Below are 56,914 nucleotides of genomic sequence, written 5' to 3'. Positions count from 1 at the left end.
ATCTGATAGGCGAAGGTGATGTGGAAGACGTACCTGTCGTGATCGGGGTGCCTGTAGCCGAACGGCACCGCCAGCGCATCGCGCCATTGGCGCATGATGCGCACGTCCTCGTCGGTCGCGCCGGCAACGGTGAGGCCGGTCGGCACGACCTCGACCACCTTGATGTTGAACGGACCGAAGCCTTCGAAAGTCTTCAGACGCTCCAGATAGAGGCGGGTCATCGCGTCGATGCTGGTGTCGAGCGGCACATCCTGCGGCCAGAAGGGCAAGCGGCGGCGATATTCGATGATGCCTTGGAACAGCGTCATATGCAGGCTGGAAACGGGCGTGAAGGCGAGCCGGTCGGCGTCGGGCATCGCCAGCATCTTCTCGCGCACCGCAAGCACCACGGCTTCGGAGGGCGAGCCGCTGACGAGATGGCTGACGACCGTGTTGCCGGGCTCGGTCAGGAAATTGCCTGAAGTGTCGTAGCGCGTGCCGAGATGCGGGGGCGGGGTCGGGTTGGAGCCGGCAAAGAATCCGGCGAGCGAGGGTCTGACGGTGTCGAGCATGGCGATCTCCTTGGGGGAGATGGCGTCCTGTCCGAGTCCTGTGTCAGGGATATGAACAGGCTCGCTTATGACGATGATGTGAGGAACTATCCCTCGTATTTCTCCAGGAAGGCCTCCGCCGACAGCTCGCGAAAATCCTCGAGCGAAGCGCGCAGCCGTGCGTGGTCCCAGTCCCACCAGGCAAGTGCCTGGTAGCGTTCGGCGGTGCGGCGGTCGAAGCGTTCGCGGATCGGCCTGGCCGGCACGCCGGCGACGATGGTGTAGGGCGCGACATCCTTGGAGACCACGGCGCCGGCGCCGACAGCCGCGCCATCGCCGACAGTGACGCCGGGCAGGACGGTCGAGCCGTGACCGAGCCAGGTGTCGTGGCCGATGGTGACGCGCTTGGCGCGGCGCTGGGCGAAGAATTCGCTCTCGTGCTCGGCGTCGTCCCAATAGTCAGAGGCGCGGTAGGTGAAGTGGTGCAGCGTCGGCCGCCAGGTCGGATGGTTGGTGGCGTTGAGGCGCACGCTTGCCGCGATGTTGGCGAACTTGCCGATTGTCGCGCACCAGACGGAGCAATCCTGCATCATGTAGGAATAGTCGCCGAGTTCACTTTCCGAAACCCGGCTGCGGTCGGCGATCTCGGTCCAGCGGCCGAGCCTCGAATTGTGCACCTCCGCCGTCGGGTGAACCAGCGGCGCCTCCGACAATTTCCTGGTCATGCGGCGAGTTTTCCTGGAGCAAAAGCGGTGACGTCGATGATGCGGTCGGCTACCGCCTCGCGCACATCATGATCGTGGAAGATGCCGAGCAGGGCGACACCGGCCGCCTTCTTGGCGGCGATGAGTTCGATCACCACGTCGCGGTTGGCGGCGTCGAGCGAGGCGGTCGGCTCGTCGAGCAGCAGGATCGGGTGCTCGGTGATGAAACCGCGCGCGATGTTGACGCGCTGCTGCTCACCGCCAGAGAAGGTCGCCGGCGGCAGTGCCCAGAGTCTTTCCGGCAAATTGAGCTGCGAAAGCAGGGCGCGTGCCTTGCCGCGTGCAACCTCGCGCTCCTCGCCGCGCTCGACCAGCGGTTCGGCGACAACGTCGAGCGCCGAGACGCGCGGCACGGTGCGCAGGAACTGGCTGACATAGCCGATCGTTTGCCGGCGAACGGCAAGCACGGTGCGCGGGCTGGCATTGGCGAGGTCGATCAACCCGTCCTCGTGCCTGACGATGATCTGGCCCTCGTCGACGGCATAGTTGCCGTAGAGCATCTTCAGGATCGAACTCTTGCCGGCCCCGGACGGACCGCCGAGCACGGTGCACTCGCTCGCCTTGATCGAGAACGAGACGCCGGCGACGACGGGCAGCTTGATGCCGTCGCGCAGATGCATGGTGAAGCTTTTTGCGACGTCGGAGACAACGAGTGGCGTCGGCATGGTTACACCTGAAGGATCGAGGAAACGAGAAGCTGCGTATAGGGCGCGCGCGGGTCGTCGAGCACGCGGTCGGTGAGACCGCTTTCGACGACGCGGCCGTCCTTCATGACCATCATGCGCTGCGACAGCAGGCGGGCCACGGCGAGATCGTGGGTGACGACGATGGCGGCGAGGCCGAGATCGGTGACCAGCCCGCGCAACAGGTCGAGCAGGCGCGCCTGCACCGACACGTCGAGGCCGCCGGTCGGCTCATCCATGAACACCAGCCGTGGTCCGGTGACGAGGTTGCGGGCGATCTGCAGGCGCTGGCGCATGCCACCGGAAAAGGCACGTGGCTCGTCGTCGATACGGTCTTGCTCGATCTCGACGCGCGACAGCCAGTCGACCGCCGTGGCGCGGATCTTGCCATAGTGGCGGTCGCCCACCGCCATCAGCCGTTCGCCGACATTGGCGCCGGCAGACACCGTCATGCGCAGGCCGTCGGCCGGGTTCTGGTGGACAAAGCCCCAGTCGGTGCGCATCAGGAAGCGGCGCTCGGCCTCGCTCATGCGGTAGAGCTCGCGGAACTGGCCGTCGCGCATGCGGTAGCTGGCGGTGCCCGACGAAGGCAGCAGCCGCGTCGACAGGCAGTTGAGCAGCGTCGTCTTGCCGGAGCCGGATTCGCCAACGACTGCCAGGACTTCGCCCGGCCAGAGGTCGAAGGAGACGTTGTCGCAGCCGACGCGCGACCCGTAGAATTTGGAGAGCGCCGAGACGCGCAGCAGCGGTTCGTCGGTCATTGTGCCGGCTCCATTTTTTCGGAAGCAAGATGGATTTCCGGAGCAAGATGGCCGCGATGGCCCTCTTCACGCCGCTTCTCGCAATGGTCGGTGTCGGAGCAGACGAACATGTGGCCGCCATGGTCGTCGAGGATGACCTCGTCGAGATAGACATTTTCGGCCGCGCACAGTGCGCAGGGCTGGTCGAAGGTCTGCACCTCGAACGGATGGTCCTCGAAGTCGAGGCTGACGACATCGGTGAAGGGGGGCACCGCATAGATGCGCTTCTCGCGTCCGGCGCCGAACAGCTGCAGCGCCGGCGAGCGGTGCATCTTGGGATTGTCGAATTTCGGCGTCGGCGAGGGGTCCATCACATAGCGGCCCTCGACCTTGACCGGATAGGCATAGGTCGTGGCGATGCGGCCGTGCTTGGCGATGTCCTCATAGAGCTTCACATGCATGAGGCCATACTCCTCCAGCGCATGCATTTTGCGCGTCTCGGTCTCGCGCGGTTCGAGGAAGCGCAGCGGCTCGGGGATTGGCACCTGGTAGACCAGCACCTGGCCCGCGGTCAGCGGATGTTCGGGGATGCGGTGGCGGGTCTGGATGATGGTGGCGCTGGCGGTATCGGTGGTGACGGCGACATTGGCGACCTTCTTGAAGAAGGCGCGGATCGATACCGCGTTGGTGGTGTCGTCGGCGCCCTGGTCGATGACCTTCAGCACGTCATCGGGGCCGATGATCGAGGCGGTGACCTGGACGCCACCGGTGCCCCAGCCATAGGGCATCGGCATTTCGCGCGAGGCGAAGGGCACCTGGTAGCCGGGAATGGCGATGCCCTTGAGGATCGCCCGACGGATCATCCTTTTGGTCTGCTCGTCGAGATAGGCGAAGTTGTAGGTGGCGATGTCGGTCATGGTGATCACATCCGCTTTGTGCTATCGAATTGGCGTCCAGGACGCGGAAACAGGGGCGAATTCAGATGAACTCGACCGGATGGATGCATCTCGGAATTGTGCTGGTGGTGTTCGCCGGCGTCGTTCTCTTTTTCCTTCGGCGCATGGTTTTTCCCGCTCCCAAAGAGGGCTCTCAAGGTGAATCCATGGGCGTCGGAGGTGGCGGCTACTCCGGGTATGATAGCCATGGCGGTCATTCCCACGACGGTGGCGGCCACGGGGACGGGCACTAAGTTCATTGCGCAGCCTCCAACCCCTTGGCATAGCGCGCCAGCCGCTCATTGAGCGTGCCGGTGTGCAGTTCGAACATGTGGTTGTCGTCGTCGTAGAAATAGATCGAGCGGCCTTCACCCTCGACGCGCGGACGTGGTGGGCGCATGTCGAGGCCTAGCCTGCCGACGCGCTCGGCGTAGCGGTCGAAATCGGCGTCATCGATCTTGAAGGCGATGTGGTTGTAGCTGCGCTCGGGCAGCTTCTCGCCCTCCATGATGGCGATCCAGAGGTCGCCGATCAGGAAGAATTTTTCGCGCGACAGCGAAAACTGCGCGGCGTCGCTGGCATAGACCTCGCGGGCGTCGAAGACGCCCTCGAGTATCCTTGTCATCCGCTCAAGGTCGCGGACGATGAAGGTCATGTGGGACAGGCCTTCGATCATTCCGCGGCCTCCCGCTTTTCTTCCACCCTGGTGGGGTTTTCGCGGGCCTCATATTCGGCGCGCATGCGGCGCACGAGGTCGAGCTCGGCCTGGAAGTCGACATAGTGCGGTAGCTTCAGATGCTCGACGAAACCGGTCGCCTGGACATTATCGGAATGCGAGATGACGAACTCCTCGTCCTGGGCGGCGGCGACAATGTCCTCGCCGAGCTCGGAGGCGCGCAGCGCCCGGTCGCAGAGCGCCATGGCCATCGCCTTGCGCTCGCTCTGGCCGAAGACCAGGCCGTAGCCGCGGGTGAACTGCGGCGGCGCCTTGGCCGAGCCCTTGAACTGGTTGACCATCTGGCATTCGGTGACCCGCACCGTGCCAAGGGGGGCTGCGAAGGGCAGTTCGGGGACATCGAGTTCCAGCTCGACCTCGCCAATGCGGATTTCGCCGACAAAAGGATGGTTGCGGGCATAGCCGCGCTGGGTTGAGTAGCCGAGCGCCAGGAGAAAACCCTCATCGCCACGCGACAGTGCCTGCAGGCGGATGTCGCGCGCCATCGGGAATTCCAGCGGCTCGCGGGTGATGTCGCCCGGGACATGGTCCTGCGGCATCTCGCCATCGGGTTCGATCAGGCCTTCGCGGGCGAGGATCGCCGAGACGCGTGGCATGGCCTGCGCTTCCGTCTCGCGCTGCAAGGGTTCGGCGACATCGGCGCCGGCGGCAAGTTCGGGGTCGAGCAGCCGGTGCGTGTAGTCGAAGGTCGGGCCGAGCAACTGGCCGCCCGGCAGATCCTTGTAGGTCGCCGACACGCGCCGCTCGACCAGCATTGCGCCGGTGTCGATCGGCTTGCTGTAGCCGAAGCGCGGCAGCGTGGTGCGATAGGCGCGCACCAGGAAGATCGCCTCGATCATGTCGCCGCGCGCCTGGACGATGGCGAGTGCGGCGAGCTCCCTGTCGTAGAGCGAGCCTTCGCTCATCACCCGGTCTACGCCGAGCGCCAGCTGCTCGACGATCTGGTCGAGGCGCAGTGCCGGCACCGAACGGTCGCCGCGCCGGCGATCGGCAAGCAGGCTGTGGGCGTTGGCGATTGCGGCTTCGCCACCTTTTACAGCGACATACATCTTCAAGCCTCCATCGTCTTGATGCGCGTGGTGCGCGGCAGGCAGGCTATGCCTTCAGCGGTGGCGAGGATGATGTCGACGCCGCGCGGAAAGCGCTGGATATTCTGCTTCCACTGCTCGATGAAATGACGCGGCGTCTGCGCCGGAGCGATCGTGGCGCTGGTTTCGATGCCAGGGCCTTCCAGCAGCAACGGAGTGCCTGAAGCGAGGTCGCTGACCTGCAGGATCAGGGTGGTCGACCGGTCGGGATAGTCCTGCGTTCCCTGGGAAAAGCCGTCGAGCGCCATCATCTCGGCTGGCGTGGCGACAAAGGCGAAATGCGCGTCGGCGGGTGTGTTGGCCAGCGGCGCGCCGGTATGGAAACCAAGCCAGGAGCCGATCGCGGCGGAGGCGTGCAGGGCCGGGTCGAGCCAGAGCGGCGTGTCGTTGTCGCACAACGCCAGCGCCACGGCGCCAGCGGTTGCGGAGAGCGGCGCCGGCGGCCGGGCCAGGGCCGGGAGAGGCTGCACGCTGCCTGGCCGCGCCATCGCGTCCATGACCGCGCGAAACACCGTCTGGGCGTTGAAGACCGGATCGGCGAAGCCGCCCTCGATCGATTGCGCTGCGATATCCATCAGTCTTCTCCGCGAACCATGGTGAAGAAATCCACCTTCGTTGCCGCCGTCTCGGCGCGGCGTTTTTCCTGGGCAGTGGCGAGCGCCGACCTCAAAGGCACGATCAGCCTGGTCTCGATCTCGGCGCGGCGGGCAGGGTCCTGCCACAGCGCGTCGGCTATCGCCGCCAGCTTCGCCTTCTGCTTGTCGCGGCCAAGTGCGTAGCAATGGCCGACCTGTCCGGACGGCAGCCGGACGGTGGCGCGGGTGACGGTCGCCTCGCCGACGTTGAACGGTGCGCCGCCACCGCCGATGCGGCCGCGCAACGTCACCAGTCCTGTCTCGGGACCGCGCAGCAGTTCGGCTTGCGAAGGCAAGCCGGCCTCGTTCCAGAGCCGGACGATGTCGTCGCCGCTCGATTGCGCCAGCGTCGCCATGGCGGCCTTGCGTTCGGCCTGGTCGCGGGCTTCCTGTCCTCGCATCGGCAGTATTCCTCTTTGCTAAATTTGTCTATTGATATAGACAACTATACAAATTATACATATTACGTAGCGCGAGTCCATGACGGGTGGATGACAGGGGACAGATGGTCGGGGGTAATTCATGATCGGACGACAGGAGGCCGACAGCATCGAACGGCGCAGCGGCGTCTCCCTGTGGCGGCAAATCGCCGACAGGATCCTGCAGGCGATCGCCACCGGCGATTTCGCCGAGAACGCCGCGCTGCCGCCGGAGGTGGCGCTCGCCGAGCGCTATGGCGTCAATCGCCATACGGTGCGCAGCGCCATATCGGCGCTTGTGCAGGAAGGGGTGCTGCGGGCGGAGCAGGGGCGGGGCACGTTCGTCTTGTCACGCAAGCGGCTGTCCTATCCGATCGGCGCGCGCACACGCTTTTCAACGGGCCTGCAAGGGCAGACCTCGGAACGCCATATCGTGCTGCTTGCCTCGTCGGTCGAGCCGGCCAGCCCGCGCGTCGCCGAGGGGCTTGGACTGGCCAGGGGGGCCGAGGTGATCAGATTGGAGACACGCGGCGAAGCCGACGGACGACCCGTGTCGCGTGCTGCCGGCTGGTTCGATGCCAGGCGCTTTGCCGGCATCGACAAGGCCATGGCAGAGACTGGTTCGATCACCGCGTCGCTGGCCCGCTTCGGCATAGATGATTATCTCAGGCAATCGACCGTGCTGTCGGCGCGCCATGCCGATGCGGCCGATCTTGCCGACCTCGACCTGCAGCCGGGCGCCATCGTTCTGGTCACGGTGGCCGTCAATGTCACACCGGACGGCCAGCCGATCCAGTTTTCGGAGTCGCGCTTTCCGGCGGAACGGGTGGAACTCAAACTGTCGGCGCTGTGAGCCGGATTCTGCCGACTATCCGATCTCGATGACTGCCTTGATCAGGCCGGATTTCTCGTGCGCCCAGCGGGCGAGATCGCTCGGCGTATCTGCCAGCGTCGTGCGGTGGGTGACGAGCTTGGCCAGGGGCACGGCGCCGTTGCGGATCGAGGCCGCGACATGATCGAAATCGGCACGCAGTGCATTGCGGCTGCCAACCAGCGTCATTTCGCGTTTGTGGAATTCAGGGTCGGAGAAGACGATGTCGTCCTTGACGACGCTGACCAGCACCAATGTGCCGCCATGCGCGACATGGGCGAAGGCCGACTGCACCGACCGGGTGTTGCCGGTGGCGTCGAAGACCACGTCGAAGCCTTCGCCTGATGTCGCTTCCCTGACCAGGTCGGGCACCGCTCCGCGCGAGCCGTCGAGGATACTGAAACCAAGTTCGTTTTCGGCGAAAGCGAGGCGTTCACTGCTCATGTCGAGCAGTGTCACGTCGAGCCCGGCAATGCGGGCGAAGATGGCGTTGCCGAGCCCGATCGGGCCGGCGCCGATGACCAGCGCTCGGGCGCCGGGATCGGAGCGGGCGCGGCGTACCGCATGCGCGCCGATGGCCAGGAATTCGACGGCGGCGGCGTCGGCCAGCGACAGGCCATTGGCCGGATAGAGATTCTGCGCCGGGACAAGAATGCGTTCGCACATGGCGCCGTCGCGATGGACGCCCAGCACCTCGATCTTGACGCAGCAATTCGGCTTGCCGTGCCGGCAGGCGATGCACTTGCCGCAGGAGAGGTAGGGATTGATGACGACCGGTTCGCCAATGGCGAGGTCGACGCCCTCGCCAGTCTCGATGACGGTGCCGGAGACTTCATGGCCCATGATGCGGGGGTAGGCGAGGAACGGGTGCTTGCCCTCGAAGATGTGGTAGTCGGTGCCGCAGATGCCGACATGACTGACCGCGACCAGCGCCCAGCCGGCAGGGGGCGAGCCAGGTGCAGGACGATCTTCCAGGACAAGCTCGCCGGGCGAGCGGCAGACGACGGCTTTCATGTTTTTAATCCGTTCTCTAATGAAATCGCCGGCCTGTTTTTTCCTTCACAGGCCGGCGATCGCTCTCGGTCTGTAGCTATTTGCCGCCGCGGCGACGCAGGCCGTCGAAATAGACGATGACGATGATCAGCACGCCGGTGATGATGCGCTGCCAGAAAGCGTTGACGTTGAGCAGGTTGGCGCCGTTGTTGATGGTGGCGAGGATGAAGGCGCCGAGCAGCGGGCCGTGCACGGAGCCGACCGCGCCGAACAGCGAGGTGCCGCCAATGACGGACGACGCGATCGCCTGCAGTTCCCAGCCCTCGGCCTGGGTCGGGTTGCCGATGCCGATACGCGAGGCCAGAAGCACGCCGACAAAGGCCGCGCACAGGCCAGACAGCGTGTAGGCCATGTAGATGGTGCGCTGGACGTTGACGCCGGACAGGCGAGAGGCCTCGGCGTTGGAACCGACGGAGAAGAGGTAGCGGCCCCAGCGGCTGTGATGCAGGAAGATATAGGCCGGAATGCCGACCAGGATGACCATCCAGAACAGGTTGGGCACGCCGAGGATGGAGTTGCGCGAGAACTCCTGGAAGGCATCATTGTTGATGGAGATCGAGTTGCCGTTGGTCATCAGAAGGCCGATGCCGCGCAGCGAGGTCAGCGTCGCCAGCGTGATGATGAAGGGCGGCAGGCCCATCTTGACGATGCCGAAGCCGTGGAACAGGCCGATGGCAACGCCGACCAGCAGCGTGATCGCGATGGCGAGGAAGACCGGTATGCCGGCATTGATCAGCATCGCGGCAATGACGGTGGCGAAGCCGACCACCGCGCCGACGGACAGATCGATGCCGCCGGTGATGATGACGAAGGTCTGGCCGACCGCCAGGATGGCGATCATCGAACCCTGACGCAGAAGGTTCGAGATGTTGTTGGCCGAGGCGAAACTCGATGTCGAGAGCGACAGGATGACCCAGAGCAGCACCAGCAGCGCCAGCAGTGTCAGCCCGAACAGGGCGTTGTAGTTGCGCTTGGGTTTTTCGGCAGGAATCGCCTCGGTGCTCATATCTTTCCTCCCAGCTTTTCTTGTTTCTCGGCGAGCGCCTGTGTGAGAATTTCCTCATGATCGGCGGTGCGGAACCCGTGTGTCGCCACCAGCTTGCCACGGCGGAACACATGCAGCGTGTCGGCCAGCTCATAGACTTCCGGCAGATAGGACGAGATCAGGATGATGCCGGCGCCTTTCGACAAGAGCGCGCCGAACAGGCGGTAGATCTCGGCCTTGGTGCCGACATCGACGCCGACGGTCGGCTCGTCGAAAATGAACAGCTTGGCGCCATGCGCCAGCCATTTGCCGATGACGATCTTCTGCTGGTTGCCGCCCGACAGGCTGGAGGCCAGCGCATTGCGTGTCGGCGTCTTGATGCGCAGATCGGCGATCTGGCGGTCGGCCTGGGTCTTCTCCTGCGCGCCGGAGATCAACATGTTCTTGGAGATGCGCTTGTAGATCGGCAGGTTGAGATTGAGGCCGACCGGCAGATTGAGGCAAAGGCCCTGGTCGCGGCGGCTTTCCGGTGCCAGCGCCATGCCGAGCTTGATCGCGTCATGCTCTGAATTGACCTGAACCGGCTTGCCTTCCCACAGGATCTGCCCGGCCGATTTGCGATGGCGGCCGTAGAGCGTGGTGACGAATTCACTGCGCCCGGCGCCGATCAGCCCGTAGAGCCCGACGATCTCGCCGGCGCGGACCGTCATCGAGACATTTTCGAAGCCCTTGCCCGACAGGTTCCTGGTCTCGACGATCACGGAACCCGGCGTGAAGTGCTCCTTGTGATAGACCTGCTCGATCGAGCGGTTGATCATCAGCTTGACCAGTTCGGCATCGTTGGTCTCGGCGATGTTTCTGGTGCCGACCAGCGTGCCGTCGCGCAGCACGGAGACGCGATCGGCGAGTTCGAAGACTTCCTCCATGCGGTGGCTGATGTAGATGATTGTCACGCCCTCGGACTTCAGCCGGCGGATCAGGGTGAAGAGCTGGTCGGCCTCCTTGCGGGTCAGGTAGGCGGTCGGCTCATCGAAGATCAGGAATTTGGTGCCGCGCACGGTGGCGCGGGCGGCGGCGATCAGCTGCTGCTGGCCGATGGTGAGGTCGCCGAGCATGACATGCGCCGGCAGGTCGAAGCCGAGATCGTCGATGATCTTCTGCGCTTCCTTGACCATGGCGCGCTGCTGCAGGATGCCGAAGCGCGAATTCTCCTCGCCGAGGAACATGTTGGCGGCAACCGTCAAATGACGGCAGAGCACGACTTCCTGGTGCACGGCGTTGATGCCGAGCGCCATCGCTTCATGCGGAGTCGCTAGCGGCGCGGGCTTGCCTTCCCAGATGACATCGCCGGAGGTGCGCGGCATGACGCCGGTGAGAAGCTTGATCAGGGTGGATTTGCCGGCACCGTTCTCGCCGACGATGGCGTGGATTTCGCCTGACTTGAAGGCCAGCGTAACCGGCTTCAGCGCATGGGTGCCGGGATATTTCTTCTCGAGGCCGCGCAGTTCGAGGATTGTCCTGCCCGGCTCCAGCACGGGGGCTGGGTGCAGGTCTTGCGCCGTCGATGTCATGACAATCCTCCCTGATTGGCCTTACGATCTGGCACGCGGCAGGCTTTTGAGTGCCTGCCAGGGCAACCTAGCCCAGGCTGGCGGATTTCCAAGCGATATCGCTGTCGTTTCCGGGGCACGAGGCCCCGGAAACTGTGCCTCTCGACCGTTGCTTAGTTGAGCTTCGGGTTGAGCAGCGCGTCGATCTTGGGATCCTTCATATTGGCCTTGGTGACCAGGTTGGCGCCGGTGTCGACATTGGCCTCGACCTTCTCGCCCTTGGAGGCGGCGAGCGCGGTCTTGATGCCGTCATAGCCCATCCGGTAGGGATCCTGGACGACGAGGCCGGAAATGACGCCGTCATTCAGGAACTTGATCAGCTTCTCGTCGCTGTCGAAGCCGATCAGGCCGACCTTGCCGGCAAGCTTGTTCTCGGCGATCGCCTGGCCGACGCCCTGCGCCATGATCAGGTTGGAGGCGAAGATGCCCTTCAGGTCCGGATTGGCGGTGATCAGGTCGGTCGCGATGTTGAGGCCGGTGGTGGCCTGGCCGTCGGCATATTTGTCGGCGACCAGTTCGAGGCCGGGATACTTGGCCTTGAGCTGTTCCTTGAAGCCCTGGGCGCGCTGCTCGAGCGAGCCGGCGCCGGGCAGTGCGGTGATCAGGGCAACCTTGCCTTCGACCTTGCCGCCATTGGCCGCGCCGATGGCTGCCGCAAGACCGTCCGCGGCGACGCGGCCGCCCTGGACGTTGTCGGTGGTCAGGAACGAGGTGAAGGCCTTGGAGTCGGCGCCGGAGTCGATGCCGATGACCTTGACCTTGGCCGCTGCCTCGTCGATCGGCTTGCCGAGCGCCTTGGCTTCGGTCGGCGCGATGACGACGGCGGCCGGGTTGCCGGCGACGGCGTTCTCGAGGATGGAGATCTGGCCGTTGACGTCGGTTTCAGCCTGGGCGCCGAGTTCCGGCACGTTGACGCCGAGATCCTTGCCGGCCTTGCGGGCGCCGGCGAGCACGATCTGCCAGTAGAAGGACGTGGTGTCCTTGACGATGATCGGAATGGTCACGTCAGCCGCCGAAACCGGCGCTGAGTGCATGACGCCGGCGAGCATCGACGCTGCTGCCAGGGCCATGACGGCGCGGCGGTTGAGAATGCTGGTCACGAATTTCATAGGATACCTCCCTAAGTCGCCCGGTGAACGTTACGGAAGCTCCGTTCGGATAGGCGTGGCCCAAACAGAACTTTATCAATAAAAAACATTTACGCTGTTTTGATAGTGCATCGATCTGGATGATGCAAGCGGTGTTTCGCACCTGATCCCCATGTCAGGCACAGACACATTCACGCGCTACCACCTCCCTGGACGCAGCCGAACGCTCCCGTTTCGTGAGCGGTATGGAATATTAATTCCATGCGATAGTCAATATGGAACATTCATTCTTTCTGCGGAGTCCCGCATTTGTGAAGCCGAGCCGCCGATCAAGGGTGGTGGACGCCGGCTTCACGTCAGGCTCTGCACCACCGTGTAAGGACGATATTTGGCGTATTCCGTCCCAGGCACGTTGGTGTCGAGCAGTTCGAGGTTGCGTGTCAGGTTTGCCAGTTTGGCGGTGCCGGTCAGCACGGTGGCGACCGTCGGCTCGTGCAGGGGAAACTGAAAGGCGGCGGCCGCCAGCGGATAGCCGCCTTCACCGGCGATCTTTTCCATGGCGTCGACCCGATCGAGCATATCGCGGCTGGCGGGCTGGTAATCGAAATGCGCGCCTTGCACCGGCCCGGTCGCCAATATGCCGGAGTTGAAGACGCCGCCGATCACCAACGATGTCTGTTGTTCGCGGCACAGCGGCAGCAGTTCGGCTTCGGCGGTGCGGTCGAGCAAGGAATAGCGACTGGCGAGCAGGATGCAGTCGAGCGGCGCACGGCGCATCACGTCGAGGCAGATCTGGACTTCGTTGACGCCGAGGCCATAGGCGGAAATCGTGCCGGCCCGCTTCAGCTCCTCGAGCGCCTTGAGCCCGCCATCCATGAACTGGCGAAAGTGCAGCTTGGTCTTCTCGGCGCCATGCGTGTAGGCGCCGATGTCATGCACATACAGGATATCGATCTTGTTCAGCCCAAGCCGCGCATAGCTGAAGTCGACCGACCGCATGATGCCGTCATAGGAATAATCGTAATCGAGCGCGAAAGGCAGCGGATCGACATAGGAGTGGTCGGGCACCTGGTCTTCGGGCACCGGCCGGAACAGGCGGCCGACCTTGGTGGACAGCACGTAGGAATCGCGCGGCTTGTAGCGCAGGAAATCGCCGAAGCGCCGCTCCGACAGGCCGAAACCATAGAAGGGCGCGGTGTCGAAATAGCGCAAGCCCGCCTCCCAGGCGCCTTGCAGCGTCTCCATCGCCGCCTCGCGCGAACAGGCGCGGTAAAGGCCGCCGATCGCGGCGCCGCCGAAGCTGACCTCGGTGACCTCGAGCGCCGTCTTGCCGATGCGGCGTTTTTCCATGCAAACCCTCCCCGTTGCCGGGCGCTGTCCAGCCCGGCAGTTCTACCACATTTCCGCTGAATTCAGAGCGTCGCGCCGAGATGCCAGGGCACGAACTCGTTGTCGCCGTAGCCGAAATCCTCGCTCTTGGTCTTGCGGCCGGAAGCCGTCTCGACGATCAGTTCGAAGATCTCGCGGCCCATGCCGGCGATGGTTTTTTCGCCCGAGGCGATGACGCCGCAATTGACGTCCATGTCCTCTTCCATCTGGTGATACATGGTCGAGTTGGTGGCGATCTTGATCGACGGCGTCGGCCGGCAGCCAAAGCAGGACCCGCGCCCGGTGGTGAAGACGATGACATTGGCGCCGCCCGCGACCTGGCCGGTGGCCGAGACCGGGTCGTAGCCGGGCGTGTCCATGAACACCAGTCCGTTGCCGGTGACCTTCTCGGCATAGCCGAAGACACCATTGAGCGGCGTCTGGCCGCCCTTGGCGACCGCGCCAAGCGACTTTTCCAGGATGGTGGTGAGGCCGCCGCGCTTGTTGCCGGGCGAGGGGTTGTTGTCGATCGAGGCGCCATGCTTGGCGACGTGATCTTCCCACCACTTCACATAGCCGTCGAGCTTCTTGGCGATTTCGGGCGTCGCGGCGCGGTAGGCAAGCAGATGCTCGGCGCCGTAGATTTCCGTGGTCTCGGAGAGGATGCCGATGCCGCCGACGCCGGCCAATATGTCGACGGCCGCCCCCAGCGCCGGATTGGCTGTTATGCCCGACATGCCGTCGGAGCCGCCGCATTGCAGGCCGACGACGATCTCGCTGACCGGGATCGGCTCGCGCTTCAGTTGACCGACTTCCTCGGCGATTTCGGCCAGCACGCCCATCGCCTTCTCCACCGATTTGCGCGACCCGCCGGCGTCCTGGATGTTGAAATGGCGTTTTCCCGCGGCGGCGCCCTTCTGGCCGTAGAGGGTGAGCTGGTTGACCTCGCATCCCAGGCCGACCATCAGCACGCCGCCGAAATTCGGGTGGCGGGCATAGCCGGCAAGCGTGCGGTGCAGCACCATCATGCCGTCGCCCGTGCCGCTCATGCCGCAGCCCTGGCCGTGGACGATCGGCACGAAACCGTCGATGCCGGGATATTTCGGCAGCAAGGTCCGGTTGGCGGTGTCGGCGATGGAATGGCAGACCGTGGCCGAGCAATTGACGCTGGCGATGATGCCGATGAAGTTGCGCGTGCCGGCGCGGCCATCGGCGCGGCGATACCCCATGAAGGTGCGGGCGCGGTCGGCAGCTGTAGCATGCTCGGCCTCGCTCGGCGGCACCACCGGGAGGCGGCCGGCCTCGAACACCAGATTGTGCGAATGGACATGCTCGCCCGGTGCGATGTCCTGCGTGGCGCGGCCGATCGCCTGGGCGTATTTGACCACGGCTTCACCGGCGGCGATCGGCTTGATCGCCACCTTGTGGCCAGGTTCGATAACGGCCGTGGCAAGCGCGCCGCCCGGCAGGGCCGTGCCGATCTCGATGCGGCCATTGGCAACGGCGACATTGTCGGCGGGGGACAGAAGAATGGTGTTCGAGACGTTCACGGGCGGTTTCCTGGGTGATCCTGGGATGCGCGGATTGACACGCGCCTGTTAAGAGTTAATGTCTTTTATCGTGAAAAAACAGTTTTGCGTCAATTGTTTTTTCGCAGGCGTTTCGCATGCCTCTGGCTGGCGGTGGCGCTGCAAACAATGAACCGTGCCCCGGAGAAAGCGATTCCTGCTTTTCAGGGTCATGGGAACGTCATATTGCGCTTCAAGCCGGCCGCCGCAAGCGCCGGCATGAATGGGTCAGGGGATGTCCAAGAGCAACAACGTCTACAAGGACGCCTATAACAGGTGCCTCAGGCTGCTCGACGAAACGCGCAGCCTGCCGTCGGAACCGGAATTGGGCACGCTGCTCGGTGTCAGCCGCACGACCGTGCGCAGCATCCTGGCGCGCATGGAGGAAACCGGGCTGATCGCCTGGAACAAGCGCGCCAAGACGGTGCTTCGCGACCCGCGTCCCGACGATTTCTTTCCGGAGGAAGAGACAGATACGCTGGCCGAGATCATCGAGCGGTCGTTCATGCGGCGTCTGCTCGCCGGCGGCGCCGAGGCCGGCATGCAGATCAATGAACTTGAACTGGCGCGCGAGATCGGCGTCGGCACCACCAGCGTGCGCGAGTTCCTGATCCGCTTCTCGCGCTTCGGCCTGATCGAGAAGCGCCGCAACAGCCATTGGGTGCTGAAGGGTTTTACACGGGCTTTCGCTTTGGAACTGACCGAGATCCGCGAGATGTTCGAACTGCGCTCGGCGGCCGCCTTCGCCGCTCTGCCGCAGGACAGCCCGGTCTGGGCCGATCTCGACCGCCTGGAGGACGAACATCGACTGCTGGCAAGAGAGATCGCCACGCGCTTCAACGCGTTTTCCGAACTGGACGAGCGCTTCCACCGGCTCATCCACCGGGCCTCGCACAACCGTTTCATCGTCGATTTCTACGACGTCATCGCCATGATCTTCCACTACCACTACCAGTGGAACAAGGCGCAGGAGCGCGAGCGCAACGAAGTCGCCGTCGGCGAGCACCTTGCCTATATCGAGGCGCTCAAATCGCGGGACCTCGGCAAGGTCGACGCCGCCTGCCGCAAGCACCTGAAATCGGCGCGCCACACGCTTTTGACCTCCATCCCCGAAAGCCGGCCCTTGCAGAAATCCTGATCGCGCCGCGTTGCCGCAGCATCGAATTGTCGATTTTCGACCTGCCGCCGCCATGATAGGTATCCTTCCAGGACTTGCTTGAAGAGGCAGATGGCTTGAACCGCCGGGGGAGACGCTGGAGCATGTCGACCGCGCTTGTCGCGGCCTGCTTGCTGTTGCTTCAGTCGACGCTCGGCGCCTTCGCCTTCGCCACCGGGCCGAATGCCGCGCAGCTCGACGCCTTCGGCAATGTCATCTGTAGCCGCGACGGCGCCACCCAGCTTCCCGGCGGCGACCAGCACCCGTCCCATCTGCCGGCCTGTTGCACGCTTGGCTGCAGCATGTTTTCATCCGCCTTTGCGCCACCGCCCGATGCCGGACTGGCCCTGGCTCGCCTTTCCTTCGAAGCGGTCGCCTTCATTTTTCCGGCGAGCATTCACCTCGGCTTCGCGCGCGAACGCTCGCCGTCGAACCCGCGCGCGCCGCCGCTGGCGGCTTGAAATCTTTGCCCGGCGGAACCTTTCGCGGGCGCACCCATCCAACGACCAAACGTCTCGCGACCGGCGACGGCGCGATCATCACTTCATGGAGCAACCATGTCCCATTTTTCCCCCATAGCGGCAGGCACGCTGTTCAGCCGCATTCTGTCCCACGTCCAGGAGCGTCTCGGCACTGCCGTGCTGGCTTTGGCGATCATGCTCGCCGGCGCCCAATCCGTCCTGGCGCATGAGTTCAAGATCGGCGATATCGAGATCGGCCATCCCTGGTCACGCGCCACGCCGGCCGGCGCCAAGGTGGCCGGCGGCTATTTTACCATTACAAACAACGGCAGCGCGCCGGACCGGCTGCTGTCGATTTCGTCCGACATCTCGGACAAGGCCGAACTGCATGAGATGGGTGTCAAGGACGGCGTCATGACAATGCGGCCAGTTGTCGGCGGCCTGGAGATTCCAGCCGGCGGCAAAGTCGTTTTGGGTCCCGGCAGCTATCATGTGATGTTCGTGGATTTGAAGCAGCCACCCAAGCAGGGCGAGATGTTCGCCGCCACGCTGACCTTCGAAAAGGCTGGGACGGTGACGATCAAGTTCGCCGTGCAGGCCATGGGCAGCGCGGCCCCTCAGGAAGACAACGACTGAACCGGCCATCGTACCGATCAAGATTCCAGAGGGACCACCATGAACAAGCATCTTTTATCGGCGGCAGCACTTCTGGTGCTGGGGACAAATGCCGCCTTCGCGCACATCACGCTCGAAACCCAGGAAGCGGCGGTCGGCTCGACCTACAAGGCCGTGCTACGGGTGCCGCATGGTTGCGACGGCAAGGCGACGACCGCCGTGCGCGTGCAGATTCCCGAAGGGGTGATGGCGGTGAAGCCGATGCCAAAACCCGGCTGGACGCTGCAGACCAAGAAGGGCAAATATGAAAAATCCTATCAGCTCTATGGCCAGGCGGTGACCGACGGCGTCAAGGAAGTCGACTGGGGCGGCGGCAATCTGCCGGATGAATTCTATGACGAGTTCATCTTCCGGGCCACGCTGACGGCGGATCTGCCCGTCGGCCAGAAGCTCTATTTCCCGGTGGTGCAGGAATGCGGCGATGCCGCCGACCGCTGGATCGAAATCCCGGCGGCGGGGCAGGATGAAGACGCGCTGGAAACCCCGGCGCCCGGCATCAAGCTCACCCCGAAGAAATAGTTTCTCCCCCTGGCGCGCTCTGCTAGCCGGAGCGCGCCGCATCCTCGTGGCATGGCATGACCGAAATATCTTCCCGGATGGTCGATACCACCAGCAAGTGCGTCGGCCGGATTGCCGGCGGGCTGCTGGGCCTGCTCATGGCGCTCATAATCATGGCATCGACCAGCCAGGCCTTTGCCCACGCCGCGCTGATCCAGACCGACCCGTCCGACGGTGCCGTGCTGGCGCAGGCTCCGAAGCAGTTCTCGCTGACCTTCAGCGAACCGGTTTCGCCCCTGGTGCTGACGCTGGTGAAGCCCGACGGCACGCCGGTTGCGTTGACATCCTTCCGCCTCACCAACCAGGCGCTCGAGATCGACAATCCGCAGGCGCTCAAATCCGGCACGCATGTGCTGAGCTGGCGCGTCATTTCGGCAGACGGCCATCCGGTCGGCGGCTCGTTGTTGTTTTCCATCGGCGCGCCAAGCGAACCGCCCGCCGTATCCGAAGCGGTCGACTGGCCGTCGCGGTCGGCGATCTGGATCGGCAAGGTCTTTCTTTACATCGGTCTTTTCCTCGGCGTCGGCGGCGCCTTCGCCCTTGCCTGGCTGGCGGGCAACGGAAGAGCCGGTCAGCGTTTTGTCATGGCCGCGATCTTGTGCGGCCTGGTGGCGACACCCTTGTCGCTCGGCTTTCAGGGGCTCGATGCGCTCGGAGCGCCGCTCCCCCATCTGGCGCAGCCGGTGATCTGGCGGACCGGGCTCGGGACCAGCTTCGGCTGGACGGTGCTGGTCGCCCTGATTTCGCTGGGTCTCGGTCTGCTGTCGCTGGCCGGCCCGCGTGTGCTCGCCAGGCCATTGGCGCTCGCCGGCCTCCTTGCCGTCGGCGTCGCGCTTGCCGCCAGCGGGCATGCCAGTGCTGCCGAACCGCAATGGCTGACGCGGCCGCTGGTGTTCGTGCACGGTATCGGCATTGCCTTCTGGGCCGGCGCGCTGGTGCCGCTCGGTCTCGCGCTGAAGCGCCAGACCGCTGGCGCCGTCGCGTTCCTGCGCCGCTTCTCCCGCGCGATCCTGCCTGTGGTGGCCGTGCTTGCCGCGGCCGGCATCGTGCTCGCCGTCATCCAGGTGCAGACGCCCTCGGCGCTGGCCGGCACCGCCTATGGCCGGCTGCTACTGATCAAGCTGGCGCTGCTGGTCTTCCTGTTCACGCTGGCCGCGGTCAATCGCTGGAAACTCACCGCTTCCGCCGAGGCGGGCGCCACGGAGGTGCAGCGCAGGCTTACCCGTTCGATCGCCGTCGAAATGCTGATCGCGCTGGCGATCTTCGGCGTCGCCGCGGGCTGGCGCTTCACGCCGCCGCCGCGGGCTTTGGCGATCGCGGCGGCGCAGCCGGTCTCGGTCCACATCCACGCGCTGGAGGCAATGGCCGATCTCAGCATCACGCCAGGCCATGCCGGGCCTGTCGCCGCCTCGATGATCATCATGACCGGTGATTTCGGACCGCTCGACGCCAAGGAGGTGACGCTGGTGCTGTCGAAACCCGATTCGGGCATCGAGCCGCTGAAGCGCGCGGCGACCAAGCCCGGCGACGGCAGCTGGCGTGTCGACAACCTCGTCATTCCGGTTCCCGGGCGCTGGATGGTGCGCATCGACATCCTGGTCTCGGATTTCAAGATAGTGAAGATCGAAGCGCCTGTGGACATCAGGCCGTAGCCGACAGATGTGATCGTTGTCGAACGGCCCGCATTGTGCGACGGCAACACAATTCGGCGAGGCGGTTGACGCGGCCCGAAAGGCCCGTCAATCATCTCCGGAAGAATGGGCATCCCGGCAAAATCGCGGGCTGCAACCAACAAGATCCGAAAGCAGGGAAGAAACGATGGAAAAAGCCGAAATCGGACTGATCGGCCTTGGCACGATGGGCTCCAACCTGGCGCTGAACATCGCCGAGCACGGGCACCGCATCGCCGTCTTCAACCGCACCCGCGCACGCACCGACGCCTTCGTCGAGAATGCCGGCGCGCTGAAGAACATGGTTGTGCCCTGCTACAGCCTGGAAGAACTTGCCGCCGCGATCCGGCCGCCGCGCCCGATCATCATCATGGTGCTGGCCGGCAAGCCGGTCGATGAGCAGATCGAAGCCTTGCGCGGCGTGCTGTCCAGCAACGACATCGTCATCGATGCCGGCAACGCCAATTTCCGCGACACGATGCGGCGCTTCTCCGAACTGTCCGGCTCGGGCCTGACTTTTATCGGCATGGGCGTGTCCGGCGGCGAGGAGGGCGCGCGCCATGGCCCGTCGATCATGGTCGGCGGCACGGAAGATAGCTGGAAGCGGGTCGAAAAAGTGCTGACCGCCATCTCCGCCAAGTTCAAGGACGAGCCCTGTGCCGCCTGGCTCGGCACCGATGGCGCCGGCCACTTCGTCAAGACCATCCACAACGGTATCGAATATGCCGATATGCAGATGATCGCCGAAATCTACGGCATTCTGCGTGATGGGCTCGGCATGGGGCCGAAGGACATCGGCACGGTGTTCTCCAACTGGAACAAGGGCCGGCTCAACTCCTACCTGATCGAGATCACCGCCAAGGTGCTCGCCGCCGACGACCCCAAGACCGGCAAGCCGGTGGTCGACATCATCCTCGACCGTGCCGGCCAGAAGGGCACCGGCAAATGGTCGGTCATCGAGGCGCAGCAGCTCGGCATTCCGGCGACCGCGATCGAGGCGGCCGTGGCGGCCCGCGTTCTGTCGTCGATCAAGGACGAGCGGCTGGCGGCCGAGAAAGCCTATGGCAACATCGGGGTATCGAAGATTTCCGGCGACAGGGATGCGCTGCTGAAAGATCTCGAACTGGCGTTGTTCGCCGGCAAGATCGCGGCCTATGCGCAGGGTTTCGCGGTGATGAGCGGCGCCTCGAAGGAGTTCAACTGGAACCTGCCGATGCCGACCATCGCCAGGATCTGGCGCGCCGGCTGCATCATCCGCTCGCAGATGCTGGATACTATGGCCGAGGCGTTCAGCAGCGGCGGCGCTTCGACCAATCTCTTGATGGCGCCGGCTTTCATCAGCTTGATGCAGGAAGCGCATCCGTCGCTGCGGCGTATCGTGGCGAGGGCTTGCGAAGCCGGCGCGCCGGTGCCGGCGCTGTCTTCGGCGCTTGCCTATTTCGACAGCTACCGCCAGGCCCGCGGCACCTCGAACCTGATCCAGGCACAGCGCGACTTCTTCGGCGCGCATGGCTTCGAGCGCATCGGCGAGCAGGGTGCCTTCCACGGCCCATGGGGCAGCGGCGCAGCGGGTTAGAGTGTTTTTTTGACGCAATTCCCAAGGGAAAGCGCTACGCGCTTTTCCCGGGAAAACCGCTTCACGCTTCCTGGAATTGCTCTAGTCCAAGGAGCGCTGGTAGGCCAGCACCTCGCCTGGCACGCTGAGACTTTGCAGCGAGCCGGGTGCGGCGCCGCCGATCCAGCCGAGCACGGAGCGGGCGAGTTCGGAGCCCGCCAGCCGGAAGTTCTCGTTGACGATCAGTAGTTCCGGCCGGAACAGATGCAACAGGTCCGATGATTGCTTGGAGACGATGTCCACATCGCGGCCAAGCTTGAGGCCGGCGTCCTCGATGCCGGCGACGAGCGCAAGGGTGGCGGCGGCGGCGCTGCTGACAAAACCGTCCGGCCTGATGTCACGGCGCATCAACTGCGCGGTCCTCGTCCTGATCTGCTCGATCGAATGGTCGATCGATACGGTGCTGAACGGGATCTCGCTGGCGCCGACCTCGCTCAGCGCATCGGCAAAGCCGTTGACCGTATGGCCGTAATAGGTCAGCCCGACGGGCGGCGTCAGCAAGGCGAGCTTGCGGCGTCCCATGCTGGCAAGTCGCCGGACGGCTTCGACCGCGAAGGCATGATTGTCGAAATCATGGTAGGGGTGGACCAGCCCCATATCGGTGCGGCCATGCGTGGCAAAGGGAATGCCATGCTCCAGCATATAACGGGCCCTGGCATCGTTCGGCTGCGTGCGTGAAATGATGACGCCGTCGGCGGAACCGGTCTCGACCAGGTAGCGTATGGGATCTAGCGGATCCTGCGAGCGCGAATAGGGTGTGACGATCAGGTGGTATGGCGTGTCGGCAATGACCTCCGAGACACCGTAGATGATGTCTGAGACGAAGCTCATGATCTCGCGGTCGGTGTTGAGCACGAGGCTGATGACATTGGTCTTGCCGGTTCTGAGCCTGACGCCGGCGCGGTTCGGGCGGTAGCCGATCTGCTTGGCGACGAGCTGGACGCGGCGCCTGGTTTCGGCGCCGATCTCGGGAGCATCCTTCAAGGCGCGCGACACGGTGGTGACGCCGAGCCCGGTCATGAAGGCGAGCGTCTTCAGCGTTGGCCGTTCTTGCGCCGACGCTTCCTCGTTTTTTTCCGTATGCCGTCTGTCCATTCGTCCCGCCCGTCAGGCGCATAGCAGCCGCAGGCCGGGTCGGCAATCGCCGTGATTGGCGGCGTGGCATGTTTTCAAACCCGGCAATCCGTCAATATACTGAAACGTTACAGATTGCCAATCGCGCTGCGCTGGCCGGCGAATTCGGAGGACGACATCGAGTTGCGAATTTCCTTGAGAATCCAGCGCGAAACGCCGCCCTGGCGATGTTCTTTGTCACTTTCATGGATCATTTCATATTTTGCACTGCAATTGCTCATATTGCGGCGCACAACGACAAGGTCGGTTGATAGATTTTATTCGCGGCTCGAAAAAATATCGAACGGTCTCCACGCCTGGGGTTGCGCCATCCACGCAATTGCCGTATCGAAAATCTGTAACGTTTCAGATTCTGGGAGGAACCGAAATGCGATACAAACTTTTGACCGCTGCCCTGGCGGCCACGGCCGCGCTGCAATTCGCCGGCCCGGCCGCCGCGACGGACCTGGAAGTCACTCATTGGTGGACTTCCGGCGGCGAGGCGGCGGCGGTCGCGGAACTTGCCAAGGCTTTCGACGCCACCGGCAATCACTGGGTCGACGGCGCCATTGCCGGCTCCGGCGGCACGGCACGGCCGATCATGATCAGCCGGATCACCGGCGGCGACCCGATGGGCGCCACCCAGTTCAATCACGGCCGACAAGCGGAAGAGCTGGTGCAGGCCGGCCTGATGCGCGACCTGACCGATGTCGCCACCAAGGGCAAGTGGACCGAGGTCGTGCGGCCGAAGAGCCTGCTCGACAGCTGCACCATCGACGGCAAGATTTACTGCGTGCCCGTCAACATCCACTCCTGGCAGTGGCTGTGGCTCTCGAACGACGCCTTCCAGAAGGCCGGCGTGCCGGTGCCGAAGGACTGGAATGAGTATGTGGCCGCCGCCCCGGCGCTCGAGAAGGCAGGCATCGTCCCGCTGGCGGTGGGCGGGCAGGCCTGGCAGTCGTCCGGCGCCTTCGACGTGCTGTTGGCAGCGGTCGGCGGCACCGACACCTTCCTCAAGGTCTACAAGGACAAGGACGCCAAGTTCGCGGCTGGTCCCGAAGTCGCCAAGGTGTTCAAGGCGGCCGACGATGCGCGCAAGATGGCCAAGAACACCAATGTGCAGGACTGGAACCAGGCCACCAACATGGTCATCACCGGCAAGGCCGGCGGCCAGATCATGGGTGACTGGGCGCAGGGCGAGTTCCAGGTTGCCGGCAAGACCGCCGGCAAGGACTATACCTGTCTTCCCGGCCTTGGCCTGAACGAGGTCATCGCCACGGGTGGTGACGCCTTCTATTTCCCGGTGCTCAAGGATGCCGACAAGTCCAAGGCGCAGGAGGTCCTGGCCGAAACCTTGCTCGACCCCAAGACCCAGGTCGCCTTCAATCTCAAGAAGGGCTCGCTGCCGGTGCGTAGCGATGTCGACCTTAACGCCGCCAACGACTGCATGAAGAAGGGGCTCGCCATCCTGGCCAAGGGCGCCGTCATCCCATGGACCGATCAGCTGCTCTCGCAAGACAGCCAGAAGCAGAAGGAGGACCTATTCTCCGAGTTCTTCGCCAAGCCCGAGATGACCGTGGAGGAGGCGCAGAAGCGCTTCGCCGCCATCATCGCCACGGCGGACTGATACCGCCGGCTTTCCTTCCGGTCCGGTTAATTCCGGGCCGGGAGGGCGCGCCCTTATCCGATCCAGCATGGCTGCACCGATGAGCAAGAGCGAACGCCCCAGTCGACTGTTTCGCAATCTCAATGCGAAGGTCGCGTCGATTCCCATGATCCTCACCGCGCTGGTGGTTTTCGTCGGCGGCACGGCGTGGACGGTGCTCTATTCCTTCACCAATTCGAAGCTGTTGCCGCGGCTGAATTTCGTCGGCCTCGACCAGTATTACCGGCTGTGGGCAACCCCGCGCTGGCTGATCTCGATCGAGAACCTGCTGATCTACGGCGTTATCTCGCTGGTTTTCTCGCTGGTGATCGGTTTCATCCTCGCTGCGCTGCTCGACCAGAAGATCCGCTTCGAGGATACGTTCCGCACCATCTTTCTCTATCCCTTCGCGCTCTCCTTCATCGTCACCGGCCTTGTCTGGCAATGGCTGCTCAATCCGGATTTCGGCATCCAGGGCGTGATACGAAGGCTTGGCTGGACGAGCTTCGATTTCGATCCGCTCTACAATTCCAGCATCGTCATCTACGGCATATCGATCGCCGCGCTCTGGCAGGGCACCGGGTTGATCATGTGTCTGATGCTGGCAGGCCTGCGCGGCATAGACGAGGATATCTGGAAGGCCGCGCGGGTGGACGGGATTCCGATGTGGAAGACCTATCTGTTCATCATCATCCCGATGATGCGGCCGGTCTTCATCACCACGCTCGTCATCATCGCGTCCGGCATCGTCAAGGTCTACGATCTCGTCGTCGCCCAGACCAGCGGCGGGCCGGGCATCGCCTCCGAAGTGCCGGCAAAGTATGTCTATGACTATATGTTCTTCGCCCAGAATCTCGGCCAGGGTTTCGCAGCCTCGACCATGATGCTGCTCTCGGTGATGATTGTCATCGTGCCGTGGGCCTATCTCGAATTCGGAGGCAGGAAGCGTGTCTGACCAAGCCGTTTCCCTGTCCGTGCCGTCCGGCGCCGCCCATGCCGATGCCTTGGGGCCGAGCGGACCGAAGCCGCGTCACATATTCTCACGCCGCAACATCTTCCTCTATGGCACGCTCATCGTGGCGGCGCTCTACTACCTCCTGCCGCTCTATGTGATGATCGTCACCTCGCTCAAGGGCATGCCGGAGATCCGCCTCGGCAACATCTTCTCGCCACCGCTCGAGATCACTTTCGAGCCCTGGGTCAAGGCGTGGTCGACAGCCTGCACCGGCCTCAATTGCGACGGACTTTCGCGCGGCTTCTGGAACTCCGTTCGTATCACCGTACCTTCGGTGATCCTGTCGATCGCGATCGCCTCCGTAAACGGCTATGCGCTGGCCAACTGGCGCTTCAAGGGCGCCGACACGTTCTTCATCATCCTGATCGTCGGCGCCTTCATCCCTTATCAGGTGATGATCTATCCGATCGTCATCATCCTGCGCGAGATCGGCCTCTATGGCAGCCTGAGCGGCCTGGTGATCGTTCATTCCATTTTCGGCATGCCGATCCTGACACTGCTGTTCCGCAACTATTTCACCTCCATGCCGGAGGAATTGTTCCGCGCGGCGCGTGTCGACGGCGCCGGCTTCTGGGGCATTTATCTGCGCATCATGCTGCCGATGTCGCTGCCGATCTTCGTCGTCGCCGTCATCCTGCAGGTGACTGGCATCTGGAACGACTTCCTGTTCGGCGTCGTCTACACGCGCCCCGACACCTATCCGATGACGGTCCAGCTCAACAACATCGTCAACTCCGTGCAGGGCGTGAAGGAATACAACGTCAATATGGCGGCGACCATCCTGACCGGGCTGGTTCCGCTCGTTATCTATTTCATTTCCGGCAGGCTTTTTGTGCGTGGCATTGCTGCCGGCGCGGTGAAAGGGTGATGATGGCAGAAATCGCGAACCCCAGCGTATCGATCCAGAACCTGTCGCTGAACTACGGCGCGGTGTCGGTTCTGCAGACACTCAATCTCGATATCGCCGAGGGCGAATTCATCGTGCTCCTGGGGCCTTCCGGCTGTGGCAAGTCGACCTTGCTCAACTGCATTGCAGGGCTGCTCGACATTTCGAAGGGCCGCATCTTCATCAAGGGCAAGAACGTCACCTGGGAAGAGCCCAAGGATCGCGGCATCGGCATGGTGTTCCAGTCCTATGCGCTCTATCCGCAGATGACGGTGGAGAAGAACCTGTCCTTTGGCCTGCGCGTCGCTGGCCTGCCCAAGGAGGAGATCGCCAAGCGCATCGCGCGCGCCGCGGAGATCCTGCAGATCGAACCGCTGCTGCAGCGCAAGCCCTCCGCACTGTCCGGCGGCCAGCGCCAGCGCGTGGCGATCGGGCGGGCGCTGGTGCGCGATGTCGACGTGTTCCTGTTCGACGAACCGCTGTCCAATCTTGACGCCAAGCTGCGATCCGAACTGCGCGTCGAGATCAAGCTGCTGCATCGCAGACTGGAGAATACCATGATCTACGTCACCCACGACCAGATCGAAGCGATGACGCTCGCCGACCGGATCGCGGTGATGAAGGGCGGCGTCATCCAACAGCTCGACGCGCCGCAAACCATCTACAACCGTCCGGTCAACCGGTTTGTCGCCGGATTCCTCGGTTCGCCGGCGATGAATTTCATCGAGGGTCAGCTGGAAGCCGGCGATGCCGGGGCGTTCACCGCCGACGGGGTTTCGATACCGCTCGACCGCTATGAGTTCGACAAGGACCGCGGCAGCGCGGGCAAGCCCTGTGTGTTCGGCATCAGGCCCGAGCACGTCGCCTTTGGAGATGCGGCCAAGGCCATGCCGTTCACGGCCGAGTCAGCCGTCGAGATCGTCGAGCCGATGGGCTCCGACACGCTGGTGTGGACCAAGCTCGGCGGCCGCAATTTTTCCTTCCGCGTCGAGGCGGAAAAGACGTTGCGCACCGGCGATCCAATCCGGATCGGCTTTGACCCAGCCCGCGCCTCGCTGTTCGATACCCCATCCGGCAACCGCCTATAGCTCCCAAGCCTTCCTCCCAAGCCCCACCATACCAAGCAGAACGGACAGAGACGATGAACTGGTCATTCCAACTTTACAGCGCCCGCAATTTTCAGCCCTGGGAGGCCGTGCTCGCCACGCTCGGCAAGCTCGGCTACACGCAAGTCGAGGGCTTCGGTGGCGTCTATGAGAATCCCAAGGCCTTCCGCGCGGAACTCGACAAGAACGGGCTTTCGATGCCGACCGGGCATTTCTCCATCGATGCGCTGGAGAAGGATTTCGACGGCGTGCGCAAAACGGCCGAAGCGCTCGGCATCAAGCTTCTGATCTGCCCCTATCTGATGGCCGAGGACAGGCCGTCCGACGCCGCCGGCTGGCGCGGCTTCGGCGAACGCCTGGCCAAGGTCGGCGAGGTCGCCTCGCAGGCCGGCTACGGCTTTGCCTGGCACAACCATGATTTCGAATTCAAGGCACTCGCCGACGGTTCGGTGCCGCAGGATCACATCCTGTCTTCCGCCCCCGCTATCGGCTGGGAGATGGACCTCGCCTGGGTGGTGCGCGGCGGCGCCGATCCGCTGCCCTGGATCGAGAAGCACGGCAAACGCATCGTCGCCGTGCATGTCAAGGACATCGCCAGGCCCGGCGAAGGGCTGGACGAGGATGGCTGGTCGGATGTCGGCCACGGCACGATCGACTGGGCCAACCTGATCAAGGTGTTGCGGGCCAAGAGCGCGGCAAAATACTTTGTCATGGAACAGGACAATCCCAACGACATCGAGCGCTTCGCCCGCCGCTCGATAGCATCCGTCAAGGCTTACTAGGAACAATCATCATGGCAAAGAAACTGGGTATTGGCGTCATCGGCTGCGGCAACATCTCGAAGGCGTATTTCTCGCTGTCGCCGCTGTTTCGCGGCATCGAGATGCGCGCCTGCGCCGACATCAACATGGACGCGGCCAGGGCTCGGGCGAAGGAATTCAAGCTGCGCGCCGAGACCGTCGAGGACCTGCTCAAGGCCGACGACATCGACATCATCGTCAACCTGACGATACCGGCGGTGCATTACGAGGTGTCGAAGCGGGTGCTCGATGCCGGCAAGCACGTCTATTCGGAAAAACCGTTCGTGCTCTCGCTCGAGGAGGGCCAGGACCTCAAGGCGCGAGCTGCGAAGAAGGGGCTGCGCATCGGCTCGGCGCCCGACACCTTCCTCGGCGGCGCGCACCAGCTGGTGCGTGAGCTGATCGACGAGGGCAAACTCGGCAAGATCACCAGCGGCACCTGCCATGTCATGGGTCACGGCATGGAACATTGGCACCCCAATCCGGATTTCTTCTTCCAGCCGGGCGCCGGACCAGTGCTCGATATCGGGCCCTATTACATCACCAACCTGATCCAGCTGATCGGGCCGGTAAAACAGGTGGCGGCCTTTGCGACAACCCCGGCCAAGGAGCGGACGATTTCGTCGAAACCGCGCGCGGGCGAAAAAATCCCGGTCAACACGCCGACAACGATCCATGGCCTGCTGGAATTCGAGAACGGCGCCGTGGTGACGTTGAACACCAGCTGGGATGTCTGGGCTCACGGCCACGCGCCGATGGAACTCTATGGCGAAGCGGGCACGGTGTTCGTGCCGGATCCGAATTTCTTCGGCGGCGACGTGCGCTTCACCGAAGAGGGCAAGCCGGTCAAGAAGCTGCCGAAATGGAAGCACCCGCTTGGCGTGCCCAATGAAATGCACGGTCAGGGCATGATGGCCAACTACCGCACGGCAGGTCTCGCCGACATGGCATTGGCGATAGTCGAGGGGCGGCCGCATCGTTGCTCGATGGAGTTGGCGCTGCATGCCGTCGATGTCATGACCGGCATCCTGCGTTCCGGCGAAACCGGCAAGTTCGTTGCCATGCAGACCACTTGCGAGCGGCCAGCGGCACTTGGCGTCAAGGCGGCCAAGGAACTGCTGGCGAAGAAGTAGGCGCATAGATTATCGATAATTTTGACTTGCCCCTCTCCCCGTTCGGCCGGGGAGAGGGTAAAAGGGCGCCGGGCCGGCTCACCGCCTTTGCGATGAAGCTACCCGGCCTGTTCAGCTTCGAGGATCTTTTCCCATGCCCTATGTCGCCGCCGAAAATCGCTACGAAAAAATGATCTACAACCGCTGTGGGCGCTCCGGCCTCAAGCTGCCGGCGATTTCGCTCGGCCTGTGGCACAATTTCGGCAATGACACGCCGCACAAGACCAAGCAGGCGATCGTGCGCAAGGCGTTCGACCTCGGCATCACCCATTTCGACCTCGCCAACAATTACGGACCGCCGCCCGGCTCGGCCGAAACCGCTTTCGGCGAAATCCTGCGCACCGATTTTTCCGCCTATCGCGACGAGCTGATCATCTCGACCAAGGCCGGCTATGAAATGTGGGCCGGCCCTTACGGTGAATGGGGCGGGCGCAAATACATGCTGGCCAGCCTCGACCAGAGCCTGAAGCGGATGGGGCTCGACTATGTCGACATCTTCTACTCGCACCGCTTCGACCCCGACACGCCGCTGGAGGAAACCATGGGGGCGCTCGACCATGCGGTGCGCTCGGGCAAGGCGCTCTATGCCGGCATCTCATCCTACAATTCGCAGCGCACACGCGAGGCCGCCGACATCCTCAAGCGGCTCGGCACGCCCTGCATCATCCACCAGCCGAGCTATTCGATGCTGAACCGCTGGGTCGAGGAGGACGGACTGCTCGACACGCTGGAAGGGCTCGGCGTCGGCTCGATCGTGTTCTCGCCGCTGGCCCAGGGCATGCTGACCGACAAGTATCTCGGCGGCATCCCCGAAGGCAGCCGTGCCTCGCAGGGCAAGTCGCTTAAGTCGGCCTTCATCAACGACCGCACCATCGCCAACATCAAGGCGCTCAACGCAATCGCCGGCAAGCGCGGCCAGACGCTGGCGCAGATGGCGCTGGCCTGGGTGCTGCGCAAGGGCAAGGTGACGTCGGCGCTGATCGGCGCCAGCCGGCCGGAGCAGGTCGAGGACTGCGTCGGCGCCCTGAAGGTGCTCGACTTCAGCGATGCCGAATTGGCCGAGATCGACAGCTACGCGCGCGAAGCCGACATCAATCTGTGGGCGGCCTCCGCCGAGCGCAAAGGCCCACCGAGGAAATAAAGCTATCGGACAAGCCGGCAAATGAAAACGGCGGGAATCTCTCCCGCCGCTTTCATGACAAGCAAAAAATGTCAGGCAAAATGGCCGGGCCGTCAGGGCGTCTTCGGCTTCTGCGCGGTGCCCAGCCCGGCTTTCGGCTTTTCCGGCGCGGGAGCAGGGGTCTTCATCTTCGCCTCGATCCAGTCGCCGTAGTTGGCCAGCCGCGTGTAGATGCCATAGGCGTCCTTGTGGCCGCAGGCGGCGCTGCCATCGGCCGGGCCTTCGCCCCAGCTGACGACGCCGACCTGGACCGGACCGCCGGTACCAGTCATGAACAGCGGGCCGCCGCTGTCGCCATTGCAGGCATCACGCACGCCGCTGGTGGTGCCGGCGCAGATCATGTTGCCGGTCAGCGGATCGGTCATGTCGGCGGCGATCGCATTGGCGGCCGCGTCGATGCCCTTCTCCGAATAGCGCATGCGGTGGGACAGATCGCCAAGTGCCGCCTTCAAATCATGCGCATAGATGGCCTTGATGCCGCTGTTGCAGGCGCTGTTCGGCTGCAGATCGAGGTCCGCGACCATCAGCGTGGTCGGGAACGTTCCGTCCTGCATCTTGCCCCAGCCGGTGACGGTGGTCTTGCCGGTGTCGGGGGTCGCCTCGCGGGTAAGCTTGATGGTCGGCGCATCGGCCGGCTCGGCAAGCCGGAGCAGGCCGAGGTCGTTATCGAGCGTCTGCTCGCTGTAGCCCTCGTTGACGATGACCTCCACCACCTTGTGGCGCTTGCCTTCGCTGAGATCGGTGGCGCCGGTCAGCACGGTGACCGTATCCGGCGAGATCGGCCTGCCCTTGTCGTTGAGGCAGTGCGCCGCCGTCAGCACCCATTGCGGGGCGATCAGGCTGCCGCCGCAGAATTGCGCATTGGCCTGCGAGGCCGGGTTCTCGTCCAGCCTGGCGGTGGTGAGCAGCGCGACCTGGAACGGATAGGCGCCCTTTTCGGCCTGGTTGCCGCCATAGACCCGGTCGGCGCCGTCGGGGTTCTCCGCCGCTGCCTTGGCCCTGGCCTCGGTCACCCGCTGCATCGGCGAGACCGCCGCTTCAGGCCTTGCGGTGCTTTCATCCGCCCGGCCGTGGTTGATCGATACAAAGGCAGCGGCAATGCCAAGCAGCGATGCGGCAAGGATTGGCCCGAACCGATTTGTGATGTGCACCTGAACCTCCTCAGACAATTCTCCCGCGCGGATCGACGCCGGGCATCGTGCAAGGAGGTGTTGCCGGTTCAGCGATCCGCACGCGTGCCGTCTCGAAATGGCGCGCGATCGGTCACAAAACCGAATCCCACTTTTGCTAACCGTGCCCGCGAGCAGAACCCGCACAAAATCCTATAGCCCCCCACGGGCTACGTGGAAGCGATTTGTCATTGCCAATCTTGGATTATTTTAGGCAGTATACCGCTGCAGTGTTTTTTTGGCGGGGGCCTTGAAAATGACAGCCTAGAACAACGCTCGCGGGGAATGCCGGCGAGCAGACTCATTTTTCGGCGTCACCACGATCTCGACAATATTTCTGTATTTTGATCCAGTCCTTGCTGACTTTTGGGAGAGTCTCACCATGACAAAACTGACAAAGGCACTGATTGCGTCCGCATTGCTTTCCACTGCAATGTGGACGGTCCCGGTTTTCGCCGCCGACCCTGGTTCCGCCAGTGCCGGCAATGGCGAAAGCATGCGGGACGTTACTTCAGGCGACTTCAAGGCCGGTCGGGCAAAACCGATCACGACCCCAAAGCTTACTGATGAAGACAGCCGCGCCGCGCCGCTCACCGACGAGAAGGCGGCCGTCAAATCCTATGGCATCGTCGGGCGTTCCGCCGATGGCAAGGAGATCAAGATCGAGCCGAGCGAGGCGTTGCGCGAGCTCATCATCAAGGAACTGAACGCGCCGGCCAATGGCGCGGACGGGGCTGAGCGCAAGACCGAGGATCCGGGGCTCGGCGAAGGCGAGGCCGGGCGCCAGGTTTTCGGCCCCGACGATCGCGAGCAGGTCAAGAACACCAAGACCTATCCATTCTCGGCCATCGGCTATCTGGAAGCCAAATCGACCAAGACGGGCAGTTATGGCAGCTGCTCGGCGACGCTGATCGGCCCGCGCACGGTGCTCACGGCGGCGCATTGCCTCTACAGCCATGAGGACAAGGACTGGCTCTCGGAATATCTGTTCGTGCCAGGCCTCAACGGCAGCACCGCCGATGACGCGCCGTTCGGCGCCTTCACCTATGAGAGCGCCTATGTGCTGCAGGGCTTCATCGACAACTACCAGGGCTATTACGGCTCGGTGATCCCGTGGGATCTCGGCATCATCACGCTGAAGCAGGATGTCGGCACCAACCTCGGCTGGCTGGGTTACGCCAATTATGACGATCTCGGCGACTTCACCGCCAATCTCGTCGGCTATCCCGGCGACAAGCCGATGGGCACGATGTGGAAGGCCAGCTGCGAAGTGCATGCCGAGAACATCGCTCCGGAATATTTCCAGTATGACTGCGATACGTTCCCGGGGTCGAGCGGCAGCTCGGTCTATGCCTACGACACCAAGTCCAAGCAGCGCATCATCACCGGCGTCAACGTGGCGGAAAGCCCCGAGGCGAACACGGCGGTGCGCCTGAACGCGGCCAACGTCCAGTGGATCAACAGCCTCTACAAATAGTCGCTGCGCGTTCGCGGTGAAGACAAAGGCGGCGGGTCAAACCTGCCGCCTTTTTCGTGCCGATCCTTCCGCATGGCTTCCCTTGCACGCGGCCGGCGCCCCGACTACGCTTGGCCTGCCAAGGGGCGAGGCGTCCAGGGAGCTCAAGGGATGGGGCGGACAAGGGCAGTGTTCGGGATCGCGGCCGCATCGATGCTGGGCGCGATGATGCTTTCACCGGCTTTTGCCGATTCCGCCCCTGTCGGCGGCGCCTGGGCGGAGCGCGTGCAGATCCTCTATCAGGCCGACACACGCTCCGTGCTGCGCAGGACCGTGCGCGTCTGGGATTTCCATCCGGAGAAGAACCTCGACTTCGTCTGGGAGCCGGCGGGGGGCGAGTCGCCCGACAGGACGATCGCCGAGGACGGCACCATCAACGGCAAGGGCAGGCTGGTGTGGCGGGTGCGCGGCTCGGCGAGCTATGACCCGAAGACGGTCTACTCCAGCTATTTCGGCGATGTCAGGAACGGCCGGCCCGACGGGCAAGGCCGGCTCGAACTGCGCTCAGGCGAGGTTTTCGACGGCCATTGGCTTGGCGGAGAACTCAACGGCATAGGCATCCATGTCGATGCCGACGGCAACCGCTATGAGGGGCAGTTCGTCGACGGCGTCCCGAATGGCGAGGGCCGGTTGCTTTCGAAGACGGGCGAAATATTCGCCGGCTCCTTTGTCGGCGGGCTGAAGAACGGCAAGGGCCAGACCCGGCTCGCCGGCGGCACGGTCTATGAATCGCAATGGGTGATGGGCAAGGAGGTCGGCGGCTCACGTCCCGACGTTCTGGCCGATGCCAGGGTCGGCGGTCTGCTCAAGGCGCAGGCCGGCGGCGGTGATGCCGACAAGGTCGAGATCGGCGTCATCGTCGACCAGCGCATGACCCAGCAGGCCGACATGAAATACCAGCACCTGGCGCGCGACGAGGACATCGCGATCTATCCGGAAGACACCCTCTACAACGACGCCTGGAACGGCACCGGAACGGTCAAAAACACAAATGTCTATGACGGTCCGGACTGGGAAAACGCGCCGGCCTTTGCCGAGGTTGACCTGAAGACGACGGACGAGTCCAGGGTCAAGCTCGACAGCCTGGAAATGAAGGTCGCCGCCAGCGACGCCTACCGCAAACCCATGCTGTCGATCTCGGAGCATTTCGGCTGCATCGGCTTCAGGCCCGATTTCTCGATCGTCAACAATGGCTGGGGCGATGCCAAGGACATGAAGATGTCGATCCAGTTCACCACTGTGGACGATGAGGGCAATCCGACCGGCCAGCCAAGCCGCATGTTCACCAAGGACATCGGCAGTTTCGGCGATGGCGTCGACGTGTCGATCAAGAGCGTGCTGGACGAGGCCGGCGTCGATACGGCGAGCCTGGAAACGGGGCGTTTCCCCTGTCCCTCGGTCGACAGCCTCAATGTCTGCCGCAGCCAGTTCACCAACAAGATCAAGTTTGGCGAGGTCGGCGACTATCTCGGCAATTTGAACCAGGCGATGATGCTGAACGCGATCGGTAAGTTGGACTATTCCTGGGCGGACGATCAGGGCAATGTCTATCAGCAGAGCGAGCCGTTCCGCGCCCAGGTAACCATGGCGGTCTTCGAGACTCCCGAATCGATGGCCGAATGCGGCGATGGCGGTGGCGGCAGCCCGGAAGCGATGCGCTACCAGAACATCGAATTCCCGATCGGCAAGCACGACTACACGATCGCCATGCCGGTGCGCGGCAACAAGAATGTCGGCGCCTATACGGCGCGGCTGAAGATGTGGTCGGCGATGTCGTCGATCCACAGCTTCAGTATCGCCGCGCATTTTGCCGATGGCAGCGTGCGCGAGAGCAAGCCGGTGACCTTCTTCTATTTCCGCCCAAAGCAATCGCTGTTCGAGACCAAGACCGAGCCCGCGGCGTGCTATCTGCCCCGCCAGATGATGGGCTGCGGCTAAGGTATGTCGATATTCAGGTGAGGCCGGCCTGCGAATGGCAGTCTCCTGCGCTTCCCCGTTCTACTGCGTCGCAGTAGAACTGTGCTCACGTACTTAAGTACGCTCCGCTCCGGTTCTCGGAGACCACCATTCTCGACTCGGCCTGACCTGAATCTCAACATACCTTGGTCGGCAGACGCTACTTCCGGCCCATCTCGAAATAGTTGGGCAGTGGGATGAGCCTGACGAAGATCGTGCCTTGGGGAAAGACACGCAGTTCCAGCATTGAACCCGAGGAGCGTTGCGCACTCTGGTCGAACAGGAAATTTCCGAGCGAATAGACTTCCGCCACATCGCCGCCGGCAAGTGGGACGATCGTCTCGCTCGAGACATGCGGATGGCCACCGACAATGACTGAAGCGCCGCGCAGCCGCATCTCATCGGCAAGCATCTCTTCGCGCGCCGATGGCTCGGTCTTGTACTCGCGGCCCCAATGGACGAAGGCGACGACCGGCCGCTTGGCATTCTCGTGCAGCAGCCGGTCAAGCAAGGCAGGGGTGAGCAAGTCGGTGTTCCTAGAACCGTTGGTGTCGATGTCGGTCAGGCCGACAAGGTCGAGATCGGCCAGCGCCAGCGTCTCGCCCTGGCCGAAATGCGGGATGCCGGCTTCGTCCAGCGCGCGCAGCGTCTCGGCATAGCCGGACGGGCCGAGATCGTAGGCGTGGTTGTTGGCGAGGCTGACGCCGGCGACGTGCAGCCGCTTCAGCATGCTGGCGGCGAGGTCTTCCGGCATGGCCAGTGTCATGTCGTCGATCGCTTCCGGCACGTTGGGCAGGATGACGCCTTCGAGATTGACGATCAGCGGTCGCGATCCGGTCAGCGAAAGGATGCTGTCGACGATCTTGTCGGCCACGCCGTCGCGGACCAAAATCTTCTTCATGGCGCGGCCGAAATTCACGTCGCCGGCGAGATAATAGATACTGTCTTTCGGCCGCGCCGGATTGTTGAAGCCCGGACCGAAGGCGCCGAACAGCGCCACGACATAGCTGGTGGTGCGCTCGACATAGTCGGACGTGTGTTCCTGCGAGTTCTCGTTGGCGACCACCAGCGGCTGGGCGCCGAACAGTTCGCGCTGCAGCCGGGTCTGGATGTAGAGTGCGCCGACGGAATCGGCATGATCGGGCTGGCGAAGGGCCGCGATGCCATCGAGCGAAGCGGCGGCCAGCATGTTCAGAGTCTGCTGGTCGAAACGCCTGGAATCATGCTGCGGCAGGTAGTGCGAGAAGTCGGTGGATTCGACGATCAGCGTGTCCTGGTCGACAATCGGTTTCAGCGCCTCGGCCAGCCTGTCCCAGTCGCCGCGCTTCGCCTTCACCGACATTGCCACCGGCACGATCTTCGCCTCCGGGAAATAGTGGTGGAGGAAGGGCAGCATGGCGCGCACGCCATGTTCCCTGTCGAACAGGCAGGAATCCTCGACAATGTCGGCATGTGTTTCGAGCAGGCGCACGGCATCGCTGTCGGCCGCCACCGGGCCAAGCACGGTGTCGAAGCCGCGCGCCGTGGTGGCGTAGAGCTTGTGCGTCTTGTGGAAATGGTCAGGCGACAGGATGACGATGCGCTTGTAGCGAAAGCCGGACGCGGCATGAAAGCCCAGCGCCAGCAGGTCGGCTGCCAGCAGGTGATGCGGCACGGTGATGCCGGTCAGCCGCTGGTTTGATGGCTGGATAGTGGCGACGCTGGCGATGGCGTCCTTGAACAGCGTGGCGTCGTCGTAGAAGGGTGGAAAGTTTTCGGTGCCAGGCGGGCAGACGACCGGGGCGGCCCGGGCCGTGCCGCCGAGAACCAGAGAGAACATGGCGACCGTCAGCAGGCGGGCTATCACGGCTCGGCCAACACGATATTCTCCACGCCGCCGACATAATAGAACGGCTTCTGCTTCGACGCGGTCAGCCGCACCACTTCGCGCGAAATGAAATCGGCGAGCCCGAACAGCGTGACGCCGCCATCCGAGGTCCTCGCCTTGCCGCGCAGGCCTTCGAGGATCGAATAGGTGAAGACGCCGTGGCCAAGCTCCGGCAATTCGGCGGCGGTGTTGTTGGCCGCGGTCGCCGAAAACACGACGATGCGCGCGTCCTGCGCGTCCTTTTCCAGGCGCGGATTGAAGGCGTTGGCGGCATGGCAGGTGTCGAGCAGCATGAAGCGCATGCCCTTGGCCCGCTCGACCGATTTCTGGATGTCACCCCAGTCGACAAGCGAAGAGCGCTTCCAGCGATCGGCATCCTGTTTGCGGCCATCAGTCGGGATGAAATAGTAATCCTCGTCGATGTTGATGCCATGGCCGGCGACGAAGACGATGGTGGTGTCGTGCTCGCCAGGCTTGTCGAGGAAATCGGCAAGCTGGTCGTCGATCGTGTGCGAGTCCGGCTCCATGATGTTGTCGGCGCCGGCGACCGTGTAGGTCTGCTTGGCCTTGTCGGGGCTCTCGTCGAGCGCCTCGCGGTTGACCAGAACCAACGTCTCCATCGACGCGAACAAAGGCGCCGACTTCTGCGCAACCACCTTGAGGAACTCGGTGGCGTCGTCGACGGGGTAGCGCAAATCGCAGGCATGGCCGGAACAGGCGTCGGTCAGGAACGGATATTTGTCGACGCCGATGACCGCGACATAGAGCTTGCCCTTGGCCTCGGCCTTTTCGGTCTTCCTCGCCAGCGTCGTCACGCTGCGTTCGGTCAGATAGTCATATTCGTTGGTGCCGGTGATGCGGATGGTGTTCTGGCCATCCTCGACCGGCACCTCGACGATTGTCTTGTTGCCGTCGGCCGAACGCGTGGCGATGTCGCCGACATTGCGGCTGTTCGACAGGATCGAGAAGCCGGCGACATCGGTGCCGGCTTCCTTGGCGCCTGTTATCTCGACGGCGACATAACCGTCGCGGACTTTGCTCTGGTCGTCGGCGAGCCGAATGCCGAATTCCGGCGGCTTGCGCTGCAAGAGCTTCTGCAGCTCGTTGTCGACGCCCGGCCGCATCTCCTGGACCGCCTGTTTGGCGCTGCGCAGGATAATCGCCCGGCGCACCATTTCCGGGCTCCAGAGATATTTCTTCAACTGGCCGGCGCGGATGAAGCGGCCTTCATGGTCACGGCCCTGGTTGACGTGCCAGCCGATCAGCTTGTCGCCCTCGTCCGAGGAATAGTAATAGCCCTGCGGCATCCAGGCGATCCATTGCGGGCCGGCAAAGAACATCGACACGATCAGCTCGTGCGTCTTCAGGTTCCACAGCCTCACCGTCTGGTCGGCGCTGCCGGTGACCAGCAGGCCGGCTTTCTGCGAGGCGGCCATCGCGTTGATTTCGCCGGTATGGCCGGTGAATTCGCCGGAAATCCTGGCGGTCGCGGCCTTGTATTCCAGCAGCGTGCCGTCATTGCCGCCGGTGATCAGGCCAAGCCCATTGTCGATCAGCGTAAAAGCCGAATGGACAAAGCCGTTGGTGGCGTCGTTCTCGATCGAGCGCACCACCTTGCCGCCATTGGCAATCTCCAGCACCGCGTTTTCCAGCGCGTCCTTGCCGCCCACCGTGGCGTGCAGCGACCACTCGCCATCGCTCAGCGCGGCGCGGGCAAAAGAGCCCGGCTCGGCCAGCGGCTGTGGGTCATCGAAGAACCGCTCGGCGGTGGGCAGTTCCAGCCTCTTGTCCAGCGCGCCCAGCTGTTCGGGACAAGCCACGCGCTCGGGGCAAGGGTTGGCATTCCCCCAGGCGATGATGCCGTTTGCCGGATCGACGCCGACAGCGGTCACCGGTTCGCCCACTCCTTGGAGCAAGGCCTTGCGTTCGCCGGTAGCCGGGTCCCAGACCTGGATGGCGTTGCGGGTACCGCCGGCCGTCGCCACCAGCGAGCCGTCGGCATTGGCGACGCTGGCATAGACCGTGCCGTCATGGCCGCTGTAATCGAGCATCTTCTCGCCTCTGTCGGTGTTCCAGACGACGGAGCGATGCTTGTTGGCGCAGCGGTAGCCGCAGGACGCGACCAGCCGCGATCCCCTGGCGAAGGTCAGCGAGCCGATGAGAAAGTCCTGCCTCGGCATGGCGCGCGCCAGCGTGCCGTCGGCGGCATGCCAGAGCTGGACCTGCCCGTCCTTGCTGCCGGTGGCAAACAGGCTGCCGTCCTGCGAGATGGCCAGCGCCAGGACGCTGATGTCCCGCAAGGGCTCGGCTTCATCGGGCAAGGCGATTTCCTCGCCCTTGGCGACATCCCAGAGCCGGATGCCGTTGTCGGTCGTCGTCGCCGCCAGCCGGGTTCCTCCCTCGGCAAAGGCCAGCTTGTCGATGTGCCAGGAATCGGCGTCGAGCTTCTTGTCCAGCGTCCAGCCCGTCGCTGATTTGTCGTCGAGCCGCCAAAGATAGACCATGCCGTCGCCGCCGCCGGCTGCCAGTGTCTTGCCATCGGGCGAGAAGGCCAGATCATAGGTCGCGTAGTCGGCGGCCTTGAGCACGGCCTTCATCTTGCCGGTGGCGAAGTCGAACAGCCTGATGTCGCCATAGGGCGGCTTGTCGCCGAGACCGGCGCCGAAATACCCGCCGGCGGCGATCGTCTTGCCATCCGGCGAGACCGCGACCGCGAAGATCTTGCCGTCGCTGCCATTGCCGAGATAGCCGCGAATGGTGCGTAGCGTCACGCCGCTCTGCCAGTCCCAGATGCGGATGGTCTTGTCGTCGGATGCCGAGACAAGATCCTCCCCATCGGGCGTGAAGGCAAGATCGGCAATCCGGGCGGTGTGGCCGCCGGTATCGAGGTCGAGATGGAAATCCGGGGCGTCCTCGGCGCGGGCGGCTGAGGCCGTGATCAAGGCTCCAGCCATGGCCAGCCAGCGGCAGGCGCGCATGAGGCGGAATCTGGGCCCGGGTTTCCCCATCGCTATTTGACTTCGGCCGCTGGTTGTCCGTTGCGAACATAGGCCTCGATCGCCGTGGCAAAAGTCGGCGAACCCGCCTTGCGCTGCTTGTCGACATAGCCGGCGAAATAGCTCCAGAACGAGACGGCGTAGTCGCGGAAATAGGCATCGGTCACCTTGCGCGAGCAGAGGTCGCCATCGACGCAGAAGGACAGCCGGTTGAGGAAATAGACGATGCGGTCGAAATTCTCATTGAAGTCGGCGAGCGGCATGTCGCCGCCCGAAGCGCTCATCGCCTCGATGCCGATGCGCTGGCGGAACACCTGTTCCTCGGTCGGCGAGGGGTTGGCGCTGAGCAGATTGTCGTATTTGGCGTTAAGGGCGGCAAGACGATCTTTCAACGCCCGTTGTGCCTGCTGGTAGTCCTTGGTTTCCCAGAGCTCGACCAGGGACATGGTCTGCTCGACGCGCTTCTGTTCCTGGTTGGCCAGGAACTGGTAGATCGAGAATGCCAGGGTGAAGATGATGGCGAAACGCACCAGCAAGCCCGACCAGGCATAGACCAGCATGCGCCAGTCGCGATCGGTGAAGGGATTGCTCTCCTTCTTGATCTCATGGCTACTCGGCCAGGGAAAACCTTCGGTGGTTTCCGGCAGCGTCTCCTTCGCCGCCGGCGCCTTTGCGGGCGCGGCCACCGGTGTCTGCTTTGTCGTGCCCCCCGGCTTCTTCATTTGCAGCTATCCAGTTCGATGGTGGCGGAGGGATCAAGCACCACGCCCGGCGCTTCAAGCTGCTTCTTCAGGCATGCCAGTTGCGGGCGCGAGACTATGAACTGCATGTCCGGCTCGGCCGGGGCCTTGTTCGGCGAGGGCAAGGCTTCGACCACGCCGCGCGAGGCGCAGCTCGAGAGATCGACCACCACCGCGTCACTGCTGGTCTTGGCGAACTGGTCGTACTGATCGAGGAAGCACGTTGCCAGTTCCGAATTGAGAACCACCTGCTTGGCGCAAAGGCCGCATGTGTCCTGCGCAGACGCATTGGCGACCAGAAACAGGCCGCCGGCAAGTCCGGCAACCGTTGCGCGCCAGGAGAAAAAAGACTTCTTCACAATCGATCCTATCTGCTTCGTCAGCCGCCGAGCCCTTGGCTGCGGCTGGGGGATGTTCTCATATCGCGCCAATCGCGCAAGAGCCGGCTGTACGAGGCCGTGTGGCCGTGGTCCGGAGCTCAGGCGCGTGGCACGGTCTCCATCGGAAAGATCATCACCGCCCCCTTCGGGCCACTTTTGTCGGCAAGCCGCATCACCGAACGGGTCGGCGGCGCCATGCCGATATCGGCGAGCATGTCGGAGAAGCTGGCGGGACCGAGGCCGCGCGTCATCGCCGCGACGCCGTCCTGCGCCAGGAAGCTCAGATCTTCCTTCTCGCTTTCCGGCGGCGCTTCGGTCAGTACCGCGATCATCCGCTCCATGCCGAAGCTGGTGTCGGTGAAGGCAAGCAGCCCTTCCTGCAGCGTGGCCTGCGGTGCCAGGCGTTCGGCGACGATGTGGGTGATCGAATAGTCGCTGCCGACATAGAGCACGTTGATGTCGACCAGCTGGTCCGAGCTGTTCTTGGCCAGCACATGCACTTCGTCGCCCGGCGAGACGCGTGGCACCGCGGAGGCCTGCAAGGGCTCGAGGCCGTCGGTGTCGCGGCGCTTGATCTGGAACTGGACGTCGACATCCTCGGGCTTGTAGTCGGAGGCCGCCGCCAACCGCGACAGGCCGGTGGCGCGGAAGATGGTGCGCAAATTCCTGCCCGTGGCGTCGACCAGCTTCTGGCGGTCATCCGGATGGATGATGATCAGCGGCGGCTTGCTGCCGTCCTTCAAGGTCACGTCGCCCGACGCCGGCAGGAACCACAGCGCCGGCTTGTCTGACGCGTCCCCGGCGGCGCCGGCAATGGCATTCTCGCGCATCACCGCGAAGCGCAGCTCGGCGCTCTTGCCCGGGTCGACCAGCTCGATGTTGAAGCCGGTTTCCTTGGCTGCCGCCAGCTCATCGAGAACCGAATTGACGAGCTCGGCTTCTTTCTCCAGCCCCTTGGTCGCGGCCGGCCGCGCCACAGTGAGCCTGTAGTCGACGGCGATCTCCGCCACCCGCGCATAGGCGTTGGCGGGGATGTCGGCGAGCTTCAGTGCCGGCTTCTTCTCGAACTCGACCGGCTTGACGCGGCTTTCCAGGTTCTTGGCCGACTGCACTTCGAGATAGCCGACCGCGTCGGACAGCGACGACAGCGCTGACGGCAGGATGGCAAGCTTGCTGCCGGGCGTAAGGCGATGCAGCAGGCCGGCGCCGATCGTCGCCTCACCGTCCTTGACGACGATGGGCCACTGCATGACGGCGTCGGTCTTGTCGGTGCCGAAGACGCGCGCGTCGAGTTCGCCCTCGAACAGCGGCGTCGGCCGGGTGCGGCTGTCGGCCGAATATTGCTGCAGCACGGCCTGGCCGAGCTGGCGATAGGTGACATTGGGGTTTTCGGCGAGCTTCGACAGGATGGTGAAGGTGAACAGGCCGAAGCGCGGCGCATCCGCCGTGCCCTTGGGCAGCTGCATCTCCGGCGTCGTCTCCACCGTTTGTGCGGCATAGAAGGCGACCAGCTTGCCCTTGGTGATCGGCTCGCCACCGGTTGGCGTCAGGTTGAAGGCGGGCTTGCGCGCGCCATTCTCGTCGAGGCCGCGCGAGGCGCCTGCGACAGTGTCCTCGTAGGCCTTGACGGCCGCCGCTTTTGCAGCCTCGTCGCCGCCGACCAGATCGGCGAATTCGACCTTCCGTTCCAGCTCGTCATCGACCTCGACGGCGCGCGTCGCGGTGCCGGAATGGCAGCAGTCGAAGACAGCCCAGACGAAGGCGCCTTTGTTGCGGATGGCGTCGAGCGCATCGCCGATCTCATTGTCGACCAGCGCGTTCGGCACGCCGGCGTCGCGATTGATCCACTTCTCGATGTCGACGGGCAGGAAGATCTCGTCGAGCCCGTCGGTCTCGTCGCCCTTGACCCTTTCGGGCTGCTGGGCGCCGTGGCCGGACAGATGCAGATAGACGAAATCGTCGCGCTGAACCTTGGCGGCAAGGTCGGCGAGCGCCGCCTTGATCGCCGCATGGGTCGGTAAGCCCTGGGCGCCGGGCACGTCCTTGGCGAGCAGCGTGACGTTTTCGGGCGCGAAGCGCACCGGGTCGGGCACGTTCTTCAGCAGATACTCGTGCACCAGGCCGGCATCGTTCTTCGGGCCGATCAGCCAGTTCCTTTGCGGCAGGGCAGGATATTCAGTGCAGGCGACCAGCAGCGCATGATAGGTGCGCGATGCCGCCAGCGCCCGGAACGAGAGCGTACCGGCCGCCATCAGCACGGACGTGCCGACAAGCAGCGTCCGGCGTGTCAATTTGATCATATCGCTTCCCCAAGCCCGATCGAATTTCCCAAGCGAAACCACCCTCGTCGAGGATTTTGTCAGTATTTTGAATGTCGCCGCGCCATCTAGCCTGCCGTCATCAAATGCGCCGGCACGTTATCGACCGGCCCGGGGCAACAACAGAAGAGTAGCAAAGACGACGGTTCGTCGCTATCTGAATGGGATCAGGCGGTTTGCACGGGCAAACCGCCTGGAGATGGCGCAGGACAAGTTGGAACCGGACCATGGCGGCAAGGGATGTGCTGACGAAAAACCAGTTGTGCGTGCTCGAGAAGCTCGAGACCGCCAGCGGACCGCTCAGCGCCTATACCTTGCTCGATCAGCTGCGCGAACGCGGCTTCCGCGCGCCGCTGCAGGTCTATCGCGCGCTCGACACGCTGGTGAAGTCCGGCTTCGTGCACCGGCTGGAAAGCATCAACTCCTTCGTTGCCTGCGCCGAGCCGCATGATCACAGCCATTCGATGACCGCCTTCGCCATCTGCGACACGTGCGGGCAGGTGACCGAGATGTCGGACCACGACGTCGACCACCGGCTGAACGAATGGGTCCATTCGACAGGCTTCGCCGCCAAGAAGGCGGTGATCGAGTTTCGCGGGACGTGCGCGAAGTGTCGGGCTGAGGCCGCTTAAGGTCTTCTCTTCGCAGGATGACGAAGCGTTGGCGCTAGAGCGTTTCACCGTTTCATGAAACGGCGAACCGCTCTAACTCTCTGTTTTGACGCAATTCCAGACGGAAAACCGCTCACACTTTTCCTGGAACTGCTCTAGTGCGCCTCGTCCCAGTTGTTCGCGGCTCGCGCGTCTACATGGAGCGGCACCGACATCGATACAGCCGGCATCGCCGCGTTCTCCATGACATGGCGCACGACCGGGATCGTCGCCTCGACTTCGGCCTCGACCGTTTCGAAGATCAGTTCGTCGTGCACCTGTAGGAGCATGCGGGCCGACAGCTTGGCCTTGTCCAGCGCTTCCTCCATGCGAACCATGGCGCGGCGGATGATGTCGGCGGCGGTGCCTTGCAGGCGGGCGTTGATCGAGGCGCGCTCGTTGAACGCGCGCAGCGATGGGTTCGAGGAGCGGATATCCGGGTAGTGGATGCGGCGGCCGAAGATGGTTTCGACAAAGCCGTGCTCGCGGGCATAGGCCTTGGTCTCCTCGATATAGTCGCGGATGCCGGGGAAGCGCTCGAAATATTTCTTGATGTAGTTGCTGGCTTCCTCGCGCGGGATCGACAGCTGGTTGGCGAGGCCGAAGGCCGAAATGCCGTAGATGATGCCGAAATTGATCGCCTTGGCGCGGCGGCGGATCTCGGAAGGCATGCCTTCGACGGGCACGTTGAACATTTCCGACGCGGTGATGGCGTGGATGTCGGCGCCGTCGGCGAAAGCCTGCCGCAGTTGCGGGATCTCGGCGACATGGGCGAGCACGCGCAGTTCGATCTGGCTGTAGTCGGCCGAGACCAGCCGGTTGCCCTTGTCGGCGATGAAGGCGGTCCTGATCTTGCGGCCTTCGGCGGTGCGCACGGGAATGTTCTGCAGGTTGGGATCGGAGGACGACAGCCGGCCCGTGGTGGTCGCGGCCAACGCATAGGAGGTGTGGACGCGTTTGGTGTCCGGATGGATGAAGCCGGGCAGCGCATCGGTATAGGTCGATTTAAGCTTGGTCAGCTGGCGCCAGTCGACGATCTTGCGCGGCAGTTCGTGGCCTTCGGCGGCGAGGTCTTCCAGCAACTGCGCCGAGGTCGACCATTGGCCGGTCTTGGTCTTCGAGCCGCCGGGCAGGCCCATGCGGCCAAATAATATATCGCCGAGCTGCTTGGGCGAGCCGATGTTGATGCGCTCGCCGATGAGCTGGTAGATTTCCTCTTCCAGCCGGGCGGCACCTTGCGCCAGTTCGCCTGACAGCCTGGACAGGATCTGCCGGTCGACCGAAATGCCGCGCTGTTCCATGCGTGCCAGCACCGGCACCAGCGGCCGTTCCAGCCGCTCGTAGACCGAGACCAGGCCCTTGGCGGCAAGCCGGGGCTTCAGCACCAGCCAGAGCCGGAGCGTCACATCGGCATCCTCGGCGGCGTGCGCCGTCGCCTTGTCGATGTCGACCTGGTCGAAACCGACCGAGTTCTTGCCGGAGCCGGTCACGTCCTTGAGCAGGAGCGGGGTGTGGCCAAGCCATTTCTCGGCCAACGCATCCATGCCGTGACCGTGCGGGGTACCGGCATCGAGCACGTAGGAGATCAGCATGGTGTCGTCGAACGGCGCGACATCGATGCCATAGCGGCTCATGATGACCAGATCGTATTTCAGGTTCTGCGCGATCTTGAGGACCGATCTGTCCTCGAGCAGTGGTTTCAACACCGCCAGTGCCTCGCGCAGAGGTATCTGGTTTTCGAGCGCGCCGCCGCCGAGCAGGTCGCCATTGCCGCTCTTGTGGGCGAAGGGAATGTAGGCGGCGCGGCCGGGTGCCGTGGCTATCGCCAGGCCGATCAGTTCGGCCTGCATCGGATCGGTTGATGTCGCCCTGACGTCGAAGGCGGTGACGCCAGCCTCCCGCGCCTCGGCGACCCAGGCTTTCAAGGTCGCGATATCGCGAATGCAGAGATAGGCCGCCGTGTCGATCTTGCCGGTTGCCGCGCGCTCCAGCCGCATGGCTGAGAGCAGGGAAGGGGTATCGCCTTGCCTGGCCTTGTCCGTCGTCGGTGCGGTGGTTGCCTCGCCATTGGCCTGGCCAGTCTCTGCGCTGCTGCGGGCCGCAACCGGCGCTCCGGCGCCGACATCGGGGCCGTGTGCGTGGTCGGCGCGCTCGACGGTCACCGCGACGGCCTGGACGTCGCCGGCCTCGGTGCTGGTCGCTTCCGCCACGCGGCGGGTCAGCGAGGTGAATTCCATGGTCTTCAAGAAGCCGATCAGCTTCGGCCCGTCGGGCGCGTGCAGGACGAAGTCGTCCAGCCCCTCGGCCACCGGCACGTCGTTCTTCAGCGTCACCAGCTGGCGCGAGATCAGCGCCTTGTCGGTGTTGGCGATGATCGATTCGCGCCTCTTGTCCTGCTTGATTTCGCCGGCGCGCGCCAGCAGCCCGTCGAGGTCGCCGAACTGCTCCAGCAGCTGCGCCGCCGTCTTGGGACCGATGCCGGGCACGCCGGGCACATTGTCGACGGAATCGCCGGTCAGCGCCTGCAGATCGACCATCTTTTCCGGCGGAACGCCCCATTTTTCGATGACCTCGGGAATGCCGATCTGGCGATCCTTCATCGGGTCGTACATGCCGACCGTATCGCCGACCAGCTGCATCAAATCCTTGTCGGAGGAGATGATGGTGGTGTCGCCGCCCGCTTCGCGGGCCAACCGGCAATAGGTGGCGATGAGATCGTCGGCCTCGAAGCCTTCCATCTCGATGCAAGGCAGGTTGAAGGCCTTGGTCGCCTGGCGGATCAGGCCGAATTGCGGGATCAGGTCTTCCGGCGGCGCCGAACGGTTGGCCTTGTATTCGGGGTAGAGCTCGTTGCGGAAGGTTTTCGAGGAATAGTCGAAGATGACCGCGAAATGCGTCGGCACAATGCCTACATCGGTGTTGCGGGCATCCTGCATCAGCTTCCACAGCATGTTGCAGAAACCGGAAACGGCACCGACCGGCAGGCCGTCGGACTTGCGCGTCAGCGGCGGCAGTGCGTGATAGGCCCGGAAGATGTAGCCAGAGCCGTCGATGAGGAAGAGATGATCGCCTTTTTTCATGCCGGCAGGGATAGCGCGGCGCGATGGCTTGGTCCATGCCAAAGACATCGCCGGATATCGGTTCCGTCAACACCCTGACAGATCACGGGTATGCAGGCCCAATCACGGGCACGTTACAAAAGTGTAACGTTGGTGCCCTTGAATCGCCACGTTCAGAGACCCAAATACACGTCATCGGCAGTTTTCGCCGAAGTCCGGAGCAAGGCCCGTCCCCCGCCTATCCCGGACAACTGCGGCAGCCTATCCCCCCTCTCCGGGCTGCCGCATCGTTTCGAGTATGAGGCCGCCGTGGTTCCCCCTCCACCACGGCGGTCTTTTTTTGGCCCGCGGCGGCTGACTCGCGCCGTGGTCCAATCGTCCCGGGCTTTTCGTTTCCGCGCTCTGCCTTTACGGTTCCGGCACTGAATCGAAAGGCTTTCACAAATGTCCGCAGTTTCCCCCGTCCTCGACCGTCTCGACAAGAATCTCGACCAGAGCCTGGAACGCCTGTTCGGCCTGCTTAGGATCAAGTCGATCTCCACCGATCCGGCCTATGCCGCCGATTGCCGCAAGGCGGCGGAATGGCTGGTGGCGGAGCTCAAGCTTATCGGCTTCGACGCCAGCGTGCGCGACACGCCGGGACACCCCATGGTGGTTGCCCATCATGAGGGGCCGGCAGGCGCGCCGCATGTGCTGTTCTATGGCCATTACGACGTGCAGCCGGTCGACCCGATCGAATTGTGGGAGAACGATCCGTTCGCGCCTGCCATCAAGCAAGTCGGGCCCGACCACAAAGTGATCACCGGGCGCGGTTCGGCCGACGACAAGGGCCAGCTGATGACCTTCGTCGAGGCTTGCCGCGCCTGGAAGCAGGTGCATGGCAATCTGCCATGCCGCGTCACCATCCTGTTCGAGGGCGAGGAGGAGTCCGGCTCGTCGTCGCTGAAACCGTTCCTCGAGGCCAATGCCGACGAGCTCAAGGCCGATTTTGCGCTGGTCTGCGATACCGACATGTGGGACCGCGACACGCCCTCGATCTGCGTGGCGCTGCGCGGGCTGGTCGGCGAGGAGATCACGGTGAAGGCCGCCGACCGCGACCTGCATTCTGGCCTCTATGGCGGCGCCGCCGCCAACCCGATCCGCATCCTGGCCAAGGTGCTGGCCGACATCCACGACAAGGATGGCCACATCACCATCCCGGGCTTCTATGACGGCGTCGAGGAAACGCCCTCGCAGGTGCTGAAATCCTGGGAGACGCTTGGCGAAACGGCCGAGACCTTCCTCGGGCCTGTCGGCCTATCCATCCCATCGGGCGAAAAGGGCCGCTCGGTGCTGGAACTGACCTGGGCGCGGCCGACCGCCGAGTTCAACGGCATCATCGGCGGCTATACCGGCAAGGGCTTCAAGACGGTGATCGCGGCGGAAGCGTCGGCCAAGGTGTCGTTCCGCCTCGTTCGCAAGCAGGATCCAGCCAAAATCCGCGCGGCCTTGCAGCAATTCGTCAAGGAGCGCATTCCCGCCGACTGCTCGGTGGAATTCCACCCGCACGGCGGCTCACCGGCAATCCAGCTTTCCTACGACTCGCCATTCCTGGCCAAGGCCAAGACCGCGCTGTCCGACGAATGGCCCAAGCCGGCGGTGACCACCGGCAGCGGCGGCTCGATCCCGGTGGTGGGCGACTTCCAGACCTATCTCGGCATGGAATCGCTGCTGGTCGGCTTCGGCCTCGACGACGACCGCATCCACTCGCCCAACGAGAAGTATGAGCTCTCATCCTTCCACAAGGGCCAGCGCTCCTGGGCGCGGATTCTCGATGCACTGACGCGCTGAGCGACAGAAGACACGTTTTCCTGTTGATTTTTCACCGGATCGCGGCGAGGACGGGAAACGCCGCGACCGGAGAAGACCATGGCCGACATCCGTTTCCACAAGCATGATTTGCCCGACCTTTCGCATTACAATGTCGGGGCGGTGGCCATCGACACCGAGACGCTGGGTCTGAACCCGCATCGCGACCGGTTGTGCGTGGTGCAGATATCGCCCGGCGACGGTAGCGCCGACGTCATCCAGATCGCACCCGGCCAGAAAAAGGCGCCGAACCTCGTCAGCCTGCTGAAAAACCGCAGCGTGACGAAGCTGTTCCATTTCGGACGCTTCGACCTTGCCGTGCTCTACAACGCTTTCGGGGTGATGCCCGAACCGCTGTTCTGCACCAAGATCGCCTCACGGCTGACCCGCACCTATACCGACCGGCATGGGTTGAAGGACATCTGCTTCGAGCTTCTCGGCGTTGGCCTGTCCAAGGCGCAGCAATCGTCGGACTGGGCGGCCGAAACGCTGTCGCCCGAGCAGCTCGAATATGCCGCCTCCGACGTGCTTTATCTGCACCGGCTGCGCGATGTGCTGGCCGGGCGGCTGGCGCGCGAGGGGCGGACCAAGGAGGCCGATGCCTGCTTCCGCTTCCTGCCGACGCGGGCCAAGCTTGACCTGATGGGCTGGGACGAAGAGGATATCTTCGCGCACAGCTGACCTTTGCGGCAATTCCGGGCCCGACGGCCGGTTGGGAACCAGATGCCTGCGGTCGCGTTCCGTGGGCTGGAAAAGGGGGATGACATGGCCGACAGAAAGCCGATCGCAACCGCGCCGACCGATGGCTCCAAGGTCACCGTCACGTGGAAGGACGGCGACGGCGTCATCAACGAATCCATCGGGCAATACCGCGATGACGGGTGGTGGGTCTACACCGACAGTCATACGCAAAAGAAGGTCGAGCCGACCAGTTGGCGGCCCGCTTCCCGCGACGACGACGATCAATGAGCGCCGCTGGCGGGGCCAGCTGCTTTCGAATAGCTTGAAGCCGTTGATATCGGGGCCGATTCGGAGCCTTCCGCTCCGTGCTCGCCCCCTTGCTCGGAGGAAATCGCCATGGGCGTAGAAAGCCTTCTCGTCTTCATCATCATCGGTGCCATCGCCGGCTGGCTCGCCGGTCTCATCGTTTCCGGTTTCGGCTTCGGCCTGATCGGCAACATCATCGTCGGCATCGTCGGCGCGTTCATCGCCGGCTGGCTGCTGCCGCGGATCGGCTTCTCCATCGGCGGCGGCATCATCGCTTCCATCATCCACGCCACGATCGGCGCCATCATCCTTCTGGTGCTGGTCAAGGTCCTGAAACGAGCCTGAGGCTCGATACGGCAAAGGGCGCGCCATGAAGCAGAATATGCTCTATCTCATCATCGGCGCGCTCGTCGTCGTGGTCATCGCGCTTGGCGTCTATGTCTACCGCGAGCAGACCAAGCCGAAAGGCGTCGAACTCAAGATCGACGACAAGGGCATTTCGATCCAGCAGAACTGAGCCTGCCGTCGACCGGTGGTGCGGCGCCGGCCGCATGTAAAAGGCGTTGGCGAGGGTCTCCAGCCTGTGAAGCTGGAAATCCTGTATTGCCTTGACCGCCGAGCGCGCAATCAGGCTTAGTCCACAACATCAAACAGGGGCAACAATCGCCAATGGGCCGGGGCGTCAGGACGATTCCCGATCCCTTCCATCGTTCGATTTCCTGAGCGGAGGACGGATGATCGCCGGGATCAACTTCAGGGCCGACGCAGCGGTGCGGGCGGCGCTTTCGGCGATCGGACGCACGGAAGACCTGCGCTTTTCACCCGACAATCGATTGCTGGCAATTGCCGGCTATGCGCGCAAGCGCCTGCTGGTCCTGCGCATCGATATCGAGGCTGGACCCGATGGTCCGGACGTCACGATCCACGATTACATGGAGCTGACATCGGACTATATGGGCGAAATCCATGGTCTGGATTTCATCGATGACCGCACACTGGCGATCGCCAATCGCGACGGAGTGGTAGCGATCTTCAGCCTGCCGCGCGAGGAACCGGCCGGCCAGAGCCGCGTGATATCAGCCATTCGCCGGATAAAGGGCAGGCGGCCCTGCAAACTGAATTCACCGGGTTCGATTGCCGTCAGGCGCGAGTCGCGCGGCCGGATCAGCCTGCTCGTCTGCAACAACTACACGCATCTGGTCACCCAGCACGTGATCAACCGGTGGCTTGGCTATCGCGCCACCAGCAATCAACCGCTTCTGAAACATGGCCTCGATATCCCCGACGGCATCGCGATCAGCGGCGACGGGCAATGGGTCGCCGTCAGCAGCCACGGCACCAGGGACGTAAAGCTCTACCGGATGTCGGCGTCGCTTGGACCCGATACCGAACCCGCCGGCGTCCTGCAGCACGCCGGCTATCCGCATGGCCTGCGCTTTACTGGCGATGACCGGCACATTCTCGTCGCCGACGCCGGCAGCCGGATGATGCATGTCTATGTTGGCGACAGTGCCTGGGACGGGCATCGCACGCCTGCGCGCTCGGTGATCGTGCTCGACGAGGACACCTTCGTCCGCGGCAGGGCCAGCCCCGAGGAAGGCGGCCCGAAAGGCCTTGACATCGACCGGTCGAACAGCGTCGTGGCGGTGACCTGCGAGGAGCAGACGCTGGCCTTTTTCGCGCTGCCGTCGATACTCGGTGGCGTTGAAAATTGCCGGCAAGACGGGGCTATTGCATCGGCGTAGTGCCCGAAGCGCGCTTCCCCCGATATGGAATTAGAATGACGGATCGACGCTTCGGCGCTATGATGTCGACACAGGGCGTTTGGGGTCAACCAACCTATTGCTAGGAGGTTGCCATGAAACACCAAACACTAGATCAACTGCATGCAGTTGCCGAGGTCAACACACAGCCAGTAATGAGCCGAACCCAACGTCTCGTTCGTTGGGCCGAGCTTCTTGAACGTGAGCCCAGCCGGCTCCTGACCGCGCTTGCCGGGACCGAATACCGTGCGCTGCCGGAGCGCGATGTCATGCGGGCCGATGGCTCGCCGATAGCGGTTGCCTTCACGGACCCGGTATTGCACGACGAGGGTCTGAAGGACGACAGTTATGGCGAAGCCAAGCGCTTCTTCGAGCTGACCGACCATCAACTGCACGAGATCGTCTGCTACTGCCATGTCGGCGAGGTCATGCAATCGTCCAGGGCAGCGCTCTCGGTTCGTGCGGCGATCGGGTGACGCATGTCCACCAGGTAATTGCCTGGTGACGGGTGATTTGGGGCGCGGTCGAACGCGAAGCTGCGAGCATTTGCGATCGCGCCCCAACACGGAACATGTCCGCGACCGCCTAGGTCGCGGCTAAGAATGGTGCGGGCCTTGGCGCCCGGACAAAATGCCACGGCGAGGATTGTTCCATCGCGACGGGCGCGACCGTTTGCCAGCGCCAAAATCAGCGGCTCGAACAACGCGATCACTGCCGGACCCCAGGCATTTGATTATCAATCGCCTTGAATTTTTCCGACTTAACCCGCCCTTAAATCGCCGCATCTACTCTTCAACCCGGACGCCGTTAGCACCGGGGACAGCAAGCGCAGCGCATGGCGAACCGCAGAGACAGCCGCATCGAGCCCAGTTTCGAGGGACCGCCACAGGCGCGATCCCAGCCGGGTCTTTCGGTGAGCGAGGAGGACCGCGTCGTGCCGAGCAACCGCAAAGCCTCCGCCAAACGCAAATCGTCCAAGGCGAAATCGTCGCGCGGTGGGCGCGGCAGGAGCCGGAGCGGCCTGTTCGGCGTGCTCGGCCGCCTGTTCTACTGGTGCTTCGTGCTCGCCATCTGGGGCGGCATCGCGGTGGCGGGCGTCGTCGTCTATTACGGCGCCAAGATGCCGGCGGCCACCACCTGGTCGATCCCCGACCGCGCCCCCAACATCAAGATCGTCTCGGCCGATGGCCAGTTGCTGGCAAACAGGGGCATGAGCGGCGGCGAAGCCGTCGGACTGCACGAAATGTCGCCTTACATCCCCGAAGCCGTCATCGCCATTGAGGACCGCCGTTTCTATTCGCATTTTGGCGTCGACCCGATCGGCCTGTCGCGCGCCATGGTGACCAACCTGCTCGGCGGGCATTTCTCGCAAGGCGGGTCGACGCTGACGCAGCAATTGGCCAAGAATCTGTTCCTGAAGCCCGACCGCACGCTGGAGCGCAAGGTGCAGGAGGTGCTGCTGGCGCTATGGCTGGAGCACAAGCACACCAAGGACCAGATCCTCGAAATGTACCTCAACCGGGTCTATTTCGGCTCCGGCGCCTTTGGTGTCGAGGCGGCTTCACGGCGTTATTTCGGCAAGAGCGCGCGTGACGTCACGCTCTCGGAAGCAGCGCTGCTTGCGGGCTTGCTGAAAGCGCCGTCGCGGCTGTCGCCGGCGCGTGATCCCAAGGCCGCGGAGGAACGTTCGCAGCTCGTGCTCGCCGCCATGCGCGAAGAGGGCAAGATCAGCGACAAGGAGCTGAAGACGGCGCTCAGCGCGCCGGCGACGCGCGCGCCGTCCTATTGGACCGGCTCGGAAAACTATGTCGCCGACACCATCATGGAAGAACTGCCGGACCTGATCGGCGACGTGCGCGGCGACATCGTCATCGACTCCACCGTCGACCTGAACCTGCAGAAGCTCGCCGAGCAGTCGATCCGCCGGCTGATCGATGAAAGCGGCAAGAAGCTCAACGTCACCCAGGGTGCGCTGGTGTCGATCGACGATTCCGGCGCGGTGCGCGCCATGGTCGGCGGCTATGATTATTCGACTAGCCAGTTCGACCGCGCCTCGGAAGCGCGCCGGCAGCCCGGCTCGGCGTTCAAGCCGTTCGTCTATATGGCGGCGCTGGAAGCCGGCCGCACGCCTGACAGCACGCGCAACGATGCGCCGATCAGGATCGGCAACTGGACGCCGGACAATTACGGCGGCAAGTATTTTGGCAAGGTCACGCTGGCGACGGCGCTGGCCAAGTCGCTGAACTCGGTCGCCGCGCAGCTGACCATGGAGGTCGGGCCGAACGCGGTGGTGGAAGCCGCGCACCGCATGGGCATCCAGTCCGAACTGCAGGCCAACACCTCGATCGCGCTCGGCACCTCGGAAGTGACCCCACTGGAGCTGACGTCCGCCTATGTGCCGTTCGCCAATGGCGGCTACAAGCCCGACATCCACTTCATCCGCCGCATCACGACCGCCGAGGGCAAGGTGCTCTACGACAGCGGCGGCGGCAGCGCGCCGCGTGTGGTGAAACCCGAGATCGTCGGCATGATGAATTCGATGATGACCGGCACCGTCGAGGTCGGGACGGCCAAGAAGGCGGCCTTCGCCTGGCCGTCGGCCGGCAAGACCGGCACCAGCCAGAATTCGCGCGATGCCTGGTTCGTCGGCTACACCGCCAATCTCACCACCGGCGTTTGGTTCGGCAATGATGACGGCACGGCGATGAAGAAGGTCACCGGCGGCGCGCTGCCGGCGCAGGCGTGGCACGAATTCATGGTCGCCGCCCACGAAGGCGTACCGGTGCGGCCGCTGCCCGGCACCTGGAAGTCGACGCCGGCCGATACGATCGTGCCCGACGATATACCCTCGGCCGACAACAACCAGCCAGCGCCGGTCCCGTCAGCCTCCGTTGGCCAGCAGGCGCCGGCCGCACAGGCAACCCAGGCGCCGGCCCCGGCCCGGGTGGCGCGGCCTGCCCAGACCGTCGATGCCGATGGCTTCAACATGCCGGCCGATGACGGCACCACTGCTTCGGTCGGCCATCCGGTGCCGCCGGGCAATGTTGGCGGTCCGCTGAAGAAGAAAAAACAGACCTCGATCCTGGATATTCTGGGCGGCGGCTGAAGGCGGTCGCCCCGGCGGTTCGCAGCGGCGTCAATCCGCCTCTCGCCAGCGCCACGGTGTTCGGCTACACCTCCGGCCGGAGACCGCGACATGGCCGAACTCGACACCAGAAAAACCATCGTGCTGACCGGCGCCAGCCGTGGCATCGGCCATGCCACGGTCAAGCGCTTTTCGCGTGAGGGTTGGCGCGTCATCACCTGTTCGCGCCAGGCCTTCGCCGAGGATTGCCCGTGGCCGGCCGGCCCGGAAGACCACATCAAGGTCGACCTTGCCGACCAGGAAGATGTCGGCATCGCCGTCTCGGAAATCCGCCATCGTCTGGAAGCGCATGGCGGCCAGCTCAACGCGCTGGTCAACAATGCCGGCATTTCGCCCAAGCTCAAGGACGGCAACAGCCGCATGAACTCGATCGACACGCCGATGCATGTCTGGCGCGACGTGTTCCAGGTCAATTTCTTCGCGCCGATCATGCTGGCGCGCGGCCTGTTCAAGGAACTGGCGACGGCCAAGGGCTCGATCGTCAACGTCACCTCGATCGCCGGCACCCGCGTGCATCCCTTCGCGGGCACCGCCTATGCGACGTCGAAGGCGGCTCTCGGCTCGCTGACGCGCGAGATGGCGCATGATTTCGGCCCGCACGGCATTCGCGTCAACGCCATCGCGCCGGGCGAGATCGACACGGCGATCCTGTCGCCGGGCACGGAAAAGATCGTCGAGACGATCCCGCTGCGGCGCCTCGGCACCACGGCTGAGGTCGCCGACATCATCTTCTTCCTGTGCTCGCAGCAGGCCTCCTATGTGACCGGTTCGGAAATCCACATCAATGGCGGCCAGCACGTGTGAGCAGGCCGACTTCGGCTGGGGTTGCTCATCCGGCCATGGTGAGAACAGCCTTGCCGCTGAAGCTGCGCTGCCGCAGGGCGTCCAGAGCCTGGGCGATATCCGTCCACGGCACGGTCAAGGCGACGCGGGTTTCCAGCCGGCCAGCCGCGACCAGGGCGAGCAACTCGGCAATGTCGGCGCCAATGCCGGAGCCCGAGGTGTAGTAAGCGAAGGTCTGAAGCCTTGCTCCTTCATGTCCCGGAACGAACTGGCGGAAGCCAATCGGCGTGAGCTCGCCACTGCTTGAACCGAAGATGACGATGGTCCCGCCGGGCGCGACACGTTCGATCGCGCGGGCAAGGCTTTCGCCGCCGACCGACTCGGTGATCAGCGAAAATGGTCCCTCGGCCAGCTCGATCGCCTCGACAACCTGTCCGGCTCCGAGATCGCTGAGATCCCCGGCGTGCCGGGCGGCGGCGATGGCCGTCACCGAGGCGCCTTGTTCGCGGGCGATCTGGATCTGGAAACGGCCGACCGCGCCGCTCGCGCCAGTGATCAGCACCCGTTGGCCGGCCAGATCACCGCCATGGCGCAACGTCCTCAGCGCCGTCGTGCCCGCCACGGGTAGCGTGGCCGCGGAAACAAAGTTGACCTCATCGGGCAGGACGGCGAGACGGTCGGTCGGAACGGCGACACGTTCGGCCCAGCCGGCCTCGTCGACCAAAGCGGCAACGCGGGTGCCCACGGCCGGTCCGGAGCCATCGGCTGCCACCCGTTCGACAATCCCGACGATGTCCTGGCCGGGTATCCAGCCGTCCGGGCGTATGGTGAGCAGGCGCAGTTCGCCGCGGTTCAACGAGGTTGCGCGGACGGCGACCAGAGCCTCGTTCGCGCAAGGCTGTGGCTCGCCCACCTCGGCGAGTTTCAATCTGGCTGCGTTGTCGGAAGAGATGGTGAGGGCGAGCATGGGGTACACCTTTGCCAATTGGCGAGAACGACCCGAGCCTACCGAGTTGTGCTGACGAGTAATCTGGATATAAAGGCAATTCATCGCTAAAAACCGTCAATCATGAGACAGCCCCTCCGCTACCCATGGCTCGATTTCGACGTCGATGACGTCCTTGCTCCGGCGATCGCAGTGCGCGTCGACGTCACCGAGACCAGGGCCGAGGTGTCGGATCATTGGCATCGCAAAGGGCAACTCGTCTTCGCGCTCAGCGGTGGCGTCACCTGCCGCGTTCCGAGCGGCCTCTGGATGGTTCCGCCGCACTGCGGCGTGTGGGTGCCAAGCCGCATGCAGCACAGCAACATCGCGACGGCCAATGCGCGGATTTTCTTCGTCTATATCGAGCCGGGCGCGGCTGAGCTGCCGGACCGGTGCTGCACGCTTTCGATCTCACCGCTGCTGCGCGAGCTGATCATCGAACTGTCGGAATGCGCGCCCGATGACGCGCGATGCGCCTTCCTGGGAAGCGTCCTGCTGGCCGAACTGCCCGATATGCCTGTCCAGCAGCTGCATCTGCCGATATCCTCCGAGCCGCGCCTGAAGCGGATCGCGGAAGCGCTGGCGAACGATCCTGCCGATCGCAGCACGCTGGCCGAATGGGGAAAA

The 56,914-nt window shown here is 63.8% G+C and carries 53 protein-coding genes (2 of these 53 running past the window's edge); 28 read left to right on the top strand and 25 right to left on the bottom strand.

Translation table 11 applies throughout. The annotated features are described in order from the left end of the window. The 10 genes from QQK95_RS29685 to phnG form a co-directional block, all read right to left on the bottom strand. On the bottom strand, positions 1-551 hold the 5' portion of the coding sequence (locus tag QQK95_RS29685; protein ID WP_284277967.1) for a DUF1868 domain-containing protein. Its footprint begins 160 nt before the window's first position; 551 of the gene's 711 nt are visible here — the first part of the coding sequence; the start codon lies at positions 549-551; its stop codon lies beyond the left edge, outside the window. Between the two features lie 86 nt (positions 552-637). Further along, entirely contained in the window at positions 638-1,255 is a 618-nt protein-coding gene (locus QQK95_RS29680) for a DapH/DapD/GlmU-related protein (RefSeq protein WP_284277966.1), read from the bottom strand. Next, the gene (phnL, locus tag QQK95_RS29675; RefSeq protein ID WP_284277965.1) at positions 1,252-1,959 is read right to left on the bottom strand and encodes a phosphonate C-P lyase system protein PhnL; all 708 of its coding nucleotides are present in this window, start codon (positions 1,957-1,959) and stop codon (positions 1,252-1,254) included. Before phnL ends, QQK95_RS29680 begins: the two co-directional genes overlap by 4 nt. Positions 1,960-1,961: 2 nt before the next feature. Next, positions 1,962-2,738 (bottom strand): phosphonate C-P lyase system protein PhnK, encoded by a 777-nt coding sequence (phnK, locus tag QQK95_RS29670; RefSeq protein WP_013892928.1) that lies wholly within the window; start codon positions 2,736-2,738, stop codon positions 1,962-1,964. After that, positions 2,735-3,634, bottom strand: a complete 900-nt coding sequence (locus QQK95_RS29665) for an alpha-D-ribose 1-methylphosphonate 5-phosphate C-P-lyase PhnJ (RefSeq protein ID WP_095772422.1) — start codon at positions 3,632-3,634, stop codon at positions 2,735-2,737. The genes phnK and QQK95_RS29665 overlap by 4 nt, the downstream gene beginning before the upstream one ends. Before the next feature lie 5 nt (positions 3,635-3,639). Then, on the bottom strand, positions 3,640-3,912 hold the full coding sequence (locus QQK95_RS29660) for a hypothetical protein (RefSeq protein WP_284277963.1): 273 nt from the start codon (positions 3,910-3,912) through the stop codon (positions 3,640-3,642). After that, entirely contained in the window at positions 3,909-4,328 is a 420-nt protein-coding gene (gene fosX, locus QQK95_RS29655; RefSeq protein WP_284277961.1) for a FosX/FosE/FosI family fosfomycin resistance hydrolase, read from the bottom strand. Before fosX ends, QQK95_RS29660 begins: the two co-directional genes overlap by 4 nt. After that, positions 4,325-5,437, bottom strand: a complete 1,113-nt coding sequence (locus tag QQK95_RS29650; RefSeq protein WP_284277960.1) for a carbon-phosphorus lyase complex subunit PhnI — start codon at positions 5,435-5,437, stop codon at positions 4,325-4,327. The genes fosX and QQK95_RS29650 overlap by 4 nt, the downstream gene beginning before the upstream one ends. Before the next feature lie 2 nt (positions 5,438-5,439). Beyond that, positions 5,440-6,051, bottom strand: a complete 612-nt coding sequence (gene phnH, locus QQK95_RS29645; protein ID WP_284277957.1) for a phosphonate C-P lyase system protein PhnH — start codon at positions 6,049-6,051, stop codon at positions 5,440-5,442. Beyond that, entirely contained in the window at positions 6,051-6,512 is a 462-nt protein-coding gene (phnG, locus tag QQK95_RS29640; RefSeq protein ID WP_284277956.1) for a phosphonate C-P lyase system protein PhnG, read from the bottom strand. Before phnG ends, phnH begins: the two co-directional genes overlap by 1 nt. A 121-nt stretch (positions 6,513-6,633) precedes the next feature. Here phnG and phnF point away from each other — a divergent pair, with 121 nt between their 5' ends. Next, positions 6,634-7,383 (top strand): phosphonate metabolism transcriptional regulator PhnF, encoded by a 750-nt coding sequence (gene phnF, locus QQK95_RS29635; protein ID WP_284277955.1) that lies wholly within the window; start codon positions 6,634-6,636, stop codon positions 7,381-7,383. 15 nt (positions 7,384-7,398) lie between these two features. Here the strand turns inward: phnF and QQK95_RS29630 are convergent, their stop codons facing one another. From QQK95_RS29630 to QQK95_RS29605, 6 genes are all read right to left on the bottom strand, one after another. Next, positions 7,399-8,415: a zinc-binding alcohol dehydrogenase family protein gene (locus QQK95_RS29630; RefSeq protein WP_284277953.1), complete on the bottom strand. Its 1,017-nt coding sequence runs from the start codon at positions 8,413-8,415 to the stop codon at positions 7,399-7,401. A gap of 76 nt (positions 8,416-8,491) precedes the next feature. Further along, entirely contained in the window at positions 8,492-9,460 is a 969-nt protein-coding gene (locus QQK95_RS29625) for an ABC transporter permease (protein ID WP_284277952.1), read from the bottom strand. Beyond that, on the bottom strand, positions 9,457-11,010 hold the full coding sequence (locus QQK95_RS29620; RefSeq protein WP_284277950.1) for a sugar ABC transporter ATP-binding protein: 1,554 nt from the start codon (positions 11,008-11,010) through the stop codon (positions 9,457-9,459). Before QQK95_RS29620 ends, QQK95_RS29625 begins: the two co-directional genes overlap by 4 nt. 152 nt (positions 11,011-11,162) lie before the next feature. Then, complete coding sequence (locus QQK95_RS29615; protein WP_284277948.1) at positions 11,163-12,158, bottom strand: ABC transporter substrate-binding protein; 996 nt, start codon at positions 12,156-12,158, stop codon at positions 11,163-11,165. Positions 12,159-12,488: 330 nt separating this feature from the next. Further along, a complete protein-coding gene (locus QQK95_RS29610) occupies positions 12,489-13,487 on the bottom strand; it encodes an aldo/keto reductase (RefSeq protein WP_284277947.1) in 999 nt (332 codons plus the stop codon). Positions 13,488-13,549: 62 nt separating this feature from the next. Beyond that, positions 13,550-15,055: a UxaA family hydrolase gene (locus QQK95_RS29605; RefSeq protein ID WP_284277946.1), complete on the bottom strand. Its 1,506-nt coding sequence runs from the start codon at positions 15,053-15,055 to the stop codon at positions 13,550-13,552. Positions 15,056-15,308: 253 nt separating this feature from the next. Between QQK95_RS29605 and QQK95_RS29600 the strand changes: the two genes are divergently transcribed. From QQK95_RS29600 to gndA, 6 genes are all read left to right on the top strand, one after another. Beyond that, positions 15,309-16,211, top strand: a complete 903-nt coding sequence (locus QQK95_RS29600) for a GntR family transcriptional regulator (RefSeq protein WP_284277944.1) — start codon at positions 15,309-15,311, stop codon at positions 16,209-16,211. 122 nt (positions 16,212-16,333) lie between these two features. Next, positions 16,334-16,690: a DUF2946 family protein gene (locus QQK95_RS29595; protein ID WP_284277943.1), complete on the top strand. Its 357-nt coding sequence runs from the start codon at positions 16,334-16,336 to the stop codon at positions 16,688-16,690. A 96-nt stretch (positions 16,691-16,786) separates the two neighbouring features. Continuing rightward, complete coding sequence (locus tag QQK95_RS29590) at positions 16,787-17,326, top strand: copper chaperone PCu(A)C (RefSeq protein ID WP_284277942.1); 540 nt, start codon at positions 16,787-16,789, stop codon at positions 17,324-17,326. 39 nt (positions 17,327-17,365) lie between these two features. Beyond that, on the top strand, positions 17,366-17,884 hold the full coding sequence (locus QQK95_RS29585; RefSeq protein WP_284277941.1) for a YcnI family copper-binding membrane protein: 519 nt from the start codon (positions 17,366-17,368) through the stop codon (positions 17,882-17,884). 77 nt (positions 17,885-17,961) lie between these two features. After that, the gene (locus QQK95_RS29580; RefSeq protein WP_409371718.1) at positions 17,962-19,575 is read left to right on the top strand and encodes a copper resistance CopC/CopD family protein; all 1,614 of its coding nucleotides are present in this window, start codon (positions 17,962-17,964) and stop codon (positions 19,573-19,575) included. A gap of 166 nt (positions 19,576-19,741) precedes the next feature. After that, positions 19,742-21,169 carry an NADP-dependent phosphogluconate dehydrogenase gene (gene gndA / locus QQK95_RS29575; protein ID WP_284277939.1) on the top strand — a complete coding sequence of 476 codons (1,428 nt, stop codon included), beginning with the start codon at positions 19,742-19,744 and terminating at the stop codon, positions 21,167-21,169. Positions 21,170-21,250: 81 nt separating this feature from the next. Here gndA and QQK95_RS29570 read toward each other — a convergent pair whose 3' ends face one another. Then, positions 21,251-22,303, bottom strand: coding sequence for a LacI family transcriptional regulator (locus QQK95_RS29570; protein ID WP_284277938.1), 1,053 nt, complete (start codon positions 22,301-22,303; stop codon positions 21,251-21,253). Positions 22,304-22,371: 68 nt separating this feature from the next. On the opposite strand from QQK95_RS29570, the gene QQK95_RS29565 reads away from it, so the two are divergent. The 8 genes from QQK95_RS29565 (at position 22,372) to mgrA (ending at position 30,086) form a co-directional block, all read left to right on the top strand. Then, entirely contained in the window at positions 22,372-22,593 is a 222-nt protein-coding gene (locus QQK95_RS29565) for a hypothetical protein (protein ID WP_284277936.1), read from the top strand. A gap of 116 nt (positions 22,594-22,709) precedes the next feature. Beyond that, positions 22,710-23,948 carry an ABC transporter substrate-binding protein gene (locus tag QQK95_RS29560; RefSeq protein WP_284277935.1) on the top strand — a complete coding sequence of 413 codons (1,239 nt, stop codon included), beginning with the start codon at positions 22,710-22,712 and terminating at the stop codon, positions 23,946-23,948. A gap of 79 nt (positions 23,949-24,027) precedes the next feature. Continuing rightward, positions 24,028-24,921, top strand: a complete 894-nt coding sequence (locus QQK95_RS29555; RefSeq protein ID WP_284277934.1) for a carbohydrate ABC transporter permease — start codon at positions 24,028-24,030, stop codon at positions 24,919-24,921. Next, positions 24,914-25,849 carry a carbohydrate ABC transporter permease gene (locus tag QQK95_RS29550; protein ID WP_284277933.1) on the top strand — a complete coding sequence of 312 codons (936 nt, stop codon included), beginning with the start codon at positions 24,914-24,916 and terminating at the stop codon, positions 25,847-25,849. Before QQK95_RS29555 ends, QQK95_RS29550 begins: the two co-directional genes overlap by 8 nt. 2 nt (positions 25,850-25,851) lie before the next feature. Next, a complete protein-coding gene (locus QQK95_RS29545) occupies positions 25,852-26,955 on the top strand; it encodes an ABC transporter ATP-binding protein (protein WP_284278020.1) in 1,104 nt (367 codons plus the stop codon). 53 nt (positions 26,956-27,008) lie between these two features. Beyond that, positions 27,009-27,755 (top strand): sugar phosphate isomerase/epimerase family protein, encoded by a 747-nt coding sequence (locus tag QQK95_RS29540; RefSeq protein ID WP_284277932.1) that lies wholly within the window; start codon positions 27,009-27,011, stop codon positions 27,753-27,755. A gap of 11 nt (positions 27,756-27,766) precedes the next feature. Further along, positions 27,767-28,906, top strand: a complete 1,140-nt coding sequence (locus QQK95_RS29535) for a Gfo/Idh/MocA family protein (protein WP_284277931.1) — start codon at positions 27,767-27,769, stop codon at positions 28,904-28,906. Between the two features lie 133 nt (positions 28,907-29,039). Further along, on the top strand, positions 29,040-30,086 hold the full coding sequence (gene mgrA, locus QQK95_RS29530; protein ID WP_284277930.1) for an L-glyceraldehyde 3-phosphate reductase: 1,047 nt from the start codon (positions 29,040-29,042) through the stop codon (positions 30,084-30,086). A 92-nt stretch (positions 30,087-30,178) separates the two neighbouring features. Here the strand turns inward: mgrA and QQK95_RS29525 are convergent, their stop codons facing one another. Beyond that, positions 30,179-31,276: a S1 family serine peptidase gene (locus tag QQK95_RS29525; protein WP_284277929.1), complete on the bottom strand. Its 1,098-nt coding sequence runs from the start codon at positions 31,274-31,276 to the stop codon at positions 30,179-30,181. A gap of 400 nt (positions 31,277-31,676) precedes the next feature. Between QQK95_RS29525 and QQK95_RS29520 the strand changes: the two genes are divergently transcribed. Next, on the top strand, positions 31,677-32,771 hold the full coding sequence (locus QQK95_RS29520; RefSeq protein WP_284277928.1) for a trypsin-like serine peptidase: 1,095 nt from the start codon (positions 31,677-31,679) through the stop codon (positions 32,769-32,771). Between the two features lie 168 nt (positions 32,772-32,939). Further along, positions 32,940-34,748 (top strand): MORN repeat-containing protein, encoded by a 1,809-nt coding sequence (locus QQK95_RS29515; RefSeq protein ID WP_284277927.1) that lies wholly within the window; start codon positions 32,940-32,942, stop codon positions 34,746-34,748. Between the two features lie 178 nt (positions 34,749-34,926). On the opposite strand, the gene amrB is transcribed toward QQK95_RS29515, so the two are convergent. From amrB to QQK95_RS29490, 5 genes are all read right to left on the bottom strand, one after another. Further along, a complete protein-coding gene (gene amrB, locus QQK95_RS29510) occupies positions 34,927-36,612 on the bottom strand; it encodes an AmmeMemoRadiSam system protein B (RefSeq protein WP_284277926.1) in 1,686 nt (561 codons plus the stop codon). Continuing rightward, entirely contained in the window at positions 36,609-39,575 is a 2,967-nt protein-coding gene (locus tag QQK95_RS29505) for a caspase family protein (protein WP_284277924.1), read from the bottom strand. The genes amrB and QQK95_RS29505 overlap by 4 nt, the downstream gene beginning before the upstream one ends. 68 nt (positions 39,576-39,643) lie before the next feature. Then, positions 39,644-40,351: a DUF4760 domain-containing protein gene (locus QQK95_RS29500; RefSeq protein ID WP_284277922.1), complete on the bottom strand. Its 708-nt coding sequence runs from the start codon at positions 40,349-40,351 to the stop codon at positions 39,644-39,646. Beyond that, positions 40,348-40,728, bottom strand: coding sequence for a hypothetical protein (locus tag QQK95_RS29495; protein ID WP_284277920.1), 381 nt, complete (start codon positions 40,726-40,728; stop codon positions 40,348-40,350). The genes QQK95_RS29500 and QQK95_RS29495 overlap by 4 nt, the downstream gene beginning before the upstream one ends. A gap of 119 nt (positions 40,729-40,847) precedes the next feature. Continuing rightward, positions 40,848-43,049: a caspase family protein gene (locus QQK95_RS29490; protein ID WP_284277919.1), complete on the bottom strand. Its 2,202-nt coding sequence runs from the start codon at positions 43,047-43,049 to the stop codon at positions 40,848-40,850. Between the two features lie 245 nt (positions 43,050-43,294). Between QQK95_RS29490 and QQK95_RS29485 the strand changes: the two genes are divergently transcribed. Beyond that, positions 43,295-43,699 carry a Fur family transcriptional regulator gene (locus tag QQK95_RS29485; protein ID WP_032931728.1) on the top strand — a complete coding sequence of 135 codons (405 nt, stop codon included), beginning with the start codon at positions 43,295-43,297 and terminating at the stop codon, positions 43,697-43,699. A gap of 134 nt (positions 43,700-43,833) precedes the next feature. Here QQK95_RS29485 and polA read toward each other — a convergent pair whose 3' ends face one another. Continuing rightward, complete coding sequence (polA, locus tag QQK95_RS29480; RefSeq protein ID WP_284278019.1) at positions 43,834-46,797, bottom strand: DNA polymerase I; 2,964 nt, start codon at positions 46,795-46,797, stop codon at positions 43,834-43,836. Between the two features lie 423 nt (positions 46,798-47,220). On the opposite strand from polA, the gene QQK95_RS29475 reads away from it, so the two are divergent. The 9 genes from QQK95_RS29475 to QQK95_RS29435 all read left to right on the top strand — a co-directional run bounded on the left by QQK95_RS29475 (position 47,221) and on the right by QQK95_RS29435 (position 55,323). Further along, positions 47,221-48,606 carry a M20/M25/M40 family metallo-hydrolase gene (locus tag QQK95_RS29475; protein WP_284277916.1) on the top strand — a complete coding sequence of 462 codons (1,386 nt, stop codon included), beginning with the start codon at positions 47,221-47,223 and terminating at the stop codon, positions 48,604-48,606. Between the two features lie 78 nt (positions 48,607-48,684). Continuing rightward, positions 48,685-49,305 carry a ribonuclease D gene (locus QQK95_RS29470; protein ID WP_284277915.1) on the top strand — a complete coding sequence of 207 codons (621 nt, stop codon included), beginning with the start codon at positions 48,685-48,687 and terminating at the stop codon, positions 49,303-49,305. 84 nt (positions 49,306-49,389) lie between these two features. Continuing rightward, on the top strand, positions 49,390-49,593 hold the full coding sequence (locus QQK95_RS29465; protein ID WP_284277914.1) for a hypothetical protein: 204 nt from the start codon (positions 49,390-49,392) through the stop codon (positions 49,591-49,593). A 108-nt stretch (positions 49,594-49,701) separates the two neighbouring features. Next, the gene (locus tag QQK95_RS29460) at positions 49,702-49,956 is read left to right on the top strand and encodes a GlsB/YeaQ/YmgE family stress response membrane protein (protein ID WP_019861233.1); all 255 of its coding nucleotides are present in this window, start codon (positions 49,702-49,704) and stop codon (positions 49,954-49,956) included. Between the two features lie 25 nt (positions 49,957-49,981). Next, positions 49,982-50,128: a hypothetical protein gene (locus tag QQK95_RS29455; protein ID WP_284277913.1), complete on the top strand. Its 147-nt coding sequence runs from the start codon at positions 49,982-49,984 to the stop codon at positions 50,126-50,128. A gap of 217 nt (positions 50,129-50,345) precedes the next feature. After that, entirely contained in the window at positions 50,346-51,356 is a 1,011-nt protein-coding gene (locus QQK95_RS29450; RefSeq protein WP_284277912.1) for an NHL repeat-containing protein, read from the top strand. Between the two features lie 113 nt (positions 51,357-51,469). Continuing rightward, on the top strand, positions 51,470-51,850 hold the full coding sequence (locus QQK95_RS29445; protein WP_284277911.1) for a hypothetical protein: 381 nt from the start codon (positions 51,470-51,472) through the stop codon (positions 51,848-51,850). A gap of 359 nt (positions 51,851-52,209) precedes the next feature. Next, on the top strand, positions 52,210-54,480 hold the full coding sequence (locus tag QQK95_RS29440; RefSeq protein WP_284277910.1) for a transglycosylase domain-containing protein: 2,271 nt from the start codon (positions 52,210-52,212) through the stop codon (positions 54,478-54,480). Between the two features lie 90 nt (positions 54,481-54,570). After that, positions 54,571-55,323 (top strand): SDR family NAD(P)-dependent oxidoreductase, encoded by a 753-nt coding sequence (locus QQK95_RS29435; RefSeq protein ID WP_019861229.1) that lies wholly within the window; start codon positions 54,571-54,573, stop codon positions 55,321-55,323. A gap of 25 nt (positions 55,324-55,348) precedes the next feature. On the opposite strand, the gene QQK95_RS29430 is transcribed toward QQK95_RS29435, so the two are convergent. Continuing rightward, on the bottom strand, positions 55,349-56,269 hold the full coding sequence (locus tag QQK95_RS29430; protein ID WP_284278017.1) for a zinc-binding dehydrogenase: 921 nt from the start codon (positions 56,267-56,269) through the stop codon (positions 55,349-55,351). A gap of 102 nt (positions 56,270-56,371) precedes the next feature. On the opposite strand from QQK95_RS29430, the gene QQK95_RS29425 reads away from it, so the two are divergent. Next, positions 56,372-56,914: the 5' portion of an AraC family transcriptional regulator gene (locus QQK95_RS29425; RefSeq protein WP_284277908.1), read on the top strand. Its footprint extends 264 nt past the window's final position; the window shows 543 of its 807 coding nt (coding positions 1-543); its start codon is at positions 56,372-56,374; its stop codon lies off the right edge, out of view.

The sequence above is a fragment of the Mesorhizobium huakuii genome, from assembly GCF_030160235.1.
Classification (GTDB): Bacteria; Pseudomonadota; Alphaproteobacteria; order Rhizobiales; family Rhizobiaceae; genus Mesorhizobium; species Mesorhizobium huakuii.
Note: the sequence above shows the minus strand (reverse complement) of the source record. Positions and strands in the feature narration are given on the sequence as shown.

Coding starts and splice junctions, on each gene's coding strand:
- QQK95_RS29650 (WP_284277960.1), bottom strand. CDS start 5,437: ATGTATGTCGCTGTAAAAGGTGGCGAAGCCGCAATCGCCAACGCCCAC.
- QQK95_RS29560 (WP_284277935.1), top strand. CDS start 22,710: ATGCGATACAAACTTTTGACCGCTGCCCTGGCGGCCACGGCCGCGCTG.
- phnF (WP_284277955.1), top strand. CDS start 6,634: ATGATCGGACGACAGGAGGCCGACAGCATCGAACGGCGCAGCGGCGTC.
- QQK95_RS29610 (WP_284277947.1), bottom strand. CDS start 13,487: ATGGAAAAACGCCGCATCGGCAAGACGGCGCTCGAGGTCACCGAGGTC.
- QQK95_RS29590 (WP_284277942.1), top strand. CDS start 16,787: ATGTCCCATTTTTCCCCCATAGCGGCAGGCACGCTGTTCAGCCGCATT.
- QQK95_RS29535 (WP_284277931.1), top strand. CDS start 27,767: ATGGCAAAGAAACTGGGTATTGGCGTCATCGGCTGCGGCAACATCTCG.
- phnG (WP_284277956.1), bottom strand. CDS start 6,512: ATGCGAGGACAGGAAGCCCGCGACCAGGCCGAACGCAAGGCCGCCATG.
- QQK95_RS29470 (WP_284277915.1), top strand. CDS start 48,685: ATGGCCGACATCCGTTTCCACAAGCATGATTTGCCCGACCTTTCGCAT.
- QQK95_RS29485 (WP_032931728.1), top strand. CDS start 43,295: ATGGCGGCAAGGGATGTGCTGACGAAAAACCAGTTGTGCGTGCTCGAG.
- polA (WP_284278019.1), bottom strand. CDS start 46,797: ATGAAAAAAGGCGATCATCTCTTCCTCATCGACGGCTCTGGCTACATC.
- QQK95_RS29435 (WP_019861229.1), top strand. CDS start 54,571: ATGGCCGAACTCGACACCAGAAAAACCATCGTGCTGACCGGCGCCAGC.
- QQK95_RS29430 (WP_284278017.1), bottom strand. CDS start 56,269: ATGCTCGCCCTCACCATCTCTTCCGACAACGCAGCCAGATTGAAACTC.
- QQK95_RS29565 (WP_284277936.1), top strand. CDS start 22,372: ATGTTTTCAAACCCGGCAATCCGTCAATATACTGAAACGTTACAGATT.
- QQK95_RS29630 (WP_284277953.1), bottom strand. CDS start 8,415: ATGAAAGCCGTCGTCTGCCGCTCGCCCGGCGAGCTTGTCCTGGAAGAT.
- QQK95_RS29490 (WP_284277919.1), bottom strand. CDS start 43,049: ATGATCAAATTGACACGCCGGACGCTGCTTGTCGGCACGTCCGTGCTG.
- QQK95_RS29570 (WP_284277938.1), bottom strand. CDS start 22,303: ATGGACAGACGGCATACGGAAAAAAACGAGGAAGCGTCGGCGCAAGAA.
- QQK95_RS29585 (WP_284277941.1), top strand. CDS start 17,366: ATGAACAAGCATCTTTTATCGGCGGCAGCACTTCTGGTGCTGGGGACA.
- phnK (WP_013892928.1), bottom strand. CDS start 2,738: ATGACCGACGAACCGCTGCTGCGCGTCTCGGCGCTCTCCAAATTCTAC.
- gndA (WP_284277939.1), top strand. CDS start 19,742: ATGGAAAAAGCCGAAATCGGACTGATCGGCCTTGGCACGATGGGCTCC.
- QQK95_RS29620 (WP_284277950.1), bottom strand. CDS start 11,010: ATGACATCGACGGCGCAAGACCTGCACCCAGCCCCCGTGCTGGAGCCG.
- QQK95_RS29455 (WP_284277913.1), top strand. CDS start 49,982: ATGAAGCAGAATATGCTCTATCTCATCATCGGCGCGCTCGTCGTCGTG.
- QQK95_RS29460 (WP_019861233.1), top strand. CDS start 49,702: ATGGGCGTAGAAAGCCTTCTCGTCTTCATCATCATCGGTGCCATCGCC.
- QQK95_RS29545 (WP_284278020.1), top strand. CDS start 25,852: ATGGCAGAAATCGCGAACCCCAGCGTATCGATCCAGAACCTGTCGCTG.
- QQK95_RS29540 (WP_284277932.1), top strand. CDS start 27,009: ATGAACTGGTCATTCCAACTTTACAGCGCCCGCAATTTTCAGCCCTGG.
- QQK95_RS29445 (WP_284277911.1), top strand. CDS start 51,470: ATGAAACACCAAACACTAGATCAACTGCATGCAGTTGCCGAGGTCAAC.
- QQK95_RS29665 (WP_095772422.1), bottom strand. CDS start 3,634: ATGACCGACATCGCCACCTACAACTTCGCCTATCTCGACGAGCAGACC.
- QQK95_RS29595 (WP_284277943.1), top strand. CDS start 16,334: ATGTCGACCGCGCTTGTCGCGGCCTGCTTGCTGTTGCTTCAGTCGACG.
- QQK95_RS29440 (WP_284277910.1), top strand. CDS start 52,210: ATGGCGAACCGCAGAGACAGCCGCATCGAGCCCAGTTTCGAGGGACCG.
- QQK95_RS29615 (WP_284277948.1), bottom strand. CDS start 12,158: ATGAAATTCGTGACCAGCATTCTCAACCGCCGCGCCGTCATGGCCCTG.
- QQK95_RS29680 (WP_284277966.1), bottom strand. CDS start 1,255: ATGACCAGGAAATTGTCGGAGGCGCCGCTGGTTCACCCGACGGCGGAG.
- QQK95_RS29450 (WP_284277912.1), top strand. CDS start 50,346: ATGATCGCCGGGATCAACTTCAGGGCCGACGCAGCGGTGCGGGCGGCG.
- phnL (WP_284277965.1), bottom strand. CDS start 1,959: ATGCCGACGCCACTCGTTGTCTCCGACGTCGCAAAAAGCTTCACCATG.
- QQK95_RS29600 (WP_284277944.1), top strand. CDS start 15,309: ATGTCCAAGAGCAACAACGTCTACAAGGACGCCTATAACAGGTGCCTC.
- QQK95_RS29475 (WP_284277916.1), top strand. CDS start 47,221: ATGTCCGCAGTTTCCCCCGTCCTCGACCGTCTCGACAAGAATCTCGAC.
- QQK95_RS29580 (WP_409371718.1), top strand. CDS start 17,962: ATGGTCGATACCACCAGCAAGTGCGTCGGCCGGATTGCCGGCGGGCTG.
- QQK95_RS29520 (WP_284277928.1), top strand. CDS start 31,677: ATGACAAAACTGACAAAGGCACTGATTGCGTCCGCATTGCTTTCCACT.
- QQK95_RS29555 (WP_284277934.1), top strand. CDS start 24,028: ATGAGCAAGAGCGAACGCCCCAGTCGACTGTTTCGCAATCTCAATGCG.
- phnH (WP_284277957.1), bottom strand. CDS start 6,051: ATGGATATCGCAGCGCAATCGATCGAGGGCGGCTTCGCCGATCCGGTC.
- QQK95_RS29465 (WP_284277914.1), top strand. CDS start 49,390: ATGGCCGACAGAAAGCCGATCGCAACCGCGCCGACCGATGGCTCCAAG.
- QQK95_RS29500 (WP_284277922.1), bottom strand. CDS start 40,351: ATGAAGAAGCCGGGGGGCACGACAAAGCAGACACCGGTGGCCGCGCCC.
- fosX (WP_284277961.1), bottom strand. CDS start 4,328: ATGATCGAAGGCCTGTCCCACATGACCTTCATCGTCCGCGACCTTGAG.
- QQK95_RS29660 (WP_284277963.1), bottom strand. CDS start 3,912: ATGAACTTAGTGCCCGTCCCCGTGGCCGCCACCGTCGTGGGAATGACC.
- mgrA (WP_284277930.1), top strand. CDS start 29,040: ATGCCCTATGTCGCCGCCGAAAATCGCTACGAAAAAATGATCTACAAC.
- QQK95_RS29625 (WP_284277952.1), bottom strand. CDS start 9,460: ATGAGCACCGAGGCGATTCCTGCCGAAAAACCCAAGCGCAACTACAAC.